Source organism: Micromonospora chalcea, assembly GCF_028768405.1.
GTDB classification, from domain to species: Bacteria; Actinomycetota; Actinomycetes; order Mycobacteriales; family Micromonosporaceae; genus Micromonospora; species Micromonospora chalcea.
This window is the reverse complement of record NZ_CP118233.1, coordinates 6,585,092-6,641,798: the sequence shown is the minus strand read 5'-3', so window position 1 is coordinate 6,641,798 and position 56,707 is coordinate 6,585,092. Positions and strand designations below refer to the sequence as shown.

Genomic DNA, 56,707 nt, shown 5'->3' with positions numbered 1-56,707 from the left:
GCCATGACTTTTTCTCCTCATGTCTGGAGCTGCTAGCCCAGCACGCGGACGTCGATCTCGTGCTCGTCCTTACCGACGAACCCGGAGGTCAGCCGACGGACAACGTCCGCGCGATCGCCGCAGCGCAACAAACGCCTGTTCGGACGGGCCGCTGGAGCGCGGCCCTAATACTCCAGCCGGGGATGTTGACCTCGGCTGAGCTGCGGTTCGGTGCGGTGGGGGTACGAGGGCAGCCACCGTCGATCATGGGCGGTTGTGTGGACTGACCATGATGCAGCGGTGGCTGCCGGATACAGGGTAGACGCCCAGCGGTGGCGGGTGTTGTTCGACGACCTGATGTTGACGGTCGGGCAGCGTTTCCGCAGGCCCGAGCCGCGTCGGCGGGTGTGTGACTTCGTTCGGGGGCTGTTGGCGCCGCTACCGCGGAAGAACTGCTGGAGCATCGCCGAACACGCCGGGGACGCCGGCCCGGACGGGATGCAGGACCTGCTGACCCGGGTGACGTGGGACGACGCCGAGGTTCGTGCCGATGTCCGCGAGTTCGTCGGTGAGCATCTCGGTGATGGTGAGGCCGTGCTGGTCATCGATGAGACGGGTGATCTGAAGAAGGGTCGGCACACCGTCGGGGTGCAGCGGCAGTATTCGGGCACCGCCGGGAAGATCGAGAACTGCCAGCTCGCCGTGCACCTGGTCTATGCCACCGAGGCTGCTCACGCGATGCTCGACACGGCCCTCTACCTGCCGAAGTCGTGGTGCGACGACCCCGAACGACGTGCCGAGGCCGGTGTCCCTGAGCAGGTGCGCTTCGCGACGAAACCACAGCTGGCGGCCCGCATGATCGCCGCCGCGGTCACCGCTGGGCTGCCGTGCCGGTGGGCGGCCGGCGACGAGGCCTACGGCAACGACCCGCGGCTGGCCGCCCGGCTGCGTCAACTACGACTGGGCTATGTCCTGGCCGTGGCCTGCTCACATCAGGTGATCACCGGCCTCGGCGTCTACCGCGTCGACGCCCTCGCCGCCGAGCTTCCCGACACCGCCTGGCAGCGAATTTCCGCCGGCCGGGGCGCAAAAGGCCACCGCTACTACGACTGGGCCTTCATCGCCCTGCCCCACGCCATCGATGACCAGAGCGGGCACCACTGGCTGCTGATCCGCCGCAGCCGTCGCACCGGTGAGCTGGCCTTCTACCGCTGCTGGTCACCCGAGGTCGTCGCGCTCGGCACTCTCGTCGCGATCGCCGGCCGCCGCTGGAAGATCGAGGAATCGTTCCAGGCCGCGAAGACCGGCCTCGGCCTCGACCAGCACCAACACCGCCGCTGGACCTCCTGGCACCGCTGGAACACCCTGGCGATCCTCGCCCACGCGTTCCTCGCCGCCGCGACCGCCGAGCACCGCAACCACTACCAGCCGGTCGGGCTGATCCCGCTGACCGTCAACGAGCTACGCCACCTGTTCCACATCCTGATCATCGAGCCCACCCGCCGGCGCTGCGACCCGCTGCTCTGGTCAATCCGCCGACGTCGCCACCAAGCCAAAGCCATGACCAGCCACTACGCCCGGCAAGCCCTCATCGAGCCGTGATCACGATCCCCGGCTGGAGTACTAGTCATGATGCGCAGTGTGATGACGAGGCCTGCCGTGCACCACGCCGCCAGCACTACGAACGGCGGTGCTGCTATGCCGTCTGGTGGAGTGTTCAGGGTTTCTCGGACTGCTTGCGCCATGTACTGGAACGGCAGTACCTGATGGATCGTCTGTAGCCATTCTGGGAGCCGATCGGCTGGGAAGTTGATCGGCGAGAACATCAACGCGATGAAGACGATCAGCTGGGTGACCATGTTCGTCACCGGTGGCGTGGCCGCGTACGCGATCGCGAGGCCGACGGTGGTCGTGGTGAGCGCGACCAAAGACATCACCGGTATGGCCATCCAACTCACGCGGAGGGTGATATCGAAACGTAGCACCGCGACCACCAGCCCAAGGATCAGTCCCGGTGTCCCAACGATCAGCCAGGTGGTGACGTCCGAGACGAGAACTGCGGTGCGTGGCACTGGCAACGTCTGGTTGTAGGTGAAAGTGCCCTCGGTCTTTGAGGTGGCCACCAGTTGCGGTGCCATAACCATGCCGATCGTGATGAGGCCCAATGTCGGTGCCCCGGTGGACAGGTAGAGCGCAGTGGCCGAATCGATCTGCGGCAACAGGAACGCGAACCCGAGGACGATCCCGACGGAGAGGAAGATCTGGATGACCAGCACCAGTGGCAGCAGGTAGCGCAGTCGGATCGCCGACCAGCGCAGCAGGAGTAGGTAGCTACGGAACCAGTGCCGCATTGCGATGGGCCTCCGGGTTCTCGGTCAGGGTGACGTACACCTCTTCGAGGCTGATGGGATTGAGCGAGAAGCGGCCGGTCAGGGACTGAGCCCAGGCCACCGCGAGGTGCGCGTTCTCCTCAGCGAGGGTGACGGTGAGCCGGTCGCCCTCCCGGTTGGTGCTTAGCGACCAGGCCGGCATGGTCGGTTCGGCGGGTACGGTCAACTCCAGGCGCATCTGTCGGTCGGCGGCCAGGGCGGCCGGGGTACCTGTGGCAGCGACTCGGCCGTGGTCGAGGACCACGACCTTGTCAATCACGCGTTCGGCCTCGGCAATGTTGTGAGTGACCAGGACGACCCCGCGACCCTCGGCGGCCAGCACCCGGACCTGCTCCCAGAGCAGGCGCCGGCGCACCGGGTCAACGTCGTTGGTGGGCTCGTCCAACATGACCAGCCGGCCGGGCTCGACGATTGCCATGCAGAACGCGGTGAGCCGCCGTACGCCGCCGGACAAGCGTTCGCCGGGCTGGTCTGCCCACTCCTCGATGTCCAGTGCGGCGAGCAATTCGGCCGTTCGCCGCTGCACCGCCCGGCGGTGGCCGCCGCGGATTCCGCCGATGATCTCGATCGCCTGCCGTGTGGTGACACCGGTGAGTGGAGCGTGTGCCTGTGGCTGGAACGAGCAGACCGAGCGTGCCCAGGCGGGCTCGGCGACCGGATCGCGGCCGAGCAGGGTGATCGTGCCGGCGGTCGGCCGAGCCAGACCGACGACCTGATTCAGCAGGGTGGTCTTGCCGGCGCCGTTGTGTCCCAGCAGGCCGAGGACGTCGCCGCTGGCTACCGCCAAGCTGATGCCATCGTTGGCCCGCGCCCCGCGGCGATAGACCTTGGTCAGGTTGTCGATGTGCAGCATGAGCACCCCGAATACTGTCCGGTATCTGGATACCCAACGGTATCTGGATACCGGATCGAATGTCAATGGGATAGGTTTGGTGCCATGGCTGAACGACTCACCCGAGCACAGCAGCAAGAGGCCACTCGGGCGCGCCTGCTGGACGCTGCGGAGACCCGCTTCGGCGATCGAGGGATTCACCAGACCTCTCTGGATGAGATCGCCGCGTCCGCCGGCCTGACCAAGGGCGCCATATACGCGAACTTCGGCAGCAAGAACGACCTCATCGCGGCGATCCTGGAACGCAAGCTCAGCACCGACGAACCACATCCCCCGAGCCGGTCCCTGGCCGCGTGGGTGGGTCGCCTCAGCGACAGCTACGAGTCCAACGTCGACCGTGCTGAGATTCGCCGCTTCGCAATGGCGTTCGTCGAGCTCTGGCTCTACGGCATGCGCAACGAATCCGCTCGGGCTCCGCTAACCCAGTGGCTCCAAACCGTCCGCGACGCCCACGCCAAGGAGGCCACCGCACTGGCCGGTGACGATCTCCCCCTGCCGGCCGATCAGCTAGCCACGTTGCTCTTGGCGCTCGACATTGGCGTGGGTCTCCAGCGCTGGCTGGACCCCCAAGCAGTGCCGGCCGAGGTTTACACGACCGGCGTCAAAGCGATCCTGGGACGCGAGCGTCCTTAATGGCACTGCCCGGCGGGATCACCTGGAAAGGATCATGGCCCCGTCTTCGATCAAGGCGTCGCGCCATGCGGGATCACATTGACATCGGCGACCCCGAGGTCACCGTCGGCTGACGTCGGCTGCGTAGGTGGTCCAGTCTCCGGCGCAGGCGCGTTGCCATCGGACTGCGCCTTTGATGTCGATGCCGAGTACGCGTGCCAGGATCGCGGCGGGCAGTTCGGTGGCGAGCTGGAACAGTGCTGCGGTCCGCGCTTGCGTGACGTGAATACCGATCCGTGCCAGGCGGTCACGGAGCGCGCCGTCGGTGATGGGGCGCCCGGCGAGCCGGCCGGGGAACAGCCACGTCTGGCTGCCTACGTGGGTGTGGGAGCGGGTTCTGGCGGTGACTAGTTCGCGGGTCAGCGTGGCGAGCGGTTCGGGTATCTCGATGGGCCGGTCGCCGAGTCGTGTCCGCACGCTGTCGTCGGTGACCTGCAGGTGGCCGAGGGTGAGCCGGCTGACGTCGGCGGCGTTCTGGGCGTAGAGGACCACGAGAAGTCCGGCGACGCGGTCGGCCAGGTCGATGGTGTGGTCATGAAGGAGCCGGCGGGCGATCTCCCACCGGCGGTCGCCGTCGATGGGAGCACCTGGCCCGCCCCACTGCTGGACGGGTAGGTAGACCGCTGTCAGCTTGTTGGCGTTCGCCCAGCGTAGGAAGGCGCCGACTGCCTTGCTGTGGCGGATCTGGCCGCCGGCCAGCCACCGGTCGAGGTGGGTGTGGGCGCAGGTGGCCAAGGTCAGGTGGTTGGCGCTGAGCAGGTCGAGGAAGCTGATGACAGCGCGGGTCTGGTCCCGCACCGCGCTGCACTGATTGGTGTTGGCGTGGGTGCCTGCGACGCGACGGCGGAGCCGTCTGAGCAGGTGCCATACCGTGTATTGCTGTACGAGGTGCCGCTGCGCCGGGTCGGGGATGGCGTCGATGGTGGCGTGCAGCCACCGTTCCAGCCGGGCCAGGAGTTCGTCGCGGGGCGGCAGCGCTCCCGCGCCGACGAGTAGTTCTCGCAGGTACCGCCCGGCTTTGTCGGGCTCGAGCGCGTCGAAGGTGTCGTGCGTGAGCGGGGTGCGGCCGGTGGCGAGGTCGGACAGTAGGGAGCGGGCACGGGGCTGGCGATTCAGCCAGGCCGACACGTTCTGGGGCTGGTCGCCGGCCACGAGGAAGTCACGTAGTGCCTGCATCGGGGCGGGGATCGCGCCGGTGTGGTCGGCCAGGAGTTGGTCAAGCCGGTCGGTGAGCGCACAGCGCTTGCACACGGCGGCCGTGAGCTGGCCGGAGACGCCGCAGCGGGGACAGCTCAGCCAGTAACCAGGTTCGGCCCGGGTGCAGGCCGCGCACAGCGGCCGGTCGATCGTGCCGCTGCGTACGAGCCGGACGTGGCTGCAGCCGGTGCACCTCATCCGCCTGCTTCGGCAGGGCACGCACCAGGGCAAGCCCGTGGCTTTCGAGGTTTCGCAGTGCGCGAGGCGGCCGCAGATGGAGCACGCCTGCATCGGTGGCGGTGTCCGGCACGCCGCGCAGACCGGCCCGTCGTCGGTGCGGGCGTGAACACGACGGTGCCGGCCGCAGCGCACGCACGGCTTCAGGTTCGCCGGGTCGGTCGCGTTGCAATACCGGCACAGCGGGCGTCCCTGCAGATCGCGGGCAGACGGTTCGCGAACCTTGCCGCAGCGGCTGCATTCCACTTCACGGGACTTGCCGGCGCAGGTGTGGCAGACCCGCACTCCGTCGCGGTATTCGACCAGCGCAACAGTGCGCCGGCAACCGGGGCACTCGGGCGGGTGAATGCGGGTAGCTCCTCGTGCGCGGAGGTGGTCGATGAGCAGCAGCACCGTGTGGGTGGGCGCGTCGTGCCCTGATCCGGTGAGCAGGTCTGGGCGTTCTGTGACGGCCCAGGCGAGCCGTCGCAGCTGCTGGGGCTTGGGTGCCGACGCACGTATGGCTTCCTCGATTAGGTGAGCGGGTATGCCGGGGTCCACGGTGGCGACGGCCGCGGCGACCGCCTGCAGGCACGCGGCGCGGTCTGCCGGGGTGCAGCGGGCACACCGCGGACGCCCGTTCCCCGCCACGAGCGGCCGGTAACGGAAAGTGCATAAGTGAGAGGTAGGTGACAATATCGTCGCGTTGCGCCGCGCCCGCCGCTAAAGGAAGGCGGGCAGCAGCTCGGCCCGATTTGTGGCGGTTTGGACTCGGTTGTACGGGCTGCGAGGCGGTGCGTGGGACAGGCGAGGCCGGTGATGTCGTCCACGGTCATGCGGCGTTCCTGATCACGGCGGCATCCGTGTCAACGCGTTCGGCGATCTCCGCGCCGTAGCATTTCTGGGATTGGTTTGCCGATAGCCACGGCAAGGTGCTTTGCTGGTCGCTATGACGTCGGTTCCCGCCCCGGTTGGTGACATCTTCACGATGTGCCTGATCGCGGTGACGGGTCTGGCGGTCGATGACCGGCTGTGTATGCCCGGCGTCGCCTGCGGCTGACCGGTCTGCGACCGGTATCGCCCGGCGGCGCCTTCCGGCCTTGTCGACCGCGAGCTGAGGACTTCCCGCTGATGTCAACGATCCCTGTTTCCTCTGTCCAGCCCACGCGTGCTCGGGTGTCTTCTCCCGATGGCGCGGCTATGGGTGGCTTTCGGGCTTTATGGCGTCGCGCCGTGTGCGCGGTGAGCGCGGCGCACCGCGCGAAAGTGCCGTTCTGACGGTTCTGTTCGGCCGGTTAGGGCTTGAGGTAGGACCAGCCGGCGCGTTGCTTGCGGATGAGTTCGGCGACACCGGCGGGCACGATGTGGACGCCGTCGATCAGGTCTTCGGCGGTGAGGTGCTGGCTGCGCATGGTGTTGGCGCAGGCCGCCACCGTCACGCCTTCGGTGATCAGGGCGGTGACGGCGGCGGCGTGCGGGGTCAATGTCCGGCAGATGTCGAGTCCGGGGCCGTGGGCGACCAGTTCGGTGGGGGTGTCCTCGCCGAGTTCGGCGCGCAGATTGTTGATGTTGCGCAGGACGGCCTGGTGGTGGTCGGGGTCGGCGTCGTTGAGGTGGATCACGACGCCCGGCGGTGCCGGTGGGCTGGTCAACGGGTCTCTCTTCGGTCAGGCGCGGCCGCGGAGCATGAGGTTCCAGTACAGGGCGGGTAGCCCGTAGCGCTTGAGGTACCACATGTCGGTGCGTTCGTGGGTGGTGTCGATGAACGGGATGCTCGGGGCGGGTTGCATGGTGTAGTCGAATTCGGCGAGCAGCATCTTGTTGCGGGCGGTGGTGAGCGGGCAGGACGCGTATCCGTCGTAGGAGGCGGGTAGTGGCCGGCCTTTGATGGTGGCGGCCAGGTTGCGGGCGACGACGGGTGCTTGTTTGCGGATGGCCGCGCCGGTTTTGGAGTTGGGGCTGTTGCCGGCGTCGCCGAGGGCGTACACGTTTGGGTAGCGGGTGTGCTGCAGGGTGTGTTTGTCGATCTGGACGTAGCCGGCCGGGTTGTCGGGGTCGGCGAGGCTGGTGGCCTTGAGCCAGTCGGGGGCGGACTGGGGTGGGACGACGTGCATCAGGTCGTAGCTGATGGCTTGTTTGCTGTCGTCGGCGTGGTCCACGACGATGGCTTGGCGGCCGGCGCCGTCGACTTCGACGAGTTCGCTGTTCTTGTGCACTTCGATGCCGTAGCGGGCGACGACGCGTTCGAGTTCGTCGGCGAAGACTTTGACGCCGAACATGCCGGGGGTGGGTAGGACCAGCACGACCCGGATGTCGTTCAGGACGCCTTGCTGGCGCCAGTAGTCGGCGGCGAGGTAGGCGATCTTCTGCGGGGCGCCGGCGCATTTGATCGGCCCGGCCGGCATGGTGAACACGGCGGTGCCTGAGCGCAGGTTGCGGATCAGTTCCCAGGTCTTCGGGGCGGTGGCGTAGGTGTAGTTGCTGGAGACCGCCGGGGTGTCCATGGCGTCGGCCATGCCGGGGATTTTGCCCCAGTCCAGTTGGATGCCAGGACAGACCACGAGGTGGTCGTAGCTGATCCGGGCGCCGGTGCCTGTGGTGACGACCTGGTTGTCGGCGTCGATCGCCGTGGCGGAGTCCTTGATCCAGGCGACGCCTTTGGGCATGACCGACGCCTGCGGGCGGGCGCTTTCCTTGGCGGGTGCGCAGCCGCCGCCGACCAGTGTCCACAGCGGCTGGTAGTAGTGGGTGTCGGCGGGGTCGAGCAGGGCGACGTCGGGGGCTTGGGCGTGGCGTAGCCGGGCGGCGACGTCGATGCCGGCGCTGCCGCCGCCGATGATCAGGATGCGGTGGTGCATGGTGGGTGTGCTCATGACGGTGCCTCCATGGGGTGTGAGGTCGTCGGCGGACACGATCCGTCGGCGTGAACCGGTGGGGGTAGGGGTTAGCCGGTGGCCTGGCCGGAGTCGACGGCGGTGGCGTACTCGTCGTCGATGAGCACGACGTCGTGGCCGGCGCGGTCGAGCAGGCTGGCGGCGATGCTGGCGCGGAAGCCGCTGGCGCAGTGCACCCACAGCGGTCCCGGCGGCACCTTGTCGAGGTTGTTGAGCAGTGAGTGCAGCGGCAGGTGGGTGGAGCCGGGCACGTTGCCGTGGGCGCGTTCGTCGTCGCGGCGTACGTCCAGGACGGTGACCGGGTCGCCGGCCTGTTGGGCGGCGGCGAGGTCGGCGAAAGTCGCGCGGCGGTAGCCGCGGAGGTCGTGGCCGTCGGCGAGGTCCTGCGGGGTCCCGACGGCGCTGCCGTCGGGGCGGTCGATGCCGATGCGCACCAGCTGGCGCTGGGCGTCGGCGATCTGTTGCGGGTTTTCCCCGATGAGGGTCAGGCTGGTGCCCCAGGGGATCAGCCAGCCGAGGTAGGTGGCGAACTGCTGGCCCAGGGCGATACCGATGGTGCCGCTCAGGTGCTCGGCGGCGTACGCGGTGCGGTCGCGCAGGTCGACCACCCACTCGCCGGCGCTGATGCGTTTGTGCAGCTCGGCCGGGTTGACCTGGTGCGGTGGGGACAGGTCGACGGGGCCGGCGCCGTCGCGGTTACGGGCACCCATGTGGGCGTAGTAGGCGGGGTAGGCGGTCAGACCGGCGACCAGCTTCGCCACGAACGTGTCCTCGTCCGGTGCGGTCAGCGCGTCGTTACGAGCCTTCTCCTGGCCCATCGTGCTGTCCTGGCCGCCGGCGGCGGACCCGGAGGAGCAGAAGCTGCCGAACCCGTGGGTGGGGAAGATCCGCGCGTCGTCGTCGAGCAGACCGGCGAGGTGGTGCGCGGAGCGGTACTGCGCCCGGGTGAGTTCCTCGGTGCGGGCCGGGTCGATCAGGTCGGTGCGCCCGACACTGCCGTAGAGGACCGATCCTCCGGTGAATACCGCGGCCGGGGTGTGGCCGCCGGTGATCACGTAGCTGAGGTGGGTGTCGGTGTGTCCCGGGGTGGCCACGACCTGGATCTGCATGTCCCCGACGTCGAGCCGATCACCGTCCGCCACCGACTGGCGGTTGAAGGTGACTTCGTCGGCGCCGTTGACCGCGTACGGGGCGCCGTGCTGGTGGGCCAGTTGCAGCCCGCCGGAGACGTAGTCGTTGTGGATGTGCGTCTCCAGCACCATCGCGCAGCGCAGCCCGTGCTCGTCCAGTACCGCCTGCAAACGGTCCAGGTCACGCTGTGGATCGATCACGATCGCGAGCTGCCCGTCGTGGGCGATGTAGCTGCGGTCGCCGAGCTCGTTGGTCTGTACCACTGCCACGTCCACCACGACGAAACCCCCACCTTGCCATCGAGTCCGAATGTCCGTACATTACGTGGAGTCAAGGTGAACGTCAAGTAGAGCGACGAGACGAAGGCGGGGCGGGGATGAGCGAGTCAGGGCCCGCGCGGGTGGACCGGGCGAGCGCGCTGCCGTTGTGGGCGCAGGTCCACGCCGATCTGCGCCGCCGGGTCGAGACCGGCGAGTTCGCCACAGCGTTCCCGGGCGAGCTGGTCTTGATCGAGCAGTACGCGGTCAGCCGGCACACCGTCCGCGAGGCGCTGCGGCGGCTACGCGACGACGGCGTCGTGGTCGCCGAACGCGGGCGCCAGCCACGACTGGCCGGCACCGCGGAGATCGAACAGCCCCTCGGCGCCCTGTACAGCCTGTTCGCCGCCGTGGAAGCCGCCGGTCAGGACCAGCACAGCGTCGTACGCCGCCTCGACGTCCGCGCCGACGCGGTCGTCGCCGTACGCCTGGGCCTGGAGGAGTCGACCCCGCTGCTCTACCTGGAACGGCTGCGGCTGGCCGACGGGCAACCTCTGGCCGTGGACCGGGTGTGGCTGCCCGCCCAGATCGCCGCGCCCCTGCTGGACGCCGACTTCACCCACACCGCCCTCTACACCGAACTGGCCGCCCGCTGCGGGATCCGCCTCACCGGCGGCCGCGAGAACATCCGCGCCGTGATACCCACCCACGCCGAACGGACCCAGCTCGGCATCGACGACACCGTCGCCGCGTTCGCCATCGAACGACTCTCCGAGCACCACGGCCGGCCCCTGGAATGGCGCACCACCCTCGTACGCGGTGACCGGTTCAGCGTCACCGCCGCGTTCACCGCCCGCACCGGCTACCGCCTCGACGTCACCGGACCCGCACCCCGGCCACGTCGCCGTCCGCACGCCGCCACCCTCACGGAGCCCCGATGACCACACCAGAAGTCACCGACGTCGACGCTGCCACCGCCGAGAAACTCGTCAGCGAGGGCGCTGTCACCCTCGTCGACGTCCGCGAACCCGACGAATGGGCCGCCGGGCACGCCCCGCACGCCCTGCACCTGCCCCTCGGCTCCCTCAACCCCGCCGACGTGCCCGCCGGCCGACCCGTCATCGCGGTCTGCCGCTCCGGGAAACGCTCCACCATCGCGACCGGAAAACTGCTCGCCGCCGGCCTGGACGCCCGTAACCTCACCGGCGGCATGACCGCCTGGGCCCAGGCCGGACTGCCCGTGCGCACCGACGACGGCCGCGAGGGGACAGTGGCGTGATCCTGTTCGCCGCCGCCGGCCTGGGACTGCTCATCGGAGCGGTCCTGGGCGCGCTCGGCGGCGGCGGCGCCATCCTCACCGTCCCCGCCCTGGTCTACCTGCTCGGGCAAAACCCACAGGACGCCACCACCAGCAGCCTGATCATCGTCGGGCTCACCGCCGTCGTCGGCGCCGTCGGGCACGCCCGCTCCCGCCACGTGCGCTGGCCGACCGGCATCGCGTTCGGTGTCGCCGGGATCGCCGCCGCCGTGGCCGGAACCGCCGCCAACCGGCACGTCGAGCCACACATCCTGCTCCTCGGCTTCGCCGCCCTGATGACCCTCGCCGCGATCGGCATGCTCGCCCGCGCCCGCCACGAACCCGCCGCCCCCCACGACGACGAACCCGACCCCTCGACCGGCAGCACGAGCCGTACCGGTACCGCCCAGCTCACCCGAGCCGCCGCTCCCGCCCGCTCCCGCACCGGCACCGCCGCCAAGGTCGTCATCGCGGGTCTGCTCGTCGGGTTCCTCACCGGCTTCCTCGGCGTCGGCGGCGGCTTCGTCATCGTCCCCGCCCTGGTCATCGTCCTCGACCTGCCGATGCCGGTCGCCGTCGGCACTTCCCTGCTGATCATCGCGATCAACTCCGCCGCGTCGCTGGCCGCCCGCACCGGCCACGCCCACTTCGACTGGACGATCATCATCCCGTTCACCCTCGCCGCGATGGCCGCCAGCCTCGCCGGCAAGAAGATCGCCGACCGGCTCCCACAAACTGTCACCACCCGGGCGTTCGCCGTGCTGATCCTCGCCGTCGCCGCCTACACCGCCGGACACACCCTGCTCACCTGACAAGCCCGGACATCCGAACGAAGGAGAAACTCTGTGACCACCTCGGCCCCGGACCGCCTCGACGTCACCGCCCTGTTCCAGCGGCTCACCGGCGGCGGGCAGGTGAGCATCGTCGACGTGCGGACCCCGGCCGAGTACGAGACCACCCACATCGACGGCGCCGTGAACGTGCCACTGACCGTCATCGAAAGTCACGCCCCACAGGTCGCCGCCCGCCTCGACGGCGATGTCGTGCTGATGTGCCAGTCCGGCACCCGCGCCGAGCAAGCCCGCCGCCGCCTCACCGCAGCCGGCGCCGGCGGCCTGCGGGTCCTCGATGGCGGTGTCGAGCAGTACGCCGTCACCGGCGGCGACATCGTTCGCGGCAGGGCCCGCTGGTCGCTGGAACGTCAGGTACGCCTGGTCGCCGGCGGCCTCGTCCTGGCCGGGCTGGCCGCCGGCCTACGCGCCCCCAAGGCCCGCTGGCTCGCCGCGGGTATCGGCGCCGGACTGACCTTCTCCGCCCTGAGCGACACCTGCACCATGGGCCGCATCCTGTCCGCCCTGCCCTACAACCGCGGCCCCCGCGATCACACCCCGGCCGAGATCATCGACCGGCTGCCCGCCATCACGGCCTGACCCGCCGGCATGCATGCCGCACCTCACTCCGGCGCCGGCTCCCGGCCGCAGATAATCGCGTGGAGTCTCGTCGCCGCGCAGCTGCTGCTCATCGCGGCGGTCGCTGTCGCGCCGGCCCGACCGGGCTGGCCCGTACCATGGCCGGTGCGGCTGGCCGGCGCAGCCGTCACGGTTGCCGGGGCGGTGCTCGCCGCAGCCGCCGCGGCCGGACTCGGCCGCGGCCTGACCGCCTCACCGCTACCCAACGACGCTGCCCGCCTGCGCACCACCGGGCTCTACCGCCGGGTACGCCACCCCGTCTACAGCGGACTGCTCCTGGCCGCCGCCGGGTGGATCATCGCCTCCGGCAGCCTGCCTCGGGCCATCGCCGCCGTGGCTCTGGCCGCGCTGCTCGCCGCGAAGTCCCGCTGGGAGGAAACCCAGCTCACCCGCCGTTTCCCCGACTACCCGGCGTACGCGGCCCGGACCCCGCGCTTCATGCCGCGCCCCTGGCCGCGTCGCTCACGCCAGGGCCAGCACCCGCAGCAGTAGCCGCGCCGCGTCGCCGCCGGCGTCCACCGCCACCTCGACCGCCTGGGGCACGTCGAGGTCGTCGAGCAGGGCCGCAACGACAACACCGATGGCGGCCTCACCGGTGCCACCCGGGCGGCCGGCCGCCGCGTACAGCTGCTCGAGCCGGGCCGCCGCCGTGTCGAGATCACCGGGACGATACTGCCACACCGACCGCCACGGCCGGTCCAGCAGCAGCATCCGCACCGCCGCCGGGGAATGATCACGCAACAGATCGGCGACCAGGGTCAGGTTGCCGGTCGACTTGGCCATCTTGGTGCCGTCCTGATGCACCGCCCCCACGTGCAACCGCGCCCGCGCGAACGGTGCCACCGACGTGACCGCCTCGACCATCGCCGCCTGATACGCGTGGTGGGGGAACACCAGATCCTCCCCACCGGCCAGCACGTCCACACTCGGCCCGAACACCGACAGCGCCATCGCCGCGCACTCCGCGTGCCAGCCCGGGCGGCCCGGCCCCCACGGGCTCGGCCACGCCGGCTGGCCCTCACCCGACGGCCGCCACACCGCCACGTCGAACGGGTCGTCACGACGCGGATCCTGCGGATCGTCGCCGTACTCCGAGCTCCGCGCGAGCGCCTCCGCACGCGACAACCCGCACGCCGCGGCAACCTGCGCCCCACGGAAGTACACGAACCCGTCCCGCAGATACGCCCGCCCGCCGGCCAGCAGGGCCCCGGCGAGCTGCTGCACTGCGCTGATGTGATGCCGCGCCCGCGGCTCGTGCGCCGGACGCCGCACCCGCAACGCGGTCATGTCCTTGTCGAACAGGTACTCCTGCTGCAACGCGAACTGGTCGAAGTCACTGCCGCGCAGACCCGCGGCCCGGGTCAGCACATCATCGACATCAGTGACGTTGCGGCAACCGAGCGTCTCCACCCCGGCCAGCCGCCACACCGACGCCAGCAGATCCGACCACACGAACGTCGCCGCGTGCCCCAGATGCGTCACGTCATACGGGGTGATCCCACACGTGTACACCCGAGCCGTACCGACCACCGGCACGACCGCACCCGACAGCCGTAACGCGGCCCCGGAACCGGCCGCACCCTGCCCGGGGTGGTTCGAAAAGACCGTGCCGGCCGCGTGCGAAGAGGTCATGACCCCATGATGCGCCCGCACGCGCCGACCTGCCCCGCAGGCCGCACCCAACGCCCCCACGGCTTCGGCACCACCAACCCGTGGACAACGGCGGCCACGCCCGGCGGTAACGTGCCAAGCGAGCATGCCTGGCCAGTGGCCGGGCCTACCGTGACCTCGACCCGGCGCCGAGGCCGACTGCGGCGAGCACCGGCATGCCGGCGGGAGACACCATGATCTTGACCTATCTGCCCAGTCCCTCCCGGGGAGTCTGGCACCTGGGCCCCCTACCCGTACGCGCGTACGCGTTCTGCATCCTGGCCGGCATCATCGTGGCGGTCCTGATCACCCGCCGCCGGTGGGTCGCCCGCGGCGGCCGCGCCGAAGACGTCCTCGACGTGACCGTCTGGGCGGTCCCGTTCGGCATCATCGGCGGCCGGCTCTACCACGTCATCACCGACCCAGAGCTGTACTTCACCGCCGGCCACCACCCCATCCAGGCGCTGTACATCTGGGACGGCGGCCTCGGCATCTGGGGCGCGGTGGCCTTCGGCGCGCTCGGCGCCTGGATCGGCTGCCGCCGCCGCGGCATCGCCCTGACCGCCTACGCCGACGCCCTCGCACCTGGCCTGGTCGTCGCCCAGGCCATCGGCCGGTGGGGTAACTACTTCAACCAGGAACTCTACGGCCGGGCCACCACCCTGCCGTGGGCGCTGCACATCGACCCTGCTCACCGACCCGCCGACACCCCGACCGTCGCCCTCTACCACCCGACGTTCCTCTACGAATGCCTGTGGGACCTCGGCGTGGCCGGCCTGGTGATCTGGGCCGAACGCCGCTTCAAGCTCGGCGGCGGCCGCGCGTTCGCCCTCTACGTCGCCGCCTACACCGTCGGCCGCGCCTGGATCGAAGCCCTACGCGTCGACCACGCCAACCACATCCTCGGCCTGCGCCTTAACGACTGGACTTCCCTGATCATCTTCCTCGCCGCCGTCCTCTACCTCTGGCGAGGCCCACGAACGGCGAACGACCCGGCCACCCGAGTGAGCACGCCGGACGAGCCCGCGCCGCACCCCTCGAATGCATCGGAAGACAAGGACGCCGTGCAGCCCCGCTGAACCCTTCGCCGACGACGGCGAGGCGATCTTGTGCGCCGCGCGGTACGACCCTCCCCTCCCTGCTGCCGGAGGCGGGGCTGAACCACTGCTTCAGCGGTCCGAAGGGGCAGAATAGATCGGGTGAGGGCGTCGATTGTGTATTTCGCGGATTGCCCGAATTGACGGGCGGCCGGACAACGGTTGCGGGTGGCGTTGGACGCTGTCGGTCAGGCCGCGGTGAATGTCGAATTCGTGGTGGTCAGCAGCGAACCGGAGGCTGCGGCGGCCGGCTTGGCCGGGTCGCCGACGTTCCTGATCGACGGGGTCGACCTGCTCGGAAACGAAGCGGTACCGGCGGGGTTGACCTGCCGGGTTTTCCGGACAGAGTCCGGGAGCCTCGCCGGGTTGCCCGAGGTAGCCGACCTGGCCAGGGCGTTGAGGAAGAGGGTCGTGTGATGACGCCGGCCGATGGCTCGATCCGACCCGTCGATATGGCTGCTGCGGTAACACCTTCGCCGCCGACGAGGTCGCCGAGCTCGGCATGACGCCGGGTGTGTTCGTGTGCACCGGGTGCGCGTTGTGGGCGGCACGGCGGGCGACCACCTTCGCTGTGGTGCGGCGGCTGCCGGCCGCGTCACTGAAGGCGCTGGTGCGCTGGGCCCGTCCGCACGCCCACGCGTTGAGCCTAGTACTCCAGCCGGGGATGTTGACCTCGGCTGAGCTGCGGTTCGGTGCGGTGGGGGTACGAGGGCAGCCACCGTCGATCATGGGCGGTTGTGTGGACTGACCATGATGCAGCGGTGGCTGCCGGATACAGGGTAGACGCCCAGCGGTGGCGGGTGTTGTTCGACGACCTGATGTTGACGGTCGGGCAGCGTTTCCGCAGGCCCGAGCCGCGTCGGCGGGTGTGTGACTTCGTTCGGGGGCTGTTGGCGCCGCTACCGCGGAAGAACTGCTGGAGCATCGCCGAACACGCCGGGGACGCCGGCCCGGACGGGATGCAGGACCTGCTGACCCGGGTGACGTGGGACGACGCCGAGGTTCGTGCCGATGTCCGCGAGTTCGTCGGTGAGCATCTCGGTGATGGTGAGGCCGTGCTGGTCATCGATGAGACGGGTGATCTGAAGAAGGGTCGGCACACCGTCGGGGTGCAGCGGCAGTATTCGGGCACCGCCGGGAAGATCGAGAACTGCCAGCTCGCCGTGCACCTGGTCTATGCCACCGAGGCTGCTCACGCGATGCTCGACACGGCCCTCTACCTGCCGAAGTCGTGGTGCGACGACCCCGAACGACGTGCCGAGGCCGGTGTCCCTGAGCAGGTGCGCTTCGCGACGAAACCACAGCTGGCGGCCCGCATGATCGCCGCCGCGGTCACCGCTGGGCTGCCGTGCCGGTGGGCGGCCGGCGACGAGGCCTACGGCAACGACCCGCGGCTGGCCGCCCGGCTGCGTCAACTACGACTGGGCTATGTCCTGGCCGTGGCCTGCTCACATCAGGTGATCACCGGCCTCGGCGTCTACCGCGTCGACGCCCTCGCCGCCGAGCTTCCCGACACCGCCTGGCAGCGAATTTCCGCCGGCCGGGGCGCAAAAGGCCACCGCTACTACGACTGGGCCTTCATCGCCCTGCCCCACGCCATCGATGACCAGAGCGGGCACCACTGGCTGCTGATCCGCCGCAGCCGTCGCACCGGTGAGCTGGCCTTCTACCGCTGCTGGTCACCCGAGGTCGTCGCGCTCGGCACTCTCGTCGCGATCGCCGGCCGCCGCTGGAAGATCGAGGAATCGTTCCAGGCCGCGAAGACCGGCCTCGGCCTCGACCAGCACCAACACCGCCGCTGGACCTCCTGGCACCGCTGGAACACCCTGGCGATCCTCGCCCACGCGTTCCTCGCCGCCGCGACCGCCGAGCACCGCAACCACTACCAGCCGGTCGGGCTGATCCCGCTGACCGTCAACGAGCTACGCCACCTGTTCCACATCCTGATCATCGAGCCCACCCGCCGGCGCTGCGACCCGCTGCTCTGGTCAATCCGCCGACGTCGCCACCAAGCCAAAGCCATGACCAGCCACTACGCCCGGCAAGCCCTCATCGAGCCGTGATCACGATCCCCGGCTGGAGTACTAGTCGTATGTCCGCCGACAATGGCTCGGACGTGAAGCCCGCCGACTGCGGGAGGAACATGATGTCACGGGCAAGTCGATCGTCCGCGCGCTGAGCTTTCCGAGGCGACAGATCAGCGCGCTGGAGAACGGGCATCTGGGCCGAATGTCGCTGTCGTCAGCGGAATCTGTGATTACCTCACGGTAGACGCGAGTCGGCGGACCGCGATTAGGGACGCCGCCGCCGACGGTTGGGCGCGTGGGTGCTGGCCGAGCAATCAACTCGGCGTACCTGTTCTAGGTTTACGCGCGTACTAGGTATGGCAGGCAGCGAATCGGCCGACCCCGGCTACGGCAGCAGCACAGACCCGGCCGTGCGATGTCGACTCGTTAAGGAGACGCGTTGGGCCGGCGAAGGCGAACACGCACGCACGTCCTCCCGGGCGAGATATCAGCCAGCTCGAAACCCGCCGTCGTGAGGTCTGCGGTGGCTGCCGCAATGACCCCCGTCGGTGCGGCTTTCTTGACGGCGATCACGATCTCGTCGACGCAGTCAAGGTTCTCGTGGAGTGCGCCGGAATGATCGGCTCCAACGGCCACGATGGTTCGTGAGCCGGTGGCGTAGCAGGCCGACAGCCACGATCGGAGATCAGCGCTCAGGTCGTGGGGCAGCGTGAAGTGTTCGGGCGCGTGACCGCCAGGGACTCCCTCTTCAAGGGTCTTGTCATTGAGCACGAGGTCTGTACGACTTCGCAGATCTACGGCCAGTTGCTCGTTGACAAGCTGGCTGTTCTGCTTGTCGAGGGCGTATGCCCAGATCAAGTAGGGACGGCGGCGGCGGGTGGCGGCGAGCCAGGGGCCGAGGACGGTGAGTGTCTCGTCGGGCAGCACGTTGGTCTCGACGTCAATGCCGTGGGCGGTGAGTACCGCGGCGCCACCATCGCCCCGGGAGGTCGGGTCGAGGACGCTGATGACGACGCGCGCGATGCCGGCGTCGATGAGTTCCTGCCGGCAGGCCGGGGTGACGCCGATGTGGTTGCAGGGTTCGAGCGTGACGACAGCGGTGCCGCCTTGCACTGCAGGGCCCGCTGCGCTTAGCGCGTTGACCTCGGCGTGTGCTTCTCCTTTGCACCGGTGATAGCCCTCGCCGATGGTTACGCCATATCGATCGAGGATGACGCAGCCGACGGGCGGGTTTGGGCTTGTGGTTCCCAGACCGATCGACGACAGAGTGATCGCTTGGCGCATCGCCGCGAGTTCGACGTCTGATGCCATCAGGTCATCTCCTGGAGGTCGTAGAGGAAGGCATGGACCTCTGGTAGCTGCTGGTGTCCGCTGACCGCGGCACCGAGTTGTGCGAGCTGATGCAAGACCCATCGCGATCCCGCTCGGCGTGCGATCGGCAGCGCGTGATGTGCCGCTGCCGCTGCCTGATCCGGTTGGCGTGCTGCGGCATGTGCCATCGCCTTGAGCAGCAGTGCTGACGCGAAGTCCTGGCGATGCCTGCGCGGAATTGCCGGAAGCGCCTGGTCGAGTACCTCGATCGCGGCCTGGGGCCTCTGTGCCAGCCGAAGGCATGCCCCGCGGTGTACTTCGATGTATCCGCTGGTGCAGTAGGAGGCGTGCTCGCCTTCCGGCTTTCCCGGGTAACGGTCCGCTGCCCAGCGGTGCGCGGAGTCGAGCAGCCGCATGGCTGATTGGTGCTCACCTGCCGCGGCGAGGGCGTGCGCGTGCTGCACACGGAGCGCCGCGCGCATCGGGCGAGGAAGCTTCGGGTCATGCAGCAGCGCGGCCTCTGCCTGCTCGACGGCTTCGGCGGCGCGCCCCGATGCCAGCCATTGTTGGCTGCTGCGGTAGGTGGCCCAGGCGGTCATCGGTGGGTCGGCGATCTCGTCTGCCCAGGCGAGGGCTTGTCGTGTTCGGCGGTGGCCGGCGGCGTGGTCGTTGAGAGATTGGTGAAGCCATGCCGCGGATTCGGCGTACTGGGCGGCGAGTCGAATGACGGCGGGTCGAAGTGCTTGGGGAACCCCGGACAGGGTGCCCTCGATCGTGGCCAGTTGCCTCGTGACACCCATCAGTGCGTACTCGGGACCGAACATCTTGTCGTTCTGCACCAGCAGATGCCACTGCTCGCGCAGGAGGTAGATGGCCTCTTCCCAGCTACCTGGCTGAGGCTCGACCGTAGGCCCTTCAGCTTCTACGCCGTCGCTACGTCGAGGGCTGTAAAGATCGAGATCCGCATCGGTGACAGCACCAAGCACCTGACGCAGAGCTGTCCGCCGCGCTTCGCTGGGCCACCGATGCTCACCGCGTTCCAGCTTGCCGACCCAGCGGGAGTCGACGTACTGGGCGGTGACGTCGCGGTCGGGATAGATCCGATCGAGCGCGGTGTTGACCGCATCGGCTAGCTCGCTACGGGACATACGCTGGCCGGGTCGCACAGGTGAGGGCAGCCGATGCCGGGCGTCGCTGAGCACGGTGTTCGGACTGATCATGGTGTCCGGATGACGAGGCACGAGTTCCCCTTACCCAGCCTGCTGAGCCCTGCCGACTATGCCACCGGCTGTCTCGATCATCCAGCCCTTACGCTGTCGCGCCGCGAGGGGACACGAAGTCGGACCGCAAGTCGGTATTCCCGCACCACTAACCATGAGTGATCGTGTCATGTGTAGCCGGTAAGGCTCTAGGGCGGCAGCCGGCCGCTTCGGAACCGACGTGGAAGTCAGGGAAGGCACGTGTCGCTGCTCGGCCAGCGACAGCAGCTCCCGCTACCCGATCCCGGCTGCGGAGGAAACGCGAAGTAGCCCACGGGCTGGTGGCCGCAAGGTCTGCCTGCCCACCCATCGAAGTCTCGTTGGAGGGACCAGTCATGGAGAACCTGCTCGCCGTCAGCGGTGAACCGTTCCAGCTCGACGTGGAGATCGTCACGGAGGGCCCGGTCGCCGCCGCGCTGCTGGGGGACACGGACGACGGCTGCGACACCGTGAGGGGCGGCGACTGCTAGTCCGACGTACCGGCCGGTTCCGGCCGGTGGTCCCCCAGCCGCCGGCTGGAACCGGCGCCACACGAGGCAGGTCCGCGCAAGGAGACTCATCGACGGCTGGAGGGCGGTCATGTTCCGTGTGGTAGATGCCGCCAGTATTCGCATCGCGGCTCGCGTCTGGCCGAATCGTGAAGCGCCCTGGCCGCACCGGCATGATCCTGCCGGTGTCGAGTCATGGCTTCGAGCGACCTGGCGTCAGGTCGGGGTCTCGGAAGCGGTCTGGGTGGCAAGTCCCGCACTTGCCGACCGTGTCGAGGCGGCTCTCGCTGACGCGAGGCTCGACGCCGGCCAGGCGTGGCGGATGGCGTTGGCAGTGGCACGGTACCGGGCCCGCGCCCGGGGTCGAGCGACGCCGTTCGGGTTGTTCTCGGGGGTCGCGCCGCTACGCCTCGATGCGGTAGCCGCCGTGACGCCGTCGGAGCGGTCAGCGATCCGTGTGCGGCCGGACGCGGAGTGGCTGGCGTCGTTGATCGCGCTCCTGGAGGCCGATCCGACCGTGCGCAACGGGCTGTCCGTCCAGGCCAACAACCTGGCGCAGGTGTCGGGGCTTCGGATCGTCGTGCATTGCCGGCCCCACGCCTCCGTGCCCGCCGACGGGATCTCGTCGGTGAGGCGTACCGAGGCAGTGCGGCTGGCGATGTCTCTGAGCGCCGAGCCGGTGCGGTGGGCCGAGCTCGTCGACAAGATCGCTGCCGGCTATCTGGAGTTCCCGCGTGCCTCGGTCGAGGCTCTGGTCGCCGGCCTGGTCGAGCAGGGTGTGTTGATCTCGTCCCTGAGGCCGCCGTCTACCTGCACCGACCCGATCAAGCACCTCCTGGACCAGCTCGACGCAGCCCCCGACGTCGAATCCGTCAGGCAAACGGTCAAGAAACTTCGGACGCTACACGGTCACCTCGGTGTCACCACGGGCCAGGCGATAGACCTTGGTGGGCTGACCGCTCGGATGCGGGAGCTGGCGGTAGTTGCACAGCCGTTAGCGGTGGATCTTCGGCTCGCGGATCAAGTCGTTGTGCCGCATCAGGTCGCCGCGGAGGTCGTCGCGTCGGTGGAGGTGCTGCGGCGATTGACGCCGCATCCGACGGGGCGCCCCCAGTGGCGCGCCTACCACTCCCGGTTCGTCGATCGGTACGGCATGGCTGCGCTGGTGCCGCTTGCCGAGGTTGTCGATCCAGTGACCGGTCTCGGCTTCCCGGAGCACTTCGGCGATGCTGACCTGGCGGCTCCGCTGTCCGCTCGGGACGAGCGCCTGCTGGCGTTAGCACAGCAAGCGGCGCTCGACGATGTTCGAGAGCTGATTCTCGACGATGCGACCGTGGGGGCGCTCGCCGGCCCCGATCACGCAGGAGGCAGCGTCAGTCCGCATGTCGACGTGACGGCGGAGGTGCGCGCGGTGTCGTTGCGCGCACTGGCAGAAGGCCGGTTCGTTGTCGCGGTGACGGGTATGGGCCGGTCGGCTGTGGCGACGAGTGGCCGCTTCCTCGACGTGCTGCCATATGCCGAGCGGGAGCTGATGCGCGGGCAGTTCGCGCGCCTTCCGGTCGCGGTGGAAGGTGCCATGGCGGCTCAGGTGAGCTTCCCGCCGCGCAAGCTTCATGCCCAGAACGTGCTCAGCTCTCCGCAGGTCCTTCCATGGCTGGTCAGCATGGCCGAGCACCGCCCGACCGCCGAGGACATGATTGCCCTCGATGACCTCGGCGTTGCTGCCGACGCTGCCCGACTTGTCGTGGTGTCGATGTCGCGGCGCCGCGTGGTCGAGCCCACGGTGGCGCACGCCGGCGCCGTGCACACGATGCCTCTGCTCGCCCGGTTCCTCGTCGAGCTGCCGCGGGCCCTGGACGCGCGACTCAAGCCGTTCGACTGGGGTGCGGCGTCGTGTCTGCCGTTTCGGCCCGCCCTGCGATACGGACGGGTTCTGCTGTCCGCGGCGCGGTGGCGGATCGATCCGGCGCGGCTTCCCGCCGCCGACGCCAGCGACGGCCGATGGTCGGTGGCGTGGGACGGGCTGCGGGAGCGGCTGCGGCTGCCGAGGTGGGTGCAGGTCGGCCGCAGCGACCAGCGGCTGCGACTCGACCTCGATCAGGCCATGGACCGGTCGCTGTTGCGCGCGCACCTGGACGCCAACAGGGACGCGGGGATCACCATCGTGGAGGCCGCCGGGTCAGAGGACTTCGGATGGCTATCCGGCCGCGCGCACGAAATCGTCGTACCGGTCGCCTCCACCGCCGCTGCGGCTGCGGCGCCCGCCTCAGTCGCTGCAAGAGCCTCGTGGCCGCCGTGCGCGCCCGCTGACCCGGTGCTGCCGGGAGAGAGCGGGTTACTGTCCGGATCCCTCGCAGTCGACCCGTCGACGGTGGAGTTGGTGTTGCGGCGAGGGCTGCCGGCCCTGTTCGCCGACTGGCCCGAACCGCCGATGTGGTGGTTCATCCGGATGCGCCGTCCTTACTCACACCTGCGGCTTCGGCTGCACACCGACGACTACGGGCAGGCGGCGATCAGAGTCGGCCGGTGGGCGGTCGCGCTTCGGCGGCAGGGACTCGCGGGTGATCTGCGCCTGGACACCTATCGTCCCGAAACCGGCCGGTACGGCACCGGTCCTGCCATGTCGGCCGCCGAGGAGCTGTTCGGCGCGGACTCCCGTGCCGCCCTAGCCCAGCTGGCAGCGAAGGACTCTCAAATCGCACCGCAGGCGCTGACCGCCGCGAGCATGCTCGACCTGGCCGCCGCAATGCTTGGTAGCCGCGAAAGCGGATGCGAGTGGCTTGTCGCCCGGCCGGAGCACGCCGGACGAGCGCCAATCGATCGGGGCGTCCTGCGCCAGGCGGTCGCCCTCGATCCGACGCTCATGCCAGACGAGGTTCAGCGTGCGTGGCAGGAACGCGCTCAGGCCGCCGGCCGGTACGCCGATGCGTTGTCCGCCTTCAGCGGACCGCTGACCCCTGCGACGGTACTCACGTCGCTGACGCATCTGCACTTCGTTCGCGCGCACGGCCCGGACGAGGCCGCCGAGCAGGTCACCTATCGGCTCGCCCGCCACATCGCGCTGGCCACGGTCCGTCGCCGTGTCCCTACACCAGGAGCCGCCCGATGACGGTTACGCCGCTTGCCACGCCGCTCCTACGAGCGGCTGAGACGATGGCCTCCTGCATCAGCGACACCCTGATGGAGCCGCCGGCGCTACCCGACGGGGTCGACTACGGGCCGCGGAGCACCCGCTGGTACGGCCAATCGCTGTCCAAGGGGGCCGCCGGGGTAGCGATCCTGCACGGGGTGCGCGCGCAGACGGGGCACGGTGAATGGGAACCGGTCCGTGCCTGGCTGCGTCACGCGAGCGCGGAGACGCTGAACAACGGCACCGGAGCGGGCCTGTGGTTCGGTGCACCCGCCGTCACTCACGCGCTGACCACGGCCATGCCGCACGCCCGACCTGCTGCCCTCAACGCGCTGGATACCGCCGTCGCGGACCTTACCGAGCATCGGCTCACCGCTGCCGACGCTCGCCTCGCTGCCAGCGCCCGACCTCGGTTGGCGGAGTTCGACCTCGTCCGCGGGCTGACCGGCCTGGGCGCCCACCTGCTACGCCGATCCCCGGACGGTGACCTGCTGCGCCGGGTGCTGGCCTATTTGGTGCGGCTCACCGAGCCGGTCGACGCCGACGACGCCGTAGGCCTGCTCGCGCCGGGTTGGTGGAGCGCGGACCCACCCAGCAACGGCGAGAGCCGTGAGCGCGGCGGACACGCCAACGTCGGCATGGCGCACGGCATCACCGGTCCCCTGGCCCTGCTGTCGCTGGCCATGCGACGCGACATCCGGGTGCCGGGACAGTCCGAGGCAATCGACCGGATCTGCTCGTGGCTGGACACATGGCAGCAGACAGACGCGGCGGGCCCGCGGTGGCCCGAGAAGATCACCGTCGCGGAGTTACGCGCCGGGCGGCCCGCCATCACTGGACCAGCGCGCCCGTCCTGGTGTTACGGCACCCCGGGGATGGCCCGCGCCGTGCAGCTCGCCGGTATCGCCCTCAGTGACTCCGACCGGCAGCAGGCGGCGGAGGACGCGCTGGCCCGCTGTGTGGCCGACCCCGTCCAGCTCGGCCGGATCATCGACCCGTCGTTGTGTCACGGCTGGGCGGGCCTCGCCGCGACACTCTGGTACGCCGCCGCCGACGCCCGCGACACCCGCCTACCCGCCTCGGTGCCCTACCTGATGCGTCTGCTGGTCCAGCACGCCACCGACCCCACACCCGCGTCGTCCGGCCTGATCTCGGGGCCGGCTGGCATCGCCCTTGCCCTGCACACCTTCGCGACCGGAACCGACATCCACTGGTCCACGAGCCTGCTGATCACCTAGACAAGGAGCACCTCATGGACCTCGATCCCGAAGCCGATACTGAGGCCCCACCAGGCGTCGCGCCGGTCAGCCGGTGGCGCCAGGTCAATCTGAGCTTCGCGAGCTGGCGAGCCGCTGAGGAGTACGCCGCGACCCGGCTCGCCCCGGCGCTCGCCGTCGCCGAGGACGACGGTGTGACCGCCGCGTTCTGGTTCATCCGCAAGACCGAGACGTGGAGACTGCGGCTGCTGCCCGGAGGTCAGCTCAACCGGTTCTACTGGCTGCTCGCCGACATCACCGCCGACGACCGCATCCGAGATGTCGTCGAGCCGGTCTACCGGCCCGAGGCGTACGCCTTCGGCGGCGACCACGCGATGACGATCGCTCACACCCTGTTCCACGCCGACAGCCGCCACATCCTCGGACACCTCGCCGCCGGCGGCGATCACCGACGAGAGCTCGGCGTGCTGCTGGCCACCCGCCTCATGCGCGCCGCCGGCCTGGAATTCTCTGAACAAGGCGATGTCTGGCACAAGGTCGCTGCCCGCCGGCACCAACCGCAGGCACCCACGCCCAGCCCCGGGCTGATCGCCGCCATGCAGCGCCTCCTCACCGCCGCCGACGACGCGCCGCGCAGCCCATTGAGCGCAACCCCGCAGTGGTCGAGGGCTCACGAGCAGGCGGGCCGAGACCTCGGGTTCCTCGACCGGCACGGCACGCTGACCCGCGACCTACGCGGCGTGCTGACCTACCACATCCTGTTTCTGTTCAACCGGCTCGGCATTTCCGCGGCCGACGCGCGGCACTTGGCCACAGCCGCCGTGCACGTCACCTTCCATACGTCCACCATCCCGCCCGGCTACCACCTCGCCGGCTCGACCGACAGTAGGGTAAAAGCGGTGAAAAACTCCCCAGCCGATCCTGCGGACTTCAGCGCAGCCGAACTGCGCGAGCAGCTCGTCACCACCCTCAAACAGCGCGGTCACCTCCGCTCCGCCCGTGTCGAGCAGGCGTTCCGGACGGTGCCCCGCGAGCGGTTCCTTCCCGGCGTCGATCTGGAGACGGTCTACACCCGCCGCCAGATCGTCACCAAACGCGACCCCACAGGCGCCGCGCTGTCGTCGGCGTCAAGTCCCAGCCTCGTCGCGGACATGCTCGAACAGCTCGACCCGCAACCCGGGGACCACATTCTGGAGATCGGTGCGGCCACCGGCATCAACGCCGCCCTCCTCGCGGAACTGACCAACCCCGGTGGCATGGTCGTCACCATCGAACTCGATCAGGACCTCGCCGACGGCGCCCGCGCCGGCCTCGACCGCGCCGGCTACGACACCGTCGAGGTGATCTGCGGCGACGGAGCCCTCGGCCACCCCGAATCCGCGCCCTACCAGCGGATCATTGTCACCGCCGGCGCGTGGGACATCTCCGCGGCCTGGTGGGACCAACTCGCCGAGCGGGGTCGCCTGGTCGTGCCCCTGCGCGTGCACGAAAGCGGTCTGACCCGATGCTTCGCCTTCGACCGCGCCGACCCCACCACCCTGGTCAGCACCACGGCACCGCTGGTCTGCGGGTTCGTGCCCCTGCGCGGCGCGGCCGAGCACACCGACCAGCACGTCCGCCTCGACACCGATGCGGCCCTCAAACTCGACGCCAACGACCAACCCGACCGCGCGGCCCTCGCCCGCGCCCTTAGCCACCCTCGCTACGAACGCTGGACCGGTATCCAGGTCACCGACGACGACCCCATCGGCCACCTCGACCTGTGGCTCCTCGTCAACGCCAGCAAACCCTTCGGCCGCCTCCGCGCAGGCGATACCGCCCGCACCAGCGGACTGCTCACCCCCGCCTACCGGTGGGCCGGAGCCGCCATCTACGACGGCGGCACCATCGCCTACCTCGCCTTTCAACAGTCCAGCGACGGCCACCACGAACTCGGCGCCATCGCCAACGGCCCAGACGCCGACAAACTCGCCGCGGAACTGACCGACCTGCTCGACCAATGGGACAGTGCGGGCCGCCCGAATCAGCCCATTGTCACCGCCCACCGCACCGGAACCCGACCGGTCCAGACCGGCGACATCAGCCGACCCGACACCACTCTCACGATCTCGTTCTGACCGTGCGCCGCCGGGACGGTGGCCCCGCCCCGGAGGCCCGAAGGGAGCGCGGCAAGCGTGCGAAGCGTCACCGCAGGCATCCATACCCTGTCTCGCCCGTGGGGCGGCCACCGCAGCAGATGAGGACAATCATGCCCCTGTCCTTCACCCCTAGCATCGCCACCCGTTTCCCCCTCGTCGCCCGCAGACGCCCGCCAGCCAAACCGCTCGACGCACGGGTCACACGCCTCGCCGGGCTCGCCGAGACCGCCCACCGCGAACACGATCCGGAGAAGGCGTCGATGGTGTTCAACGGCGCTGCTCTCGTCGCCTCCGACTGTGCAGACGCAGAACTCGCCGAACTCTGGTGCCACCATCACGCGCGCCTCTACCTCAGCCGCGCCCCTCTCAACGGATACACCGCCCGCTTCGCCCTTGAACCAGTCGTCAATCTCGCCCGCCTGCGCATCCGCGTCGGCGACGGAGAAACGGCGCACCAGCTACTCACCGCGCTCTACCATGCGGTCGCCAACAGCGAACCAATCGTCATCGGAGAGTTGGAGATACATCCTCGGCAGCTCCCCGTAAAGGTCGAGGAACGCCAGGAGATCACCAGCTGGCTCCGCAACATCCTGCTGTCCGACGGAACCCGCGCGCTCACCGCCGGCGGGCGGTGGGCCGACGCGGTGAAACATGTCGAACGCTACGACGGGATCGGGACCACTCTGCACGACGGGCGACAGGTCGCCGTCGTAGCCCACCTCATCCACGGCAGCACCCGCACAGCTACCGCCATCCTCAACCGCACCACGATCGAGCACCCGTGGGAGGAACTGGTACGCGATCTCCTACACGCCTGGAGCGCAGCCACCGTCGGCGATCGAAGCCTAGCCGACCACAGAGAACTGATCGACCGAGCATCAACTATGGCCACAGGTCCGGGGCTCTCGCTATTTCGCACCCGGCTAGTCCTCACCGCCCTCGACCTTTCCCCCGACCTTTGCACAGCCGCTGCAACGGCGGTGATCGATCGCATGGTCGCAGAGGTTTTCCAGGAGCAGGACGCCAACGCCGCGCGTGAACTTCTCAAAGGTCCAGGCGTTGGTCCTGAATACCACGGCCCGCTGAGGCAGATGATCAGCGCGAGCGGCCTCGGCCTTGGACGACTTCCGGACTCGGCCCGCCGGACCTTGTCATCGGCGCTCGCCCTCGCCGGAACCGCGATTCACAGCACCTAAACCGCCCGTTGAATCCTACGTCCGCGCGGAAAACCCGATGAGTCGATTTCACGTCCGCACGACGGTGAGGCGCGGCGGCAGCCAGGCGCTCGCGGCCTTCCGAAAGGGCGACGGACGGGTCGGCCGGGGACCTCCCACGAGGCGACCGGGCCAGGCGCTTTTTGTCACATGCGCCCGATATCGTCGCCGCGAATCCGCATCCTCCGACGCCCGTTCGCGGAGGTCGACCATGGCTGGTTCTGCGCTCGACACCGTGCCTGCCGATGACGCCAGCGCTCTGCTCGTCGACCAACTCCTCGCCGACCAGTGGATCACCTCACCGGCGGGTCCGGGCGGCGTTTCACCGGGTGCCCCGACATCTGTTCGCCGCCGACGGCATCAGCCTCGACGTCGCCTACGCCAACGACGTAATCATCACCAGCCGCGGCCCGGACGGGCGCGCGACGAGTTCGATCTCCGAGCCGTGGCTTCAAGCCGCCATGTTGCACGCCGCTCACCTTCAGCTCGGCGCCCGGGTTCTGGAGGTCGGCTCCGGTGGCTACAACGCCGCGCTGATCGCCGACATTTTCGGACCAGGCGGCACCGTCGCCACCGTCGACATCGACGCCGCCGTCATCGACCGCGCCCGCACCACCTTGGACCCGTGCCGGCTACCGGCAGGTGACGAGCAGGATGGTCTACGCGGTCATGCGCCGGCGGTGACGCCAGACCTTCATGACTACCGCGAGACGCCGTTACGGGAGCGGTGCCTGGGCGATGGCCCACAGAATGACAATTATGTCTACAAAGCCCTGCGCAGCAGAGCTGCCTCGCGATTCGGTCGTCCATACCTCGTGAGCACCTACCATCAGGAGACATGCTGCTCGAAGGCAGAGCCGTGCCAAGCACTGTGGAGTCTGGTCGACGAGGCCTGGGATACCTGCGCAAGGAAGTCACCCGGGTAGCCCTGTAGCCTCAAGGCGTGCCTTCGCCGAGTCCTCGGGCGCGCGACCGCCGCCAAAGTCTCGTCGAGCGACTTGCGGCCATCGCCGACGAGTTGCAGGCGATCCATCCACCCCGTCACACAGCCACCCGCAACGCGCTGCGTGGGGCCCTCGCCGCTGAGGCGAAGCGGCTGGACCAGGCCGTTACTCGCCTCGACCCAATCTTGAGGCCACGAGGCCTGTTCGATCCCAGCGCTCCCAGCACCACGGGTCGTATCGTCGCGCTGACCATGATCGCCCAGCAGAGGCATCCACTGGCGGCCCTCAGGCCTTTCTATGGAGCCGGGGTGTACGCGCTGTACTACAACGGCCCCTTTGACGCGTATTCGCCGATTTCCCGCACGGAGCAGCCGATATACGTCGGCAAGGCGGACCCGCAAGACGCCGAGGCGAAGGACGCGGTAAGCCAAGGAACGCGTCTGCATCGCCGTTTGAACGATCACCGCAAGAGCATCCAGAAGGCCACGTCAACCTTGCGCCTGGAGGACTTCGAGTGCCGATTCCTCATCGTGCAGACGGGGTATCAGAGCGCGGCCGAGGAGCAGCTCATACAGTTTTTCCAGCCGATTTGGAATAACGATACGAAGATCTGCTCCGGAATGAGCAAGCATGGCGATAATGCAGAGACCCGCAGTAACAAGCGATCACCTTGGGACACGCTCCACCCAGGCAGGCAGTGGGCGGACGCACTCGCCGAGGATCAGAAGCCGGAGAGCCTGATCCGAAAGGAGATCGATGTCCACTTCCGACGGGTGCCGCCTCACAGGACCCTCGAGTCAATCGTGGGGGGCGTCATTGGTGACCTTGCACAGCTGGCACCCACTAGTTTCACCACCGCTGCCGGGAAAGACATACCTGTTGAGGCAGATTTTGACGAGAACATGCCCAACGATGTGTGACTACGGCGTTACCGCCGATACGAGGTGACTCCGAAGGCTTTCGACGACAGCGAGAGCCTCTTCTTCCTCGATGTCGTCAGCCCATCGCAGCCGCCAGGCTGAACCGTTCGCGAGCACTTCGCCGAGCGCTTGCACGGCCAGGTCTCGAATTGATGAATCGACTGCCATGGCCCCTTTGTCGGACAGGAAGCGTGGAGCGTACGCCGAGTTCGAGAACGGCACGCCGTTGAGCGATTGGAGCGCCGTGGCGGCCGCCGCCACCGCTCGAGCGGCTTCCCCCGCCGTGAGGGCCCGCCCGGCCACCGCGACCGCAAGGGTGTCGTGTACGAGTTCGACGCGTTGGTCGAGGGGGGCGGCCTCTAGGGCATCGCACCACTCAACCGCGTCGTCGTTGTCGAACGGACCGAACTGCCAAGTTGCCATCGCCCTCCTCACGATGGCGATACCCAACCACACCCCGAGTCGCGCGGATGCCGCGGCTCGGACGGACTCAGCCGACACCAAGACCCGGCGGCCGCGACGAACGCGCGATTCGCCTTTCCAAGATCGACAACTCCGCGGTATGCTCCCCTCATGTCTGAGCCGCCCGGAGAGCAGATCAGGGACCGCACCTCGGTGGAACTCTTCGCCGGCGGCGGCGGCTTGGCGATGGCTGTTCACCGAGCGGGCTTTCGTCCCCTCCTGGTCAACGAACTGGTCAAGTACGCGTGCGACACACTTGAGGCCAACGCCGCCGTTGACCGCGGCGAGACCGAGCGGGTGCCCCTCCCCGGCGAGAGGTGGCCGTTGGCCAGGGGCGACGTCAGCGGGGTCAAGTTCGACTACCTATGGGATCGGGTGGATCTCCTCGCCGGGGGACCCCCATGCCAGCCATTCAGCCTGGGCGGCGTCGCGAGGGGCGACGAGGACAAGCGGAACATGTTCCCGGAGATGTTTCGCGCCATCCGCAAGATCCAGCCCAAGGCCGTCATGTGCGAGAACGTACGCGGCCTGCTGCGCCCGTCCTTTCGACCGTACTTCGAGTACATCGAGCGCGAGTTGCAGCTCCCCTTCCAGGAGCGTGACCACGACTCGACCTGGCGCGACCATGACGAGGTGCTCAAGGAACGCCTGGCCGAGGACCCCCCGGACCCCAAGCGGCGGTACGACGTCGTCACCACCACGGTAAACGCCGCCGATTACGGCGTTCCGCAGATCCGCAACAGGATCATCATCGTGGCGTTTCGATCGGACCTGGGAGTCGACATCGAGCGCTTCAAGCGGTCGGTGCGTCCGCGATACTCGGAGGCGGCGCTGATTCGATCGATGCTCGACGGCACCTACTGGCGGAGGCATCCCCAGGTGCCCGAGCACGTACGCGAGCGCGTCATGTCCCGACTGCCAACCACCCCTCCCGAGGATGACGGCAGACTGCCGTGGCGAACCCTGCGAGATGCCATCCAAGGACTTGACGGACAGCCCCCCCTTCCACCCGTGCCTTGGGACTGGCTCGATCGGCGAGAGCACAATCTCGGTGGGTTCACCGACCACATCGGCTGGCCAGACGCGCGCATTTACGCCGGCCATACACCGAACGAGCTCGACCGACCCGCCAAGACGGTCAAGGCAGGAGTGCATGGCGTCCCTGGCGGCGAGTCGGTGATGCTGACCGACGACCTGTGGCATGAACCGGCCGGCGAGAAGCCGTATCCCTACCGGCATCGGTACATGACGGTACGGGAGACAGCGCGCGTCATGACCTTCCCGGACAATTGGCTGCTCGCTGGTCCTCGGGGCGAGAAGATGCGCCAGCTCGGCAACGCTGTACCCGTTGTCCTCGGCGAGTTCTTCGCCAAAGCCATCGCCGCAGCGCTCGACGAGGCCGAGAGCCAACGGTGACCATCACTTCCGCCAGATCAGAGAGTCACTGGGCGGATAAGCCCCCAGACTCAAGAGCCTGGAGGGGCCGGCGCGGCCGCAGCCGAAAGGCGGCATCCCTGGAGCAAGACCGTGCCGCCGGAGGACCCGATCGGCGATGGGTTGACCTCGGCGATGGACGTCGGGCCCGCGCCTCCGTGGACCTCAAACTACTGCCCCGAACTCGCCGGATTCGGGCCTATCTGCGATGGTCCGACAGGGGTCGCTCGCCTGCTCGATACCTGGGCGAGGTCGAACACGACACCCGGGCCGACAACCTGGCCGAGGGATGGCGGTTGGCCTGGGCCCGAGGCCTTCTCACCCCACCGGACACCGCCTCATCGTCTTGGGCGAAGAGCCCGGCCGTACGGACCGTCATGCGCGCGAACAAGGCTCGGGACACAGGCCCGGAGCGACGAGTACGCTCGCTTCTGCACAAGATGGGCTTGCGGTACCGGATCAACGCCAGACCAATGGCCGGCCTGCGCCGAACCGCTGATGTTGTCTTTTCCGCAGCTCGCGTCGCGGTGTTCATCGACGGCTGCTACTGGCACGGCTGCCCCGAGCATTACCGTCCCGCTCGCGCCAACGACCGCTTCTGGAGCGAAAAGATCGCCGGGAACCGCGCCCGCGACGCCGAGACCAATGGACTACTCACCGAAGCCGGCTGGACCGTGATCAGGATTTGGGAGCACGAGAATCCCACCGAGGCCGCCGATCGCGTCGCGACCGCGGTCCGGGAGGCGGCTTCCAACCGGCGGGCTCGTCCAGAACGATCCTCTTTGTCATCTTGATTTTTCTCACGAGGCGAGTAGTTGATCGCTGTACGTGGCGGCGAACCACGGCGGCTTGACGCCTCGAATGGACGACCCATGCCGCAAGCCGATACGGATGCGGAGAACCCCGAGGACCGGACGGCGCCTACCGAAGTGGAGAATCGGATGGCGTCGATGGTGTATCTCCATAGATATGCAGGTGGTGCCACGTTAGGTACCTCGCCCGCGGAGGCGGCGCGGCCGCAGGTAGGAGGAGACGGTCAGCCAACGGCGGTCGACCGAAAGCGGCGCGGGTCGCCGTGTCCATGCGTACAGCGTGCGCGAGTGAGGGCTTGAGATGGATACGCAGGCCGCCGTTGACAGTCATGAGTCCAGTGTCGAAGGCGACGTCATGCGTAGGGCAGGCGGTAAGGCCGTTGCGCGCGTCTAGGCGCTCGGCCGGGGTGCTCGTCCGCCATGGCTTGATGTGACTGGCAACCAGCATGCGGGGAGCCTTATCGCCTGCCACCTTCACCGACAGGCCGCAGAAGACGCAGCGGTGACCGTGGTTACGCAGCACCTCCCTGGCGAATCGGTGCTGACCGATGCGGGCAGCGGCGACCAGGAGGCGTTCTGTGGTCTGTTCGTCGAGATCGGCGCGCGACTCGAGCCAGGCAGTCGACGTCGCCTGTACGGCCTCCTCGACTTCCGCTGCTTCGAGTTCGTCCTGACCGATAAGCCGAAGGTCAGTGTCGTCGTCGGTGATGCCAAGAAAGTCTGGGAGGTTCTCTGAGTCGATACCGACGTCGCGCGCTGCGGCGAGTATGACCCGGTAGACGGCGCCCAGGCGCCCCGGAACCGCGAGGAGATGAGCCGCTACCTCGATCTCGTACTTGGCGCCGTTGCGTCTACTGCCGTCAAGGTTCGCCATCTTCGCCAGGACGCTGCTGTTGGGGCGTTGAAACAGACGCCCGAGTGCGGGGACAGGCGCCTCGGCCCTATGCGCGGTCGAGCCGCCGTACTTGCGGTGGTTGACCAGCAGGCTCGCGGCAAGGCACGTCAACGTCTCGACAGGAAGGAAGGCCACCTGCCGGCCGGCTGTGACCGGTGTGCGCGTAAGAATGGCCTGCCACTGCTCTCGCGCGGCGGCGAGACTTATCTCGACGTAATCGACGAAGGTGGGCATTCGCGATCGATGCCTCTCACTAAGTCAAAGTTACGCGTCGAGCTCGAAGAGCGAAGTGGCGTCGCCACCACTCACGTCCGCTGCCTCCACGTCCACCGCACCTGCTGCGAACTGGCGGGGACCCGGGGTGTACTGCACGTCACCGTCCGACTCCCGTCGCCACCAGCCAAGGGCGCTGTCATACCGTCGACGCTCTTGATACAAGATGAGGTAGCCAGGCAAGGCCGTCAGCTGCCATCCAGCGGGTAGAGCGGCGACCAACTGATGGGCGAGGTCTCTCGCGGCCAAGGGTTGGGCGGGCACAACCATCAAGGTGTCACGGTAAGTCTTCTTGGCCGCCGCGCCGCTGTCGAACCGCAATAAATAGGGCAACTGGCCCTTCGCGGCCTCCAAGACGGCCGCCACCGACTGCATCCCCGGCTCCTGACGGCACTGGTAGTCAAGATCAATGGGATAGGTGGCGTCGAAGTGCGCCGCCTTGACCACGCTCGTGTCGCGATTGCGGCCCGGGTCCTTATTTCCGAAACCGTTGGTGTTCCACGGGATGCTGTCATGCTCCCGATACTTCTTGATGAGCAGCTTTTCCGGCGCTGCCGCGTCGAGGTCCTCATCGACGTATACGCACACGAATCGAACGGATGCGGAGTCGAGCCCAGTGCGACCGGACAGCTTGCGGAGATGTTGGGTGAGCCGGTCCTGCAGCGATTTGGCGGCCTTCCCGACGTAGACGCGCCGTTCGTTGAAGAACAGCGCGTACACGCCGGGACGACCTAGGACCGCGGAGAGGTTGGCCGCTGTCAGGGGGGTGGGCTTGAGGGGCCGCAGGGTGGTTTCCAGTTGGTCGGCGAGTGCGCGGGTGATGCTGAGGCGAAAATCAGCCGCCCATTTGTCTGTCAACGCCGCCTCCGAGCTCGCCGATCTGGGTTCCGCAGTCTGACACGTCAGACCTGGGGCGCCAACCGCATGGCACAACTTTTCCGTGTCGTCAGGACCGACAGCTAGGAGCAAGGACATGGCGAGGCCTGATCGGGGCGCGGCGATCGGGGTGGGCACCGCGCGACTCTGGTCGGCGCCATGTTCATGTTCCGCAGGGTCGAGTGACATCGTCAACGCCGCACCGTTAGGTCGGTCCATTCTGCAGCCGACGGCTCGCGGCCCGCCCACGCCTCCACCAGTTCCCGACGACAGCTAGCTCCCTATGCGCGTTGGCGGCAGCTAGGAACGCCGCGGCAGTCGACGTCGCCCCAAGCGTTGCCGGCGTGCGTCGCGCATGTTCTCGTTTCAAGACGGCACGCCCCCCTGCGGCTATCGCGATCGGAATCCGCATTCACCGAGCGGCACTCGCATCACCCGAACGGGTGATTCTTGGACAGCGGATAGGTGCCTGGCCGACCTGCGCATCCGAGCTCCAAGCCTCAAGTGAGCGGTGGTACGGGAGAACGAGCAACGTCGGGAGCAGGGCATACGTGCCGCCGAGCGGGCCGTGCCTATACGCGGGCTACGGCAAGAACTTATCGGAGTGCGCATCGGCCGTCAACGCTTCGGGCGTAATGCGCTTTTGCCGCGAGCCCAAACAATTGAGGTCGACACACGCGAATGGTGCCCCCCTTGTGTCCTTGCGGAGCGAGTTGCGCTCCTGCATGTTTTCTCGTGGGCAGGCGAAGGCGTGGCCTTCCGGGGCGTCACCAACCCGAGCGGCTTCAGGCTGCGGGTTGTTGGGGCGAAAACGTGACATGGAGGAGACGTTCGGGTGAGCGAAGGGGACAACTTCGTCCGCTGCGTGGCCGTACTGGCCGACGACGCGGAGCGGGCGGGGAAGCTGGAGTGGTCCGACGTGGTACGCGTCGTCACGGCACGCGGCCTCGGTGACGCTTTGCCAGAGATCGTTCTGGCCCTCCGCGACCTCGGGGTCGAGGTCGCCGCGCCGGCTGGCATCGCGCCGGACGGCGGGACGTCGGCTGGACGCGACGCCGCCACCTTGCCGGCGTCGATGCGGATCCACGCCGTTCTCCGAGCGGAGGACGAGGTCAACCTTGGTAGGCGCATCCAACTCGGCCTCGCCGCCGCTGAGACTGCGGCCAGCCTGGGAATCGATCCCGCCCCGCCAGCTCAGGCTCTGATCGATGACGGCCGACAGGCCCGAGATGCCCTCATCCTTGCGAACATTCGCCTTGTGATCAGCATGGTGCGCAGGTACACCCACCGGTCGGGCGACCTGGACTTCGATGATCTGGTGCAGGAAGGCGTCAAGGGTCTTCATCGAGCGGCCGAGAAGTTTGACCCCGAGAAGGGTTTCAAGTTCTCCACGTACGCGTCGTGGTGGATTCGACAGTCGGTGGAGCGCGCGATCGCCGACACCGGAACCCTCGTCCGTCTCCCTGTCCACGTTTGGGAGCAGGTTCGCAAGGTCGAAAACTACGCGCGCTCCTTCGAGGCGCGGAATGGTCGTCCCGCCAGCCTCGCCGAAATCGCCGGTGGCGTACAGGAAGACCCGGCACGAGTTCAGGCGCTCCTGGATTGGTCTTCACCGGTCGTTCATCTCGACGCCTCCGTGGCCGCCGTCGACGGCGAAGCGACTCTCGGTGATCTTGTGCTGGTGGCTACCGAGCCTGGTCCCGAGGAAGCCGTCGTCACATCGGATGTCGCGGTTGGGCTGCGACAGCGGCTGACCGAGGTTCTGGATCCCCGGTCGCTACGCATTGTGGAGGCCCGCTTCGGCTTCGGGGATCAGGACGAGGCGACGCTGGAGTCCATCGGGATCGAGCATGGCATTAGTCGGGAACGAGTGCGCCAGCTCGAGTCGAAGATTTTCGAAGTCCTCCGTAAGGACCGAGATGTTCGTGCGTTGGCGGAGATGGTGTTGGGGAGAGCGGCATGAGAGGCCACGAAGCGCACACTCGTTTCGTCCGGTGGCTCGACGAGCGAGTCACCGCAGAGGGCCGCGGCGACCACACGGAGACGCTTGACGTCGACCCGGCGGGGGTCTTCTGGCTGGGACGGCTCGCACCGGAGAGCGCCGCCATCGCCCGTCCCGGCCGCGAGCGACGAATGGATCCATGCGCCATCGGAATCCGGCTGCGGCCCGCCACGGCCGGTCCATGGGCATTCACCGTCCGGATCAGCGCCTGTGGCTGGTACCAGATCGCCAACGGTGAAGGAAAGACGCCCTCAAACAAGTGGGCGAAGACCGAGGTCATCGAGGTCGAAGTTCCGATCACCATGGAACTAGGGCTCCGAGAGCAGAGCTTCGGCGCGGAGAAGATCACCGCCCGGCTACGAGAGGTGGGTATAGCCGCGTCGGCGGAAATCCGGGTCAGTGACGAGTCGTGGCGAGACGCCAGCCCCGAACTCACCGTGGAGTTCGTGAACACGACAGGAGAGAACAAGGGTCCCCGCGGAGAGCGGTACCTGTTCCAGACCCAGATGACGATCTTCGACCTGCCGACGGCGCCCTACACCCTGGAGAGCCTGCCTGACAGCTTCCGCTACGACCGAAGCCTCACCGCGATCGGTATCAACTGCGGCGTCAACTCCGACGACCCCAACAGTCACATCCTCACCACCGCCGACACCGTCGTCATCGAACGGAAACGCCCCGAGTACACGTTTGACGGCACCGCACCCCACCGACTCGACCTTGGCTTCCATACTCTCGCCACGGACCCGATCCCGCAGCTGACCGCGCTGACGCTCGCCTACGAGGAGTGGGGAAAACAGCACTGGTCCGACGACACGCTCACCCGCCGTGCGACCACCGGCGGCTGGAGCGCGGAGATGCTCGCCGAAGCCCGCGAGGCCGCGGGCCATCACCGCGCCGAGGTCGAACGGGTGCGCCGTGGCGTGGCGATCCTCGGGGAGAACGACGTCCTGAGGCGAGCGTTCCAGCTCATGAACGAGGCGATGGCCAGAGCCGCCCGCGGCCGCTACCACGGCTGGCGCCCATTCCAGATCGGCTTCATCCTCTCGGTCCTACCCAGCCTGACCGACGGTCCGAGCGAGTGGGACACCGTAGAGATCGTCTGGTTCGCCACCGGAGGTGGCAAGACCGAGACATATCTCGGTCTGCTCATCCTCGCGGCGTTCTTCGACCGGCTTCGCGGTAAACGATCCGGCATCACCGCTTGGAGCCGGTTCCCTCTACGGATGCTCTCCTTGCAGCAGACACAGCGATTCGCCGACGCGCTCGGTGCTGCGGAGGTCGTGCGGCAGGACCATGCCATCAAGGGGCACCCGATCTCGTTGGGCTATTTCATTGGCGCGTCCTCCACGCCCAACGACATTCCGAAACAGCCCACCGAATACAACCCCATCGACGTCGAAGACGACGCCATGCCCAAGCGGTACAAGGTGCTCAGCCGCTGCTCCATTTGCGCCGAGCAAACCGTAGAGGTGCGATTTAACCGACGCGTGTGGCGCCTAGAACACTTCTGCGCGAACCCCGCCTGCCGCACCAAGGGTGAACCGCTGCCGATCTATGTCGTCGACGCCGAGATCTACCGGTTCCTACCCACCGTCGTCATTGGTACGCTCGACAAAGCGTCGGTCATCGGCATGCAAGCGAGCATGCGCGGCTTCGTACACGGACCAACCGCATGGTGCACTCGCGACGGGCACGGTTTCACCTACGCCAAACGCGGCTCCCGCAAGGGTGGCTGCCTCGTCCCCGACTGCGACGCCGTCACCACCCCGATCACCGAAGAGCAACGAGCCCGCTTCGCCCCCAGCTTCCGGCTGCAAGACGAGCTCCACCTACTCCGGGACTCACTCGGCGCGGTCGACTCACACTACGAGGCCATCCTCGACGGCCTTCAGCGCGAGCTCACCGGAACCTCGCCGAAGATCATCGCATCGTCGGCGACCCTAGAGGGCTACGAACGGCAAGTGGACGTGCTGTACTCCCGGCCCGGCCGGGTGTTTCCCCAACCCGGACCTCAGGCGGGACAGAGCTTCTGGAGCCGCGAAACCGATCAACTCCTGCGCCGATTCGTCGCCGTATGGCCGCGTGGCGTCACCCTGGAATGGGTGTCCGACCGCACCACGACGATCCTGCAAGACAGCGTCCGCCGGCTGATCAGCGCCCGAGACGCCACGTGCACCGAGATCGGCATCGATCCCACCTTCGCCGACGAACTGCTCAACCTGTACGGCACCGACGTGATCTACGGCAACACCGTACGTGACGTCGAAGCTGCCCGACGTTCGATGGGCACCCAGGTACCCATCGACCCGCTGCGGGTGGCGTCGCTGACCGGCCAAACGAACTTCGCTGACGTTCGCGACGTACTCGACGACCTACTCAGCCCCGAAGACGAGTTCGCCGAACGGATCCACGTCGTCACCGCATCATCGATGCTCTCGCACGGCGTCGACGTGGACCGCCTCAACATCATGACCGTACTCGGCGTACCTCTCACCACGGCGGAGTTCATCCAAGCCACCGCCCGTGTGGGTCGCACCTATCCCGGCCTCGTCTACGTAATTCACAAGGTAGGACGGGAGCGCGACTCCACCGTCTACAGCCACTTCCGCGCCTTCGTCGAACAAGGCGACAGGTTCGTCGAACCCATCCCGGTCACCCGCTCCAGCCGCCGCGTACTCGAACTCACCACACCCGCGGCGGTTGAGGCCCGACGCCTGTTCGTGCACGAACCAAAGTCTCCACGGCAGCGCCTCACCACCGTTGACCTGCTCCGCGACTACGTGAACCTCACCGGGCTATCGCCGCAGGCCGAGGTCGACGCTGTCGCGGCCACCCTTGGCATCCGGGACACCGAACACCTGCTCCGCGAGGACCTCGAGGTCGACCTGCTCGAAGGCTACTTCGTGCGCCTGCAGGAATACGGAACCGGCGCGCGATGGCCCACCGATCTACTCGGACGCAACCGCAAGCCGATGCTGTCGCTGCGCGACGTCGAAGCCCGCATCCCGATCAGCGATGACTAGCCCAAGGACGACGTGATGAAAGACAACCGCAGCGGCTCCCAAGTCCTCTACGGCTTCCTGCCCCAGCAGACTGGTGACCTACGAGGCGGCATCTACCGCACCGTCGAGTGGAAAGACCCTCTCCGCGTCGACGTCGACGACACCATCATCCGTCGCAAACTGATCGAGCAAGTCAACGGCTGGTCCTTCCGCGGCGACGATGCAGGCATCGCACGCGGCTTGCACGCCGGCCACCCAATCGAGGTCGTCGAAGTCAACCCCGACCGCGGTGTACGTGTCGAACAATTCCCCAACGTTTACATCTGCCGCGCTTGCCGACTTGTAGAAGACCGCTACCACCCTAACTGTCCGGTCTGCGGAGCCAAGAAGAGCTGGGATCAACTTCACTTCGTCGGCTACCACGAATGCGGCATGCTCGAAGCGCCTAGCATCCCACGCTGCCCTGCCCACAACTTGTGCCGCATGCCCTACCAAAAGAGCATGGAAGCCGCCCGCATTCGGTTCGTCTGCCCAATCTGCGAAAGGCAGACCCGCCAGGGAATGGGTTTCCGCAAGTGCCCGTGCGGGCGTTCATGGAACAACACACGAAGCAACCCAACGATGCTCGTGTACAACATCCACCGAGCTTCCACCGTATACACCCCCCAGACGTTCACCCTGATCAACCCACGAAACCAAAAAAGAATGGCCGAGATCACCGAAGCGGGCGGCCCTCGGCGTGCCCTCGCCTGGGCCATCAGCGGGTTCGTCTCACTTAAACCAGGCTCGGACAAGCCAACCAGGTCATCGGCCATTGATAACTTTATGAGCCAAGGCTATTCACGATCCAGCGCGGAGGCCATGGCGGCGATCGCCAGTGCCGCCGGCGAACTCGCCCCTGAGGAGGAGATCGGTAGCCTCGCGAAGGCGCCAGCCAGCCGAATCGAAGCCACCGAACGTGAGGCCGTGGAAATCGCCCTGGCCACGATTGAGTCACGCATACGAATCACTGACTTGACTCGACCTGAAACGCCAGCCAACGCCCGCACTATGTACCAACATGACTACCCGGCCGCCATCAACAGAGCTGGCCTCGACGCCATCGACCTCGTCGACAAGTTTCCAGTCCTCCGGGCCGTCTACGGCTTCACACGAGGCGGCCTCGAACCTGGCAAGGGACGCCTCAACCTGTTCCCAGGCCGCCGCGGCACCCGCGTCTACGCCGACCCCCAGGAATCCGAAGCCTTGATGTTCCGCCTCGACCCGCAGCGAGTCCTCACGTGGCTCAAGCACCGGGGCCACGCCCTACCTGACGCTGCCGACGCGAGTGACGCCCGAGCCATCGTCGCCGGCCACGTCGTCACGCCCGACCGCTTCACCGACGAACCGGACGCGCCCCCCGCCGGCCGCGACCTCCTGGAGCTCATACACTCCTACGCCCACCGCGTCATCCGTCAGCTCTCCGTCTTCGCAGGCGTCGACCGCGAAAGCCTCGGCGAATACCTCGTACCCAGCCACGCCACCTTCTTCATCTACGCCGCGACGCGTGGAGACTTCGTCCTCGGCGGCGTCCAAGCCGTCTACGAGAACGACCTCCACCACTTCCTCAACGCCTTCATGGCCGCCGAAACCCGATGCGCCCTCGACCCCGCGTGTCGCCGCCACGGCGGCGCCTGTCACGCCTGCCTTCACCTCGGCGAGCCGGTGTGCGACCGATTCAACCACTACCTCGACCGAGCGACCCTGTTCGGCCACGACGGCTACCTCGCCACCCACATCTAGCCACTCGGCCGCGACAGAGAGGACGCAAACCGGAGATGGCCACAACAACCAAGAGCAAGCGCATCGCTCCGCAGGCGTACGAGGCGCTCGCCGAGGCGCTCGCGGTGATCCACTGGAATAAGCAGCCGTACGAGACATATCTCCGCCGCCACCTTCACGAACACCCCGAGCTGCTCGCGCGCCTCGACTTCACTCAGACGAAGCGCGTCGTCGCCGCAACCTTGGTCGACCTACTTCAGAGCGCAACCGCCTACGATGAGACGAGCCTCGCGATCATGACCGAGATCGCCGAGATGACGACCTTCCCAAACCTCGCCCGGCAGACCGACGCCGCTGAGCGAATAGCGGTCGCCCGCAGCGCGGTAAGGGTCCTCGCGGACTTGACGAGTCAATACCGACGCGATCTCCATCAGAGGGAACGCCTCCGGGCCGCTCGTGAAGCAGAGGCCCAAGCCGCCGAGGCCAAGAGACTACATACCCGCGCGATGTCCTCCATCAAGGTCGAGTTCCTCGGCCTTCATCAAGCGACTGACCCTCACAGGCGGGGTCGACGGTTTGAATATGTTCTAAATCGCCTATTTGAACTCCATGACATGGAGCCGCGGCTCGGCTACGCGGTAGCCCACGAACAGATTGACGGATCACTTCACTTCGAAACCGACGACTACCTCGTCGAAGCCAAGTGGTGGAAACAACCTGTCGACCGGGCCGAGGCGGACGTGTTCGCCGCGAAGATTTGCCGCAAAGGCCGCAACACTCTAGGCATCTTCATCGCCGTTAACGGCTTCACCGAAGGCTTCCTCCAGGCAACCCACCAAGGCGGAACGCCCTTCATAACTGTCGACGGGGACGATCTCTTTCACATCCTCGATGGCCGCATCGCTCTGCCAGAACTACTTCGCAGCAAACGCCGTCACCTCAACGACACCGGCAGCTGCTGGTGCCCGGCACGAGGGCTGTGTGAGGGACTGTAAGACGATCAGTGTAACTCGGATTGTTGACGGCTGCTTAGTTAGGCCTACGGACAGGCGTCCTCCGAAGGCGATGTTGACGCGCGTTCAGGGCTGGTTTCCAGCGCATGGTCCACCGCCGGCGGCCCTGCACGGTCGGGTCGAGGCTCATCACGGCAAGGCGGACGCACTTGAGCGCGGCCGCCTCGTTGGGGAGTGGCCGCAGGCGCGGACGGCGGCGGATGCGGGCGTTGACACTATTGAACCCTTTTGATCGTGGGTTCTGGCTGGTCCGGATGTGGTGTAGGACGAGGATGGCCTGGACGATCGCGGTGGCACGTCGGGGGCAGCAGCGGAGCTTGGCCAGGATCTTCCAGCCCTTGAGGGTGGCGACGGCGCGCTCGCCGACGGCCCGGACTTTGGCGTGGTGCCGGTTGACGGTCTTCTGGCGCCGGGACAGTCGCGGTCGGTGACGACGGCGCTTGAACGGCGTGCGGATGCTGCCGCCAGCGCCCTGGTAGGCCTTGTCAGCGAAGGTCATCACGTTGGCGTAGCTCAGCGCGTCGATCAGGCCGTGTGTGCGTGCGGCGGTCAGGTCGTGCACGGCGCCGGGTAGGCCGGGTGAGGCCCAGACGAGACGTCCCTTGCAGTCTGCGATGACCTGCACGTTTACCCCGTGGCGTTTGTGCTTGCCGGAGTAGTACGGCTTTTGATCCGCGACCCGATCGATCGGGATCAGGGTGCCGTCCAGGATCGCGTACGCGAGCCGGGCGATGCGCCGTGTGGCGGCGTTCAGGTTCTCGGCATGCGCGGCGAGTAGGTCGATGGCTTCTCGGACGTACCGCCAGGCTGCGGTGACGCTGACCGCGAAGCCGCAGGCCAGACGAGCGATGGTGTCACCGTTACCAGATGGGCCAAAGCAAGCAGGGCCTGCCGGCCGGCATCAAGACGTCGCCACCGGCCGCGGCGGCGGGTGCGTTCGGCACGGATGAGGTCGGCCAGGTGGTTCAGGGTGCGGCTGGACAGGGCGACCGTTGACGGGTAAGACAGCACAGCGAGGCTCCCGGTTGGGGCATCGGATCTTGGTCGACTGCTGTCTTACCGGGAGCCTCGTCCTATGTCGACACAACTTTCTCACACCCGCCGTGACCAGCGCCATCACGATGAAAAGGGCTCATTGATGGCGTTGGTGGAGTAACGACAGTGCGGATCGCGGCGTCGAAGGCCGAACCCGCAGGGTTGGGACGGGCGCGAAGACCGCCGGTAGCGGAACGTCCCGCCACTGATATCAGACGGCGAGGGCAAGGTGAGCCTGTAACTCAGTACTGGCCCACCCGCCAAGAGTCGGCCACCATTGCGGAACGCCCCGCTCCCAATCTGCTCCCAAGTTAAGGGGCAACTGCGGCGAAGCCCGTTACCGGTGGTTTCGGTTACGGGCTTCTGACCTGCATACATCTACGGTGGGCGATACTGGGATCGAACCAGTGACCTCTTCGGTGTGAACGAAGCGCTCTCCCGCTGAGCTAATCGCCCTCAGCGCGCATGACTCTACCCGATCGAGAGCCCGGACCAAAAACCGGGCCTCAGTGCGTCGCGAGGTAGTGCAGCGCCTGCGCCACGACGTCGATGCCGAGGCTGTACTTGAGCGACAGCCACACCACCACGGACACGAACACGAGCCCGACCGCGCCCAACACGAACCGCACTCCCAGTGACTGTCGCTTCACCCACTGCGTCCAGGAGTTGACGTGCCTACGGGTGAACGCGAGCAGCCGTCGCGCCCAGTGGAACTCGACGGCCCAGACGCCGAGGCCGGCGATGACCAGCAGCCAGCCGGGCCCGGGCAGCGGGATCAGCGCGATGCCGACGGTGACCACGATCGCGCCGAGGATGCCGATGAAGATCTTCAGGGCGACGCGGCCGGTGGGGTTGGCACGGATGAGTTCGAGGGTGGTGTGCAGGCGCAGCCGCCAGCCACGTCGGCGCCGGCGCTGCTCCGTGAGAGTGCCTCGCGACCGCCCTTCCACAGGCACCTCGTACCCCCGACTTTCGGCTGCTCGGGCCGCACCTTTCGGCGATTCGGCCGTGGTCCGCGACGTCACCGACCCGCCCCCCGTGACCATTTCCACCCCCAGTGTCGCGCGGGACCGTCACCCCTGCTGACGACTGGACGTTACCGGAGTAAGTCGACGACTGAACCACCCGTTGCCGGGCGGGACGACGGAGTGGGCGGAACCGGAAATTCTACGCGGGGCCGAGTGGTTCCCGGGGGCTTTCCGAACCCCTTCCCACCACTGGGTGAAGTCAGCGTATGGCGGAGCGTAGCCAGGAGCAGCACCTGAGTATGGGAAAAGCGGGACACGCGCGTTCCGCAGCGGTGCCGGGGGGAGAACGTCCATGAGTGTCATCCGACCGACGACCGTAGAGGTCGAGACGTCGCTAAGGCTCGTCGCGCCTGACGCCACCGCCTTGCCGGTGCGTGCCAGTCTGCGTTACGACCCTGCTGACCCGTATGCGGTCCATGTCCTGTTCCACGCCGAGTCCGCCGGCGGCGAGGCGGTGAGCTGGTCGTTCGCACGCGAACTGCTGGTCACCGGGCTCGACGAGCCGGCCGGCATCGGTGATGTGCGGGTCTGGCCGTGGGCCACACCGCGCGGCGACTTCGTCGCGCTCGCGCTGTCGTCCCCGGACGGCAACGCCCTGTTCGAGGTTCCGCGCAGCGTGCTGGTGCGCTTCCTGCGCCGGACCTACGTCGTCGTCCCGCGCGGCCGTGAGGCCGAGCACCTGGACGTCGACACCGCGGTGAACCGGCTGCTCGCCGGTCGCTGACACGGCAACACCCGGGGCCGCGCGGATCTGCCGAGTCCGCGCGGCCCCGGGCCGTCTTCACCGGGTACGCCTCAGCCGCGCGTGGTGATTCCGCCGTCGACCGGGATGACCGCGCCGGTCAGGTACGCACCGGCGCGCGACGCCAGGTAGATCGCCGTGCCCGCCATGTCCTCGGGTCGCCCGATCCGGCCCAGCGGGACCTGCTGCTCGATCGCCGAGCGCGACTCCGGGTCGTCGAGCGCGAACGCCATCATCTTGCTCTCGAACGGGCCGGGCGCGATCGCGTTGACGGTGATCCGCTCGCCGGCGAGCTGGTGGGCGAGGCTGCGGGTGAGCATGTGCACGGCGGCCTTGGTGGCCGAGTACGCGTACACCTCCATCCACGGCACCCGGATGCCGTCGACCGACCCGATGTTGATCACGCGGGCGGGGTCGTCGGCGCCGGCCGCGGCGCGCAGTTGCGGCAGCAGCGCGGTGGTGAGCCGGAAGACGGCCTTGACGTTGACCGCCCAGAGCTTGTCGAAGGCGCCCTCCGGGTACTCCTCCAACGGCGCGCCCCAGGTGGCGCCCGCGTTGTTCACCAGTACGTGCAGCCGGTCGTGGCGTTCCCGCACGGCTTCGGCGAGCGCCAGCGCGCCCGCGTCGCTGCCGAGGTCGGCCGGGATCGCCTCGCAGTGCCCTTCGGCGGAGAGTTCCTTGGCGACCGACTCGCACACGTCGGCCTTGCGCGAGGAGATGATCACCTTTGCGCCGGCCCGTACGAAGCCCCGCGCGATCATCAGCCCGATCCCCCGCGAACCGCCGGTGACCAGCACCGTCTTGCCGTCGACCGAGAACAGTTCCGTCATGCTCATCCCATCGCCGTCGCCCGGCCGGGGGCCGGTCGGCCGACCCGGTGCTTACCGATCGGTAACCTAACCGTCGGCCGTGCGTGCCGACAAGACCGGTCCGTGCGGGCGAAACCGTCGAGATGCAACGTGCGGCCGGGCCGGTTACCGTCGGGGAGATGGTCACTACCGGTCAGCCCTCCCCGGCCACCCGCACCGGCCCGCCGGAGCCGCGCCCCGGCGCCGACGAGATCCTCACCGGTGCGCTCGACGACCTCGCCGCCGAGCCCGGCTGGCCCCGGCCGGTCCTGCTCGACCGCGATGTGCTGATCCTGGTCACCCACGGTCACGGCACCGCCGAGCTGGACTTCCGGCCGGTGCCCTGCCGGCCCGGCACGCTGCTGCGCGCGTACCCCGGTCAGGTGTTGCGGTGCGTCGGCGCGCAGCTCGACGCGACAGTGGTGAGCTGGCGGCCGGACGCGCTGGCCGGCCTCGACGTCGATCCGGAGGCGGTGCCCGCCCACCGTCAGCTCGCCGGCGAGGACGAGGACGCGGTGATCAGCGAGGTGAGTCAGCTCGCGGTGGACGCCGAACGGCACTCGATGGTGCCGCCCGCCGCGGCGCTGCTGCGTCACCAGCTCGCGGTGCTGCTGCTGCGGCTGAGCCTGCTGCCGCATCCGGAGAACGGTGCCGCGCCGCGGGCCGAGACCGACACGTTCCGGCGGCTGTGCCGCGAGGTGGAACGCGGCTACCGGCACACCCGCCGGGTCGAGGACTACGCCGCCCAGCTGGGCTGTTCGGTGCGTACGCTGACCCGGGCCTGCCTGGCGGTGACCGGCCGCAGCGCCAAGCAGGTCATCGACGAGCGGGTCGCGTTGCAGGCGTGCCGGCTGCTGGCCGCCACCGACGAGTCGATCGCCCGGATCGGCCGGGACCTGGGTTTTCCCGAGCCGACGAACTTCGGCCGCTTCTTCACCCGGGAGGTCGGGGTGAGCCCGGGCACGTTCCGGGCCAACCGGGAGCGGCCGCTGCCAGTCCGTCTGGTGCGACCCCGGCCGCCCGCCGACTCCCCCGCACCCACCGGCCAGGCATGATGGCACTGTGCAGATCTCCGCGCGCGGCGACTACGCGGTCCGGGCAGCCCTGAGCCTGGCCACCGCGTACCCCACCCTGCTGTCCACCCAGGCCATCGCGGCGGAGCAGGACATGCCGCGCAAGTTCCTCGAGGCGGTCCTGGCCGACCTGCGCCGGGCCGGGGTCGTCCGGGCCCAGCGCGGCGCCGAGGGCGGCTACACGCTGGCCCGGCCGCCGCGCGAGATCACCATCGGGCACGTGTTGCGCGCCGTCGACGGCCCGCTCGCCGGGGTACGCGGGCTGCGCCCCGAGGAGACGCGGTACGAGGGGGCGGCGGAGAACCTGCCCCGCCTCTGGGTGGCGGTACGCGCCTCGGTGCGCCGCGTGGTCGACGAGGTGAGCCTGGACGAGCTGGTCAGCGGCCGGCTGCCGGCGCACGTGCGGAAGCTGACCGCGCAGCCGGACGCGTGGGAGCCGCGCTGACTCACAGCGTGCCGACCACCTCCTCGTAGGGCAGTCGCGGCAGCCGTTCCCGCCAGGCGTCCGGCGCCGGGCGGCCCATGTTCATCAGCAGCAGCACCCGGTGCCGCCCGCCGGGGAAGAACTCCCGCTCCACAGCGGCCGCGTCGAATCCGGCCATCGGCCCGGCGGCCAGCCCGGCGGCGCGTACCCCGACCAGCAGGTAGCCGATCTGGAGCGCGGCGTTGAACCGGGCCTGGGCCTCCCGGCCGGCCGGGTCGCCGGTGAACCAGTCGCGCGCGCCGGGCCGGTGCGGGAACAGTTCGGGCAGCCGGTCGTGCCAGTCCACGTCGGCGGCGAGCACGGCGGTCAGCGGCGCGCCGGCCGTCTTGTCCCGGTTGCCGGCGCTGACGTACGGCAGCAGCCGCGCCCGGGCCGCCGTCGAGCGCAGCAGCAGCACCCGCAGCGGCTGGGCGTTCATCGCGGTCGGGCCGTACCGGACCAGGTCGTGGATGGCGCGTACCTGCTCGTCGCCGACCGGCTCGTCGGTGAACGCGTTGGCCGTGCGGGCCGCCCGGAACAGCAGGTCCTGGGCGGCCCGGTCGAGCGCGATCAGCTCGTCGGCGGCGGTGGTCACCACGCCTCGGGCCAGTCGCCGAGCGTGGTGGTGTAGCCGCCGCGGTGGTGCAGCAGCGGGTCGCCGTCCTCGCCCGCGCCGAGCGCGAGCGGCTCGCCGAGCAGGATGGTGTGGTCGCCGGCCTCGATCCGGCGCACGACCCGGCACAGCAGCACGGCGAGCGCGTCGCCGATCAGCGGCACGCCGAACGGCCCGGTGGTCCAGCCCGGGTGGGCGCTGAACCGGTCGATGCCGCTGGTGGCGAAGATCTGCGCGATCTCCTGCTGGCCGGAGGCGAGCAGGTGCACGGCGACGTGCTCGGCCTGCTCGACTGTGGGCCAGCTCGACGAGGCGCGGCCCAGGCAGACCGAGACCAGCGGCGGGTCGAGCGAGACCGACGTGAACGAGGTGGCGGTGAAGCCGGCCGGCGGCAGGTCCGGCCGCATCCGGTTGCCGCGCAGGCCGGGGGTGGTGACCACGGTGACGGTGGACGCCTGGCGGCGCAGCAGGCCGCGGAACGAGTCGACGTCGACCGGGCGCAGCTCGACCGTTCCGGCACCGGGCCGGTCCACGGTGGTCACGACGCCACCAGCTCACGGGTCGCGTAGACGCTGGCCGGCCGGGGCAGCCCGTAGTGCTCGCGCAGCGTGCGCCCGGTGTACGCGGACCGGAACAGCCCGCGCCGGCGCAGCAGTGGTACGACGTGGTCCACGAAGTCCTCCAGTCCGTCGGGGAGCAGCGGTGGCATGACGTTGAAGCCGTCGGCGGCGCCCTGGGTGAACCAGAGCTCGATCTGGTCGGCGATCTGTTCCGGGGTGCCGACCACGACGCGGTGCCCGCGTCCGCCGCCGAGGCGGCCGATGAGCTGGCGCAGGGTGAGCCGTTCCCGGCGGGCCAGCTCGACGACGAGCTGGTAGCGGCTCTGGTGCGACTGCACGGTGTCGGCGTCGGGCAGGTCGGGCAGCGGGCCGTCCAGCGGCAGCCCGGTCAGGTCGAGCCCGGTCATGCCGGAGAGCTGGGCGAGCGCATGCTCGGGCACGATCAGGGCCTCCAGTTCGTCGGCGAGGTCGCGGGCCTCCTTCTCCGTACCCCCGAGGACCGGCGCGATACCGGGCAGCACCTTGACCAGTTCGGGATCACGTCCGGCGTCGGCGGTGGCCCGTTTCAGCGCGGCGTAGAACGCCTGGCCGTCGGCGAGCGTCTGCTGGGCGGTGAACACGGCCTCGGCGTACCGGGCGGCGAACGCGATCCCGTCGGCGGACGAGCCGGCCTGCACCAGCAGCGGCCGGCCCTGCGGCGGGCGGGGCGTGTTCAGCGGCCCGCGGACCCGGAACCGCTCCCCGGCGTGGTCGATCTCGTGCACCCGGGTGGTGTCGGCGAAGACGCCCGCGGCGGTGTCCAGGACCAGCGCGTCGTCCTCCCAGCTGTCCCAGAGCTTGATCGCCACGTCGACGTACTCGGCGGCCCGCCGGTAGCGGTCGGCGTGCGCCGGGTGGTCGTCGAGGTTGAAGTTGCGGGCCTCCCGGGCCTGGGCGGAGGTGACGATGTTCCAGCCGGCCCGGCCACCGCTGAGGTGGTCCAGCGAGGCGAACGCGCGGGCCAGGTTGAACGGTTCGGTGTACGTGGTGGAGGCGGTGGCGATCAGGCCGATGTGCTCGGTCGCGGTGGCGATCGCGGCGAGCAGCGTGATCGGCTCGAAGACGGCCTGGATGTTGTGCCGTACGGCCGGTCCGACGGCGAGCCCGTCGGCGAGGAACACCGAGTCGAGCGTGCCCCGCTCGGCGATGCGGGCCAGGTACTGGAAGTGGCGGACGTCGGCCAGGCGGTCCGGGTCGGCGCGGGGGTGCCGCCAGGCCGCCTCGTGGTGGCCGACACCCATCAGGAAGGCGTTGAGGTGCAGGGTCCGGGACATGGCGGTTCCTCTCAGGCGGTGGTGGCGTCGACGCGCCAGGTGGAGAAGCGGCGTTCCCCGGCGACGAGGAGCTGGTTGACCACCAGCCCGATGGCGGAGATGGTGATGATCCCGGCGTACATGTCGGGGATCGCGAAGTTGTACTGCGCGTAGTTCACGAGGTAGCCGAGCCCGGCCTTGGCGCCGACCATCTCGGCGGCGACGAGCACCAGGATCGAGTACGCCCCGGCGAGCCGGACGCCGGTGAACACGGTCGGCACGGCCGCCGGCAGGATCACCTTCTGGAACAGCCGCAGGTGGTTGAGCCCCATCGAGCGGGCCGAGCGGATCAGCAGCGGGTCGACGCCCTTCACGCCGGCGACGGTGTTGAGCAGGATCGGCCAGGAGCAGGCGTAGACCACCAGGGCGATCTTCGACGTCTCGCCGAGCCCGAGGATGAGCACGAAGACCGGCAGCAGCGCCAGCGCGGCGGTGTTGCGGAACACCTCCAGCAGCGGGCTGAGCAGGTCCGCGAGCGGCCGGTACCAGCCGATCAGCAGGCCGAGCGGGATGGCGGTGACCACGGCGAGCGCGAGCCCGGTCAGCGAGCGGGTGAGGCTGGCGCCGACGTGGTCGGCGAGCTGGCCGGTGCGCAGCAGCTCCCACCAGGCGGCGAGCACCTCGGACAGCGGCGGCAGGAAGACCCGGTCGACCAGCCCGGCGCGGGGCGCCGTCTCCCAGATCGCGGCCAGCGCCAGCAGCGCGGCGCTGCGGTGCAGCGCCCGGCCGCCGAGGCCGAGCAGGCGTGCGGGCCGGCGTGGCGCGACGGCCGGGGCGGGTGGGGCGGCCACCGGCCGGGCCGGTGGTGCGGCGACGTCAACCAACGCGGGCCTCCTCGCGTACGGCGGACTGCGCGGCGCGTACCTCGTCGCGCAGCAGCGTCCAGATCTGGTGCCGGTGGTGGCGGAACGCGCCGGTGGAGCGGACGTCCTCCTCGGCCTCCCGGTCGCCCAGCTCGATGTCGATGACCTGCTTGATCCGGCCGGGCCGGGACGTCATCACGGCGACCCGCTGACCGAGGTGCACCGCTTCGTCGATGCCGTGCGTGATGAACACGATCGTCTTGCCGGTGGCCTGCCAGATCCGCACCAACTCGTCCTGCAGCGAGTCGCGGGTCTGCGCGTCGAGCGCGGCGAACGGCTCGTCCATCAGCAGCACGTCCGGGTCGTACGCGAGGCTGCGGGCGATGGCGACGCGCTGCTTCATGCCGCCGGACAGCTCGTGCGGGTAGCGGTCGGCGAAGCCGGTCAGCCCGACCAGGTCGAGGTGGTACGCGACCCGCTCGGCGCGCTCGGCGCGGGGCAGGCCCTTGGCCTCCAGTCCGAACGCGACGTTGCCGGCGGCGGTGCGCCAGGGCAGCAGCGCGTACTGCTGGAAGACGATGCCCCGGTCCAGGCCCGGCCCGGTGACCGGGCGGCCGTCCACGAGCACCTGCCCGGCGGTCGGGGTGGCCAGCCCGCCGAGCAGGTCGAGCAGTGTGGACTTGCCGCAGCCGCTGGGGCCGACGACGACGAGGAACTCGCCGGGGCGTACCTCGAGGGTGAGGTCGTCGAGCGCGGTGACCGCGCCGCCGCTGCCACGCCGGCCCGGGAAGACCTTGCGCACCCGGTCGAAGAGGATCTTGTCGGTGCTCACGCGCCACCACCGGGGGTCGCGGCGGCGTTGAACCGGTTGGTGTAGAGGTCGGACGGTTTCGGCCGCTCGCCCTTGAGTTCGCCGGTGTCGGCCAGCCAGTCGATCCAGGTGGCGAACTCCCGGTCGGCGATGAGGCCGCCGGTCCCGGCGACGCCGCTGGACTTCCAGTACTCGACGAGCGTGGTGTCCTCGTTGCGTCCGCGCTTGGCGATGATCGCCTTGAGCCGGGCCACCACCGTCTCGCGCGGCTGGGTGCGCGCCCACTCGATCGCCTTGCCCACCGCGGTGACGAACGTCCGGACGGTGTCCGGGTTACGGGTGAGGAAGTCGTCGCGGAAGACGTAGCTGCCGGCGCTGAACGCGCCGAGGAGTTCGTAGTCGGTGAAGACGGTGCGGATGCCGCCGTTCGCGACCGCCTTGTCGCGGATCACGCCGCCGAGCACGGCGACGTCGATCTGCCGGGCGCGCAGCGACTGTTCGGTGTTCACCGGCGGCAGCGCGACCAGCTCGACAGTGGCGATCTCGGCGGCGGTGAGGCCGCCGCGGGCCAGCCAGGTGCGCAGGACGGCCTCGGCGTGCGCGCCGAGCGTGTTCATGCCGACCCGCTTGCCGATCAGGTCGCGCGGGCCGCGGATCGGGCTGCCGTCGAGCACGTAGTAGCCCTGGAACGTCTGTGCGTCGGAGCCGTAGTAGCTGACCACCGCGGTGATCGGGGCGTTGGCGGCCTGGAGCTTGACGATCGCGCCGTTGAACGCGCCGCCGAAGTCGCTCTGGCCGGTGGCGGTGGCCTGGATGTCGGCCGGGCCGCCGGTGACGTTGCCGATCCAGTTGAGTTTGACGTCACCGAGGTAGCCGAGGTCGGCGGCGAGTTCGGGGAGGGTCACCTGGCCCACCGAACCCTGGTAGCGCAGTTCCTTGGTCTGTGCGCCGGCGGCGGTGTCGGCGCCGCACGCGGTGGCGGTGGTGAGGGCGAGCAGGGCGACGGCGGCGGTGAGGGCACGCCGCGGTGATCGGGTCGAGGGCATGGCGGAGTCTCCTGATCTGTCCACGATGCGGTGGAGGGGGCCCGCGCGGGGCCGGGGAGCACGCCGTGCCGCGCCGGGCCACGGTGCGCCGGCTGCGGGAACGGACGGGCGGAGAGGGAACGACGAGCGCTCGGCTCAACAGAGCGCGCTCGCGTGCCGGACCAGGTCGACGTGCACGCGAGCGGTGAGGAGAAGCTCGTTCCGCTGCGACATGCCCTCATGCTGCCGACCGTTCTCCACGCCGGTCAATGCCCTTCCATTCAGTGAGACTTTCATCGCTGGCTTTGTTACGACCCACCCCCACCAGCATTTACGACTCCTTAACACCTACCCGTTGGATAGAGATTTTGCCGGGCGGCAGTCCCACCGTCCAGAGCGGACCGGGCAGGGTTTCGCGAATCGTCGATCCGGGCATGTTCGATGCCGCGAAGGCACGCAGACGACTGCAGAGGCAGGGAGACGAAGGAGGCACCCCCGATGGGCGTCCAGTTCCGCAAGCGTAAGAAGTACGGGCCGCTGATCCTCCACTTCACCCAGAACGGCTTCTCGTCGTGGAGCATCAAGATCGGCCGCTGGTCCTGGAACTCGAACACCCGCGCCCACCGCGTGGACCTTCCGGGGCCACTGTCGTGGAAGCAGGACAAGGCCTGACCTTCCCAGGCGACGAGCGGGGTGCCGGCGACGTGCCGGCACCCCGCTCGTCGTCTGCGGGCCGGGTTCGCGGTTCCGCCCGCCACGGCGTCCCCGTGACCGGAGAATCGCCGCATGACGGACCTGTCCCTGCGGCGGATACGACGGCGGGCCGTGGCGGCCTGCGCGCTCATGCTGGTCGGCTACTTCCTCGTGCCGGTCGAGGCCGACCCGAACGGCCTGCGGCTGGCCCTGCGCTCGATCGGCACGGCGGTCCTGGTGGCCGTGATCGCGTTCCTGGTCACCGGTCAGGTCCGCCGCCAGCTCGTCAAGGACCAGCCGACCGGCCGGGACGAGGACCGGGCGCTCACCCGGCTCGCGGTCGCGCTGATCGCCGGACTGCTGGTCTTCGCGCTCGGCGACTACGTGGTGGCGAACACCCGGCCCGGCGAGTTCGTCGGCCTGCGCACCCGGGTCGACGCGCTCTACTTCGCGCTGGCCACCCTCACCACTGTCGGCTACGGCGACGTGCACGCCCAGGGCCAGATCGCCCGCATCGCGGTGTGCGCGCAGATGGTGTTCAGCATCGGTGTGGTCGCCACCGGAGCCTCGATAGTGGTCAAGCAGATGACCCAGCGTTCGGGGCGGCGCTGATCAGCACGTCCCCGCCGAGCCGGCCGTGCTCGGGATCGCGGGTCGCCGCGCCGGAGGCGAGCAGCGAGGCCAGCGCCCGGTTGGCGTCGGCGGCCCGGTAGACGGTCGCCGTGGTGGCGAAGCGGCGCAGCTCGGTGACCGTACGCGGCCCGGAGCGGGCCAGCTCGGCCAGCAGTTCCCGGCGCAGCGGGCCGGGCTCGGGTTCGAGCGAGATGTCGAGCAGCCGCCCCTGCGGGTCGGCCGGGTCGCGGTAGCGCACCCCGGCGTACTCGTCGACCGCCCAGAGCGCCTCCTTGACCGTCTCCAGCCCCTTGTCGGAGCCGGTGGCGTAGCCGAGCAGCCGCGCCGGGGCGTCCCCGTCGGGCACCAGCTCGACCTCGGTGGCGAGCGGGAACCCGGCGGCGCTCAGCGCCGGGCGCAGTGACCGGCCGGGCACGGTGACCAGCAGCAGCTCGGCCGGGCGGCCGGACGCGGCGGCGGCGAGCAGGGCCGGGTCCGGGTCGGCGCCGTCGGCCACGGTGAGCAGCGGCGCGCCGGCCGCGCCCGCGGCCTTGAGCGCCACCGGCAGCCGGTCCGGTCCGCCGGGCACCAGGTGCACGGCGACGTCGGCCGGGAGCGCGGCCTCGGCGGCGCCGAGCCGCGTCGCCAGGTCGGTGCCGTCGTCGGCCACCACCAGCACGGTCAGCCGCCGCCCGCGCAGCCGGTCGGCGAACTCGGCCACCACCCGCAACGCCTCCTCCGCCCCGGTGGCGTCACCCCCGGCGTACGCGAGCGCGAGCGTGGCCCGCCGCGCCCGGTGCAGCGCGGCGGGGAGCCAGTGGTCGAGCTGGCGGACGAGCAGCTCGCGCAGGACGGCGTCGGTCGACATGGTGCCGTTTCTACCGCACGGCGCGGCGGGACCGGCCGTGAACCCCGCTCAGACCGGGACGGAGATGCCCACGCCGCCGCGGGTCTGCCCGCCGTAGCGCTGCCGCTCGCGGTCCAGGTCGAGCCGCCCGATGCGGGTACGCGCGGCCAGCGCTGCGTCGTCGAGCAGCTCGGCCGGGACGATCCAGACGATCTCGAACTCCAGCCCGTCCGGGTCGCGGCCGTAGAGGCTCTTGGTGGTGCCGTGGTCGGACGCGCCGACCAGCGCCCCGGCGGCGGCCAGCCGCTCGGCGGTGGCGCCCAGCTCGTCGAGCGTGTCCAGCTCCCAGGCCAGGTGGTAGAGGCCGACGGTGGCCCGGCCGGCCTGGGACGCCCCGGCCGCCGCGCCGATCTCGAACAACCCGAGGTCGTGGTCGTTGGTGGAGTCGGGCGCCTGGAGGAACGCGGCGCCGCGGAAGCCCTCGGGCGTCATCGGGACCCGCCGGAAGCCCAGCACGTCGCGGTAGAAGGCGACGCTGCGCTCCAGGTCACTGACGTAGAGGACGGCGTGGTTGAGTCGGTGGATGCCCATGCCACCGACCGTACCCCGGTTTTGTTGAGCGTTCAAGTATCGGCGCTATGATGGGCGTCATGACCCGGTGGCTGGACCCCGACGAGCAGCGGACCTGGCGCGCCTTCCTGACCGCCTCCCGGGCGCTGATGGACGCGCTCGACCGCGAGCTGCAACGCGACGCGGGCATGCCGCACGCGTACTACGAGATCCTGGTCCGCCTCTCCGAGGCCCCGGACCGGCGGCTGCGGATGAGCGAGCTGGCCGAGCTCACCGGCTCCTCGCGCAGCCGGCTCTCGCACGCCGCCGCCCGGCTGGAGGCGTCCGGGTGGATCCGCCGCGAGGACTGCCCCACCGACCGGCGCGGGCAGATCGCCGTGCTCACCGACACCGGCTTCGCCACCCTGGCCGCCGCCGCGCCCGGCCACGTCGAGGGGGTACGCCGGCACCTGTTCGACGCGCTCAGCCCGGCCCAGGTCGACCAGCTACGCCGGATCAGCGAGACGCTCGCCGAACACTTGACGGATTCGGGACCAAACTGATCCACTCCGGGTCTTGTACATACCGTCGCCGGACGAGCACGATGGGGCGTGTCCTCCGGCTTCGCTGACCTGACCGTCCAGGCGCACCAACTGGTGTCCGAAGGCGACCTCACCGGCGCGGAGCGGCTGCTCGCCGACGCGCTCAGCGACGCCGATCCCCGCCCCGACAACGCCTCCCCCGAGCTGGCCGAGGCGGCCGGACTCCAGGCCCGGGTGCTCGTCGCGCTCGGCGAGCCGCACTCCGCCCGCGGCTGGGCCGCGTTCGCGTACGCGGCCGCCACCCGGCTGTTCGGCCGCTCCGACGAGCGCACAGTCACCGCCGCCGCGACGCTCGCCGCGGTGCTGCACCGGGTCGGCAGCGACGCCCGGGCCGCCCGGCTCTACTCCGACGTCATCATCGAGCTGACCGCCCGCGACGGCCCGGAATCGCAGCGGGTGCTCGCCGCGCACGCCGACCTGGCCACCGTGGAGTACGCGCGCGGCCAGTGCGAGGTGGCCCGCGACCGGTTGCAGGACGCCTGGGAACTGCACCGGGAGGTCTACGGCGACGGCCACCCCAGCGGCATCAAGATGCTGGCGAAGCTCGGCGCGATGGAACGCGACTGCGGCCGGTACGCCGAGGCGCACGAGCACCTGACGCTCGCCGAGGAGCTGTGCCGCCTGCACCTGGACCCCGACGACCCGCTCGCCGCCCAGGTGGCCGGGCTGGCCCGCGCCGCCGCCGACCCGGACCACGTCTGCCCCGCGCCCCCGCCCGCGCCCGCTCCC

General features: G+C 69.0%; 53 protein-coding genes, 1 tRNA gene and 2 pseudogenes (1 of these 56 only partly in view). 30 read left to right on the top strand and 26 right to left on the bottom strand.

Annotation, left to right across the window (positions count from 1 at the left end):
- Nucleotides 1–336 precede the first annotated feature (336 nt).
- Complete coding sequence (locus PVK74_RS30145; protein WP_274479311.1) at nt 337–1,581, top strand: IS701 family transposase; 1,245 nt, start codon at nt 337–339, stop codon at nt 1,579–1,581.
- Here the strand turns inward: PVK74_RS30145 and PVK74_RS30140 are convergent.
- Together PVK74_RS30140 and PVK74_RS30135 are read right to left on the bottom strand one after the other, a co-directional pair.
- Nucleotides 1,551–2,330, bottom strand: coding sequence for an ABC transporter permease (locus PVK74_RS30140; protein ID WP_274477758.1), 780 nt, complete (start codon nt 2,328–2,330; stop codon nt 1,551–1,553). The genes PVK74_RS30145 and PVK74_RS30140 overlap by 31 nt on opposite strands.
- Entirely contained in the window at nt 2,311–3,222 is a 912-nt protein-coding gene (locus PVK74_RS30135; protein WP_047893969.1) for an ABC transporter ATP-binding protein, read from the bottom strand. Before PVK74_RS30135 ends, PVK74_RS30140 begins: the two co-directional genes overlap by 20 nt.
- Before the next feature lie 84 nt (nt 3,223–3,306).
- On the opposite strand from PVK74_RS30135, the gene PVK74_RS30130 reads away from it, so the two are divergent.
- Complete coding sequence (locus tag PVK74_RS30130) at nt 3,307–3,894, top strand: TetR/AcrR family transcriptional regulator (protein WP_047893960.1); 588 nt, start codon at nt 3,307–3,309, stop codon at nt 3,892–3,894.
- 99 nt (nt 3,895–3,993) lie between these two features.
- Here the strand turns inward: PVK74_RS30130 and PVK74_RS30125 are convergent, their stop codons facing one another.
- The 4 genes from PVK74_RS30125 to PVK74_RS30110 form a co-directional block, all read right to left on the bottom strand.
- On the bottom strand, nt 3,994–5,760 hold the full coding sequence (locus PVK74_RS30125; protein WP_208812866.1) for a hypothetical protein: 1,767 nt from the start codon (nt 5,758–5,760) through the stop codon (nt 3,994–3,996).
- Between the two features lie 881 nt (nt 5,761–6,641).
- Nucleotides 6,642–6,998, bottom strand: coding sequence for a DsrE family protein (locus PVK74_RS30120; RefSeq protein WP_187690160.1), 357 nt, complete (start codon nt 6,996–6,998; stop codon nt 6,642–6,644).
- A 15-nt stretch (nt 6,999–7,013) separates the two neighbouring features.
- The gene (locus PVK74_RS30115; protein ID WP_208812868.1) at nt 7,014–8,219 is read right to left on the bottom strand and encodes an NAD(P)/FAD-dependent oxidoreductase; all 1,206 of its coding nucleotides are present in this window, start codon (nt 8,217–8,219) and stop codon (nt 7,014–7,016) included.
- Between the two features lie 71 nt (nt 8,220–8,290).
- Nucleotides 8,291–9,649, bottom strand: a complete 1,359-nt coding sequence (locus PVK74_RS30110) for an MBL fold metallo-hydrolase (protein ID WP_274477756.1) — start codon at nt 9,647–9,649, stop codon at nt 8,291–8,293.
- Between the two features lie 98 nt (nt 9,650–9,747).
- Between PVK74_RS30110 and PVK74_RS30105 the strand changes: the two genes are divergently transcribed.
- Genes PVK74_RS30105 through PVK74_RS30085 form a run of 5 tightly spaced genes read left to right on the top strand, consistent with a single transcriptional unit; the run spans nt 9,748 to nt 12,886 of the window.
- On the top strand, nt 9,748–10,569 hold the full coding sequence (locus PVK74_RS30105) for a GntR family transcriptional regulator (RefSeq protein ID WP_208812869.1): 822 nt from the start codon (nt 9,748–9,750) through the stop codon (nt 10,567–10,569).
- On the top strand, nt 10,566–10,907 hold the full coding sequence (locus PVK74_RS30100) for a rhodanese-like domain-containing protein (protein WP_208812871.1): 342 nt from the start codon (nt 10,566–10,568) through the stop codon (nt 10,905–10,907). The genes PVK74_RS30105 and PVK74_RS30100 overlap by 4 nt, the downstream gene beginning before the upstream one ends.
- Complete coding sequence (locus PVK74_RS30095; RefSeq protein ID WP_274477755.1) at nt 10,904–11,737, top strand: sulfite exporter TauE/SafE family protein; 834 nt, start codon at nt 10,904–10,906, stop codon at nt 11,735–11,737. The genes PVK74_RS30100 and PVK74_RS30095 overlap by 4 nt, the downstream gene beginning before the upstream one ends.
- A gap of 33 nt (nt 11,738–11,770) precedes the next feature.
- Complete coding sequence (locus PVK74_RS30090) at nt 11,771–12,355, top strand: rhodanese-like domain-containing protein (protein ID WP_274477754.1); 585 nt, start codon at nt 11,771–11,773, stop codon at nt 12,353–12,355.
- Nucleotides 12,356–12,364: 9 nt separating this feature from the next.
- Nucleotides 12,365–12,886, top strand: a complete 522-nt coding sequence (locus tag PVK74_RS30085) for a methyltransferase family protein (RefSeq protein ID WP_187691561.1) — start codon at nt 12,365–12,367, stop codon at nt 12,884–12,886.
- Here PVK74_RS30085 and PVK74_RS30080 read toward each other — a convergent pair.
- Entirely contained in the window at nt 12,857–14,086 is a 1,230-nt protein-coding gene (locus tag PVK74_RS30080; protein ID WP_274477753.1) for a cysteine--tRNA ligase, read from the bottom strand. The genes PVK74_RS30085 and PVK74_RS30080 overlap by 30 nt on opposite strands.
- Before the next feature lie 152 nt (nt 14,087–14,238).
- Between PVK74_RS30080 and lgt the strand changes: the two genes are divergently transcribed.
- From lgt to PVK74_RS30065, 3 genes are all read left to right on the top strand, one after another.
- The gene (lgt, locus tag PVK74_RS30075) at nt 14,239–15,123 is read left to right on the top strand and encodes a prolipoprotein diacylglyceryl transferase (RefSeq protein ID WP_187691560.1); all 885 of its coding nucleotides are present in this window, start codon (nt 14,239–14,241) and stop codon (nt 15,121–15,123) included.
- A 186-nt stretch (nt 15,124–15,309) separates the two neighbouring features.
- Nucleotides 15,310–15,558 (top strand): hypothetical protein, encoded by a 249-nt coding sequence (locus PVK74_RS30070; RefSeq protein ID WP_274477752.1) that lies wholly within the window; start codon nt 15,310–15,312, stop codon nt 15,556–15,558.
- 401 nt (nt 15,559–15,959) lie between these two features.
- Nucleotides 15,960–17,204: an IS701 family transposase gene (locus tag PVK74_RS30065; RefSeq protein ID WP_274479311.1), complete on the top strand. Its 1,245-nt coding sequence runs from the start codon at nt 15,960–15,962 to the stop codon at nt 17,202–17,204.
- Nucleotides 17,205–17,594: 390 nt separating this feature from the next.
- Here the strand turns inward: PVK74_RS30065 and PVK74_RS30060 are convergent, their stop codons facing one another.
- Both PVK74_RS30060 and PVK74_RS30055 read right to left on the bottom strand, forming a co-directional pair.
- Entirely contained in the window at nt 17,595–18,479 is an 885-nt protein-coding gene (locus PVK74_RS30060) for a bifunctional diaminohydroxyphosphoribosylaminopyrimidine deaminase/5-amino-6-(5-phosphoribosylamino)uracil reductase RibD (protein ID WP_274477751.1), read from the bottom strand.
- Nucleotides 18,479–19,699, bottom strand: coding sequence for an NsdA family TPR-like regulatory protein (locus tag PVK74_RS30055; RefSeq protein WP_274477750.1), 1,221 nt, complete (start codon nt 19,697–19,699; stop codon nt 18,479–18,481). The genes PVK74_RS30060 and PVK74_RS30055 overlap by 1 nt, the downstream gene beginning before the upstream one ends.
- Before the next feature lie 374 nt (nt 19,700–20,073).
- On the opposite strand from PVK74_RS30055, the gene PVK74_RS30050 reads away from it, so the two are divergent.
- The 7 genes from PVK74_RS30050 (at nt 20,074) to PVK74_RS30020 (ending at nt 29,789) form a co-directional block, all read left to right on the top strand.
- Nucleotides 20,074–20,208 (top strand): FxLD family lanthipeptide, encoded by a 135-nt coding sequence (locus tag PVK74_RS30050; protein WP_073827131.1) that lies wholly within the window; start codon nt 20,074–20,076, stop codon nt 20,206–20,208.
- 109 nt (nt 20,209–20,317) lie between these two features.
- Nucleotides 20,318–23,335, top strand: coding sequence for a lantibiotic dehydratase (locus PVK74_RS30045; protein ID WP_274477749.1), 3,018 nt, complete (start codon nt 20,318–20,320; stop codon nt 23,333–23,335).
- The gene (locus PVK74_RS30040; protein ID WP_338020353.1) at nt 23,332–24,594 is read left to right on the top strand and encodes a lanthionine synthetase C family protein; all 1,263 of its coding nucleotides are present in this window, start codon (nt 23,332–23,334) and stop codon (nt 24,592–24,594) included. Before PVK74_RS30045 ends, PVK74_RS30040 begins: the two co-directional genes overlap by 4 nt.
- Before the next feature lie 14 nt (nt 24,595–24,608).
- Nucleotides 24,609–26,690, top strand: a complete 2,082-nt coding sequence (gene fxlM / locus PVK74_RS30035) for a methyltransferase, FxLD system (RefSeq protein ID WP_274477747.1) — start codon at nt 24,609–24,611, stop codon at nt 26,688–26,690.
- Between the two features lie 131 nt (nt 26,691–26,821).
- Nucleotides 26,822–27,907, top strand: coding sequence for a hypothetical protein (locus PVK74_RS30030; RefSeq protein WP_274477746.1), 1,086 nt, complete (start codon nt 26,822–26,824; stop codon nt 27,905–27,907).
- 263 nt (nt 27,908–28,170) lie between these two features.
- Complete coding sequence (locus PVK74_RS30025; RefSeq protein ID WP_274477745.1) at nt 28,171–28,851, top strand: class I SAM-dependent methyltransferase; 681 nt, start codon at nt 28,171–28,173, stop codon at nt 28,849–28,851.
- Nucleotides 28,852–28,868: 17 nt separating this feature from the next.
- On the top strand, nt 28,869–29,789 hold the full coding sequence (locus PVK74_RS30020; RefSeq protein ID WP_274477744.1) for an Eco29kI family restriction endonuclease: 921 nt from the start codon (nt 28,869–28,871) through the stop codon (nt 29,787–29,789).
- Here PVK74_RS30020 and PVK74_RS30015 read toward each other — a convergent pair whose 3' ends face one another.
- A complete protein-coding gene (locus PVK74_RS30015) occupies nt 29,790–30,212 on the bottom strand; it encodes a DUF4259 domain-containing protein (RefSeq protein ID WP_274477743.1) in 423 nt (140 codons plus the stop codon).
- Nucleotides 30,213–30,362: 150 nt separating this feature from the next.
- Between PVK74_RS30015 and PVK74_RS30010 the strand changes: the two genes are divergently transcribed.
- Nucleotides 30,363–31,667: a DNA cytosine methyltransferase gene (locus PVK74_RS30010; protein WP_274477742.1), complete on the top strand. Its 1,305-nt coding sequence runs from the start codon at nt 30,363–30,365 to the stop codon at nt 31,665–31,667.
- 395 nt (nt 31,668–32,062) lie between these two features.
- Nucleotides 32,063–32,479: a very short patch repair endonuclease gene (locus PVK74_RS30005; protein ID WP_274477741.1), complete on the top strand. Its 417-nt coding sequence runs from the start codon at nt 32,063–32,065 to the stop codon at nt 32,477–32,479.
- Between the two features lie 127 nt (nt 32,480–32,606).
- Here PVK74_RS30005 and PVK74_RS30000 read toward each other — a convergent pair whose 3' ends face one another.
- Together PVK74_RS30000 and PVK74_RS29995 are read right to left on the bottom strand one after the other, a co-directional pair.
- Nucleotides 32,607–33,626: an HNH endonuclease gene (locus PVK74_RS30000; protein ID WP_274477740.1), complete on the bottom strand. Its 1,020-nt coding sequence runs from the start codon at nt 33,624–33,626 to the stop codon at nt 32,607–32,609.
- A gap of 30 nt (nt 33,627–33,656) precedes the next feature.
- Entirely contained in the window at nt 33,657–34,523 is an 867-nt protein-coding gene (locus PVK74_RS29995; protein WP_274477739.1) for an Eco29kI family restriction endonuclease, read from the bottom strand.
- A gap of 853 nt (nt 34,524–35,376) precedes the next feature.
- On the opposite strand from PVK74_RS29995, the gene PVK74_RS29990 reads away from it, so the two are divergent.
- From PVK74_RS29990 to PVK74_RS29975, 4 genes are read left to right on the top strand one after another with little or no spacing between them, the layout of a single operon-like run.
- A complete protein-coding gene (locus PVK74_RS29990) occupies nt 35,377–36,504 on the top strand; it encodes a sigma-70 family RNA polymerase sigma factor (RefSeq protein WP_274477738.1) in 1,128 nt (375 codons plus the stop codon).
- Nucleotides 36,501–39,569, top strand: coding sequence for a DEAD/DEAH box helicase (locus PVK74_RS29985; RefSeq protein ID WP_274477737.1), 3,069 nt, complete (start codon nt 36,501–36,503; stop codon nt 39,567–39,569). Before PVK74_RS29990 ends, PVK74_RS29985 begins: the two co-directional genes overlap by 4 nt.
- 15 nt (nt 39,570–39,584) lie before the next feature.
- Entirely contained in the window at nt 39,585–41,330 is a 1,746-nt protein-coding gene (locus PVK74_RS29980; RefSeq protein WP_274477736.1) for a hypothetical protein, read from the top strand.
- A 35-nt stretch (nt 41,331–41,365) separates the two neighbouring features.
- Nucleotides 41,366–42,304 (top strand): restriction endonuclease, encoded by a 939-nt coding sequence (locus PVK74_RS29975; RefSeq protein ID WP_274477735.1) that lies wholly within the window; start codon nt 41,366–41,368, stop codon nt 42,302–42,304.
- Between the two features lie 42 nt (nt 42,305–42,346).
- Here the strand turns inward: PVK74_RS29975 and PVK74_RS29970 are convergent.
- The 4 genes and pseudogenes from PVK74_RS29970 to PVK74_RS29955 form a co-directional block, all read right to left on the bottom strand.
- Nucleotides 42,347–42,542 (bottom strand): annotated as a pseudogene (locus PVK74_RS29970) (IS256 family transposase); the annotation flags it as partial.
- A 21-nt stretch (nt 42,543–42,563) separates the two neighbouring features.
- Nucleotides 42,564–43,333, bottom strand: a pseudogene (locus tag PVK74_RS29965) (transposase family protein); the annotation flags it as partial.
- Nucleotides 43,334–43,741: 408 nt separating this feature from the next.
- Nucleotides 43,742–43,813 (bottom strand) — tRNA-Val (locus PVK74_RS29960).
- A 50-nt stretch (nt 43,814–43,863) separates the two neighbouring features.
- Nucleotides 43,864–44,403, bottom strand: a complete 540-nt coding sequence (locus PVK74_RS29955; RefSeq protein WP_176722870.1) for a TIGR02611 family protein — start codon at nt 44,401–44,403, stop codon at nt 43,864–43,866.
- 274 nt (nt 44,404–44,677) lie between these two features.
- Between PVK74_RS29955 and PVK74_RS29950 the strand changes: the two genes are divergently transcribed.
- Entirely contained in the window at nt 44,678–45,109 is a 432-nt protein-coding gene (locus tag PVK74_RS29950) for an SsgA family sporulation/cell division regulator (protein WP_007457244.1), read from the top strand.
- Between the two features lie 71 nt (nt 45,110–45,180).
- Here the strand turns inward: PVK74_RS29950 and PVK74_RS29945 are convergent, their stop codons facing one another.
- A complete protein-coding gene (locus PVK74_RS29945) occupies nt 45,181–45,957 on the bottom strand; it encodes a glucose 1-dehydrogenase (protein WP_043325516.1) in 777 nt (258 codons plus the stop codon).
- 158 nt (nt 45,958–46,115) lie between these two features.
- On the opposite strand from PVK74_RS29945, the gene PVK74_RS29940 reads away from it, so the two are divergent.
- Nucleotides 46,116–47,030 (top strand): helix-turn-helix transcriptional regulator, encoded by a 915-nt coding sequence (locus PVK74_RS29940; protein ID WP_274477726.1) that lies wholly within the window; start codon nt 46,116–46,118, stop codon nt 47,028–47,030.
- A gap of 7 nt (nt 47,031–47,037) precedes the next feature.
- Complete coding sequence (locus PVK74_RS29935; RefSeq protein WP_013284925.1) at nt 47,038–47,493, top strand: RrF2 family transcriptional regulator; 456 nt, start codon at nt 47,038–47,040, stop codon at nt 47,491–47,493.
- 1 nt (nt 47,494) lies between these two features.
- Here PVK74_RS29935 and PVK74_RS29930 read toward each other — a convergent pair whose 3' ends face one another.
- The 7 genes from PVK74_RS29930 to PVK74_RS31250 form a co-directional block, all read right to left on the bottom strand.
- Nucleotides 47,495–48,106 carry a malonic semialdehyde reductase gene (locus tag PVK74_RS29930; RefSeq protein ID WP_274477724.1) on the bottom strand — a complete coding sequence of 204 codons (612 nt, stop codon included), beginning with the start codon at nt 48,104–48,106 and terminating at the stop codon, nt 47,495–47,497.
- Entirely contained in the window at nt 48,103–48,666 is a 564-nt protein-coding gene (locus tag PVK74_RS29925; protein WP_043325522.1) for a flavin reductase family protein, read from the bottom strand. Before PVK74_RS29925 ends, PVK74_RS29930 begins: the two co-directional genes overlap by 4 nt.
- Nucleotides 48,663–49,997, bottom strand: coding sequence for an LLM class flavin-dependent oxidoreductase (locus tag PVK74_RS29920; protein ID WP_274477723.1), 1,335 nt, complete (start codon nt 49,995–49,997; stop codon nt 48,663–48,665). The genes PVK74_RS29925 and PVK74_RS29920 overlap by 4 nt, the downstream gene beginning before the upstream one ends.
- Nucleotides 49,998–50,008: 11 nt before the next feature.
- Nucleotides 50,009–50,860, bottom strand: coding sequence for an ABC transporter permease (locus PVK74_RS29915; RefSeq protein WP_274477722.1), 852 nt, complete (start codon nt 50,858–50,860; stop codon nt 50,009–50,011).
- Complete coding sequence (locus tag PVK74_RS29910) at nt 50,853–51,671, bottom strand: ABC transporter ATP-binding protein (RefSeq protein WP_274477721.1); 819 nt, start codon at nt 51,669–51,671, stop codon at nt 50,853–50,855. Before PVK74_RS29910 ends, PVK74_RS29915 begins: the two co-directional genes overlap by 8 nt.
- Nucleotides 51,668–52,696: an ABC transporter substrate-binding protein gene (locus PVK74_RS29905; protein WP_274477719.1), complete on the bottom strand. Its 1,029-nt coding sequence runs from the start codon at nt 52,694–52,696 to the stop codon at nt 51,668–51,670. Before PVK74_RS29905 ends, PVK74_RS29910 begins: the two co-directional genes overlap by 4 nt.
- Before the next feature lie 135 nt (nt 52,697–52,831).
- Nucleotides 52,832–52,909 carry a putative leader peptide gene (locus tag PVK74_RS31250; RefSeq protein WP_355097166.1) on the bottom strand — a complete coding sequence of 26 codons (78 nt, stop codon included), beginning with the start codon at nt 52,907–52,909 and terminating at the stop codon, nt 52,832–52,834.
- Between the two features lie 264 nt (nt 52,910–53,173).
- Here PVK74_RS31250 and PVK74_RS29900 point away from each other — a divergent pair, with 264 nt between their 5' ends.
- Entirely contained in the window at nt 53,174–53,347 is a 174-nt protein-coding gene (locus PVK74_RS29900; RefSeq protein WP_064498970.1) for a DUF4236 domain-containing protein, read from the top strand.
- 114 nt (nt 53,348–53,461) lie between these two features.
- Nucleotides 53,462–53,980: a potassium channel family protein gene (locus PVK74_RS29895; protein WP_113973371.1), complete on the top strand. Its 519-nt coding sequence runs from the start codon at nt 53,462–53,464 to the stop codon at nt 53,978–53,980.
- Here the strand turns inward: PVK74_RS29895 and PVK74_RS29890 are convergent.
- Both PVK74_RS29890 and PVK74_RS29885 read right to left on the bottom strand, forming a co-directional pair.
- The gene (locus PVK74_RS29890) at nt 53,946–54,848 is read right to left on the bottom strand and encodes a hypothetical protein (RefSeq protein ID WP_064447223.1); all 903 of its coding nucleotides are present in this window, start codon (nt 54,846–54,848) and stop codon (nt 53,946–53,948) included. The two genes, PVK74_RS29895 and PVK74_RS29890, sit on opposite strands and share 35 nt — an antisense overlap.
- A gap of 48 nt (nt 54,849–54,896) precedes the next feature.
- Nucleotides 54,897–55,418 (bottom strand): VOC family protein, encoded by a 522-nt coding sequence (locus PVK74_RS29885; protein WP_043325531.1) that lies wholly within the window; start codon nt 55,416–55,418, stop codon nt 54,897–54,899.
- Nucleotides 55,419–55,468: 50 nt separating this feature from the next.
- Between PVK74_RS29885 and PVK74_RS29880 the strand changes: the two genes are divergently transcribed.
- A complete protein-coding gene (locus PVK74_RS29880) occupies nt 55,469–55,939 on the top strand; it encodes a MarR family winged helix-turn-helix transcriptional regulator (RefSeq protein WP_064447222.1) in 471 nt (156 codons plus the stop codon).
- 48 nt (nt 55,940–55,987) lie between these two features.
- A protein-coding gene (locus tag PVK74_RS29875) for a tetratricopeptide repeat protein (RefSeq protein ID WP_064447221.1) crosses the window boundary here: on the top strand, nt 55,988–56,707 show its 5' end (the start). Its footprint extends 873 nt past the window's final position; 720 of the gene's 1,593 nt are visible here — the first part of the coding sequence; its start codon is at nt 55,988–55,990; its stop codon lies off the right edge, out of view.

Coding starts and splice junctions, on each gene's coding strand:
- PVK74_RS30145 (WP_274479311.1), top strand. CDS start 337: ATGTTGACGGTCGGGCAGCGTTTCCGCAGGCCCGAGCCGCGTCGGCGG.
- PVK74_RS30140 (WP_274477758.1), bottom strand. CDS start 2,330: ATGCGGCACTGGTTCCGTAGCTACCTACTCCTGCTGCGCTGGTCGGCG.
- PVK74_RS30135 (WP_047893969.1), bottom strand. CDS start 3,222: ATGCTGCACATCGACAACCTGACCAAGGTCTATCGCCGCGGGGCGCGG.
- PVK74_RS30130 (WP_047893960.1), top strand. CDS start 3,307: ATGGCTGAACGACTCACCCGAGCACAGCAGCAAGAGGCCACTCGGGCG.
- PVK74_RS30115 (WP_208812868.1), bottom strand. CDS start 8,219: ATGAGCACACCCACCATGCACCACCGCATCCTGATCATCGGCGGCGGC.
- PVK74_RS30105 (WP_208812869.1), top strand. CDS start 9,748: ATGAGCGAGTCAGGGCCCGCGCGGGTGGACCGGGCGAGCGCGCTGCCG.
- PVK74_RS30100 (WP_208812871.1), top strand. CDS start 10,566: ATGACCACACCAGAAGTCACCGACGTCGACGCTGCCACCGCCGAGAAA.
- PVK74_RS30085 (WP_187691561.1), top strand. CDS start 12,365: ATGCATGCCGCACCTCACTCCGGCGCCGGCTCCCGGCCGCAGATAATC.
- lgt (WP_187691560.1), top strand. CDS start 14,239: ATGATCTTGACCTATCTGCCCAGTCCCTCCCGGGGAGTCTGGCACCTG.
- PVK74_RS30065 (WP_274479311.1), top strand. CDS start 15,960: ATGTTGACGGTCGGGCAGCGTTTCCGCAGGCCCGAGCCGCGTCGGCGG.
- PVK74_RS30060 (WP_274477751.1), bottom strand. CDS start 18,479: ATGGCATCAGACGTCGAACTCGCGGCGATGCGCCAAGCGATCACTCTG.
- PVK74_RS30055 (WP_274477750.1), bottom strand. CDS start 19,699: ATGATCAGTCCGAACACCGTGCTCAGCGACGCCCGGCATCGGCTGCCC.
- PVK74_RS30050 (WP_073827131.1), top strand. CDS start 20,074: ATGGAGAACCTGCTCGCCGTCAGCGGTGAACCGTTCCAGCTCGACGTG.
- PVK74_RS30045 (WP_274477749.1), top strand. CDS start 20,318: ATGTTCCGTGTGGTAGATGCCGCCAGTATTCGCATCGCGGCTCGCGTC.
- PVK74_RS30040 (WP_338020353.1), top strand. CDS start 23,332: ATGACGGTTACGCCGCTTGCCACGCCGCTCCTACGAGCGGCTGAGACG.
- fxlM (WP_274477747.1), top strand. CDS start 24,609: ATGGACCTCGATCCCGAAGCCGATACTGAGGCCCCACCAGGCGTCGCG.
- PVK74_RS30030 (WP_274477746.1), top strand. CDS start 26,822: ATGCCCCTGTCCTTCACCCCTAGCATCGCCACCCGTTTCCCCCTCGTC.
- PVK74_RS30025 (WP_274477745.1), top strand. CDS start 28,171: ATGACGCCAGCGCTCTGCTCGTCGACCAACTCCTCGCCGACCAGTGGA.
- PVK74_RS30015 (WP_274477743.1), bottom strand. CDS start 30,212: ATGGCAACTTGGCAGTTCGGTCCGTTCGACAACGACGACGCGGTTGAG.
- PVK74_RS30010 (WP_274477742.1), top strand. CDS start 30,363: ATGTCTGAGCCGCCCGGAGAGCAGATCAGGGACCGCACCTCGGTGGAA.
- PVK74_RS30005 (WP_274477741.1), top strand. CDS start 32,063: ATGCGCGCGAACAAGGCTCGGGACACAGGCCCGGAGCGACGAGTACGC.
- PVK74_RS30000 (WP_274477740.1), bottom strand. CDS start 33,626: ATGCCCACCTTCGTCGATTACGTCGAGATAAGTCTCGCCGCCGCGCGA.
- PVK74_RS29985 (WP_274477737.1), top strand. CDS start 36,501: ATGAGAGGCCACGAAGCGCACACTCGTTTCGTCCGGTGGCTCGACGAG.
- PVK74_RS29980 (WP_274477736.1), top strand. CDS start 39,585: ATGAAAGACAACCGCAGCGGCTCCCAAGTCCTCTACGGCTTCCTGCCC.
- PVK74_RS29975 (WP_274477735.1), top strand. CDS start 41,366: ATGGCCACAACAACCAAGAGCAAGCGCATCGCTCCGCAGGCGTACGAG.
- PVK74_RS29955 (WP_176722870.1), bottom strand. CDS start 44,403: ATGGTCACGGGGGGCGGGTCGGTGACGTCGCGGACCACGGCCGAATCG.
- PVK74_RS29950 (WP_007457244.1), top strand. CDS start 44,678: ATGAGTGTCATCCGACCGACGACCGTAGAGGTCGAGACGTCGCTAAGG.
- PVK74_RS29945 (WP_043325516.1), bottom strand. CDS start 45,957: ATGACGGAACTGTTCTCGGTCGACGGCAAGACGGTGCTGGTCACCGGC.
- PVK74_RS29940 (WP_274477726.1), top strand. CDS start 46,116: ATGGTCACTACCGGTCAGCCCTCCCCGGCCACCCGCACCGGCCCGCCG.
- PVK74_RS29920 (WP_274477723.1), bottom strand. CDS start 49,997: ATGTCCCGGACCCTGCACCTCAACGCCTTCCTGATGGGTGTCGGCCAC.
- PVK74_RS29905 (WP_274477719.1), bottom strand. CDS start 52,696: ATGCCCTCGACCCGATCACCGCGGCGTGCCCTCACCGCCGCCGTCGCC.
- PVK74_RS31250 (WP_355097166.1), bottom strand. CDS start 52,909: ATGTCGCAGCGGAACGAGCTTCTCCTCACCGCTCGCGTGCACGTCGAC.
- PVK74_RS29900 (WP_064498970.1), top strand. CDS start 53,174: ATGGGCGTCCAGTTCCGCAAGCGTAAGAAGTACGGGCCGCTGATCCTC.
- PVK74_RS29895 (WP_113973371.1), top strand. CDS start 53,462: ATGACGGACCTGTCCCTGCGGCGGATACGACGGCGGGCCGTGGCGGCC.
- PVK74_RS29890 (WP_064447223.1), bottom strand. CDS start 54,848: ATGTCGACCGACGCCGTCCTGCGCGAGCTGCTCGTCCGCCAGCTCGAC.
- PVK74_RS29885 (WP_043325531.1), bottom strand. CDS start 55,418: ATGGGCATCCACCGACTCAACCACGCCGTCCTCTACGTCAGTGACCTG.
- PVK74_RS29880 (WP_064447222.1), top strand. CDS start 55,469: ATGGGCGTCATGACCCGGTGGCTGGACCCCGACGAGCAGCGGACCTGG.